Genomic DNA, 56,233 nt, shown 5'->3' on the forward strand with positions numbered 1-56,233 from the left:
GTCGTTTTGCTCAATTGACGGCTATAGACATCCCATGACCTCTGATCGACTTTTCGTCTACGGCACCCTCATGCGCGGCTTTGACCATCCGATGGCGAGGCTGCTTGCAGGACACGCGGACTTTTTGGGTGAAGCGACTTGTCGCGGCCGGCTCGTTCTCGTGAAGCATTATCCGGGCCTGTTGCTGTCGGATGCGGCCTCGGACATCGTGCATGGCGAGCTCTTTCACCTGCGCGCTCCCGACGAGCTCCTGCGCGAGCTCGACATGTACGAAGCCTGCGGTGAAGGCTTTTCGGAGCCGACCGAATATCTGCGCAAGCTGATCGACGTGAAGCTGCGTGATGGCACCACGGAGAAGGCCTGGACCTACGTCTACAATTGGCCCGTCGGCGATCTGCCTCTCATCGAGACCGGCCGCTTTCTCGAGCACTAGCACTTGATCCGGAAAAGTGGGTAGCGGCATTCCGAAAGATCATGCTCAGACAATATCTAAAGCGCGCTCTCATCGCGCTCAGGCCGAAAGCACTTCCTTCACCACGCGCACATCCACTTCGCGCTCGACGTAGGTCCACTCCTCGGTCTGCCTGAGCATGGTCACCAGCTCTTCGAACAGCGAGGCATCCGGGGGGGCGAATTCGAACCAGGTCAGGAAGTCGAAGGGGCCGCCGAGGTCGCGGCTGTGGTAGAGCTGCCGGGCGATCGCTGGCAGGAAGCGCAGGCTGCTCGCAATGTGGTGCGACTTGTCCTCGAAGATCTTGCGGCGCTCTTCCTGCGTCAGCTCCCACCAGGCTTGCGATTTGCGGATCGGGATCAGCGCCGCGGAGGTGGCCTCGAGCCGCCCGAGCCCCGCCTGCACCGCGGTGAGCTGCTGCTGCTCGGCGCGCTCGGTGTAGCGCAAGCTGCTCGCAACGCCCACCAGCCGCCATGCATTGCGCGAGGGCACCAGCGGCAATGCGACGGCATCGCTGTCGACGACCGACAGCGCCGGCATGAAGGGCAGGGGCTCGCCCGTCACGGGCGAAATCGAGGTGACGCGCCAACCCCCGCTATGGCCGCCTCGAAACGTCCTGAACATGGCCTATGGAAGCGTGGAACTGGGCCGGATTCAAGCTTTTCCAATCATTCCGGGCTCGCGCGACGCGCGCCCGGGAATGACAAGGGGTATGACGGAATCGCCTGTGTATAGGTCGAATAACCCGGATAACCCGCCTAAACCTGACTTTTGGCTGGGCCGCACCTATATCCCTGATCCTTCGCCCGACTCACCCGGTTTCGCGTTACACACACGCCATGCGCTTCACGCCCCAGTTCCTCGACGAGCTTCGTGCCCGGCTTTCGGTCTCCGAAGTCGTGGGCAAGCGCGTGAAGCTGAAGAAGGCGGGGCGGGAGTGGAAGGGGCTGTCGCCGTTCCAGCAGGAGAAGACGCCGTCCTTCTACGTCAACGACCAGAAGGGCTTTTACCACGACTTCTCCTCCGGCAAGCACGGCGACATCATCACCTTCGTGATGGAGACCGACGGCCTGACGTTCGCGGAGGCCGTCGAGCGGCTCGCCAACATGGCGGGACTGGCGCTGCCGGCGGTGACGCCGGATGCGGCGCGGCACGAGCAGCGGCGGCGCACGCTGCATGACGTCATGGATCTCGCCGCGAAGTTTTTCGCGGAGACGCTGGCCTCGCGGGTCGGCGCCAAGGCGCGCGGCTATCTCGCCGATCGCGCGATCTCGCCGGCGACGCAATTGCAGTTCCGCCTCGGCTATGCCTCGCCCGATCGCTTTGCGCTGAAGGAGCATCTCGGCAAGCTCGGCGTCTCCGTCGACGACATGGTCGAGACCGGGCTGCTCGTTGCCGGCAACGACATCCCGGTGCCCTATGACCGATTCCGCGATCGCGTGATGTTTCCGATCACGGACTTACGCGGCCGCGTCATCGCCTTCGGCGGTCGTGCGCTCGAGAAGGACGTTCCGGCGAAGTACCTGAACTCGCCGGAGACGCCGCTCTTCCACAAGGGCGACAATCTCTACAATCACCAGACCGCGCGCAAAGCCACCCATGACGGCGCATCGCTGATCGTGGTCGAAGGCTATGTCGACGTCATCGCGATGGTGACTGCTGGCTTTGCTGGCGCGGTCGCGCCGCTCGGCACCGCGCTCACCGAGAGCCAGCTCGCGCTGCTCTGGAAGATGGCGGATGAGCCGATCCTCTGCTTCGATGGCGATCGCGCCGGACAGAAGGCGGCGTATCGTGCCGCTGATCTCGCGCTGCCATTTCTTGCGCCCGGCAAGAGTCTGCGCTTTGCGCTGCTCCCCGAGGGGCAGGACCCGGACGATCTCGTGCGCTCCGGCGGCCGCAGCGCCATCGAGGAGGTGATCGCGGCGGCACGTCCGCTCGCCGAGATGATCTGGTCGCGCGAGCTCGAAGGCGGCAACTTTGCAACGCCGGAGCGCCGGGCCGCGCTGGAAGCGCGCGTCAAGGAGCTGTCCAACGGCATCCGCGACGAGGTGGTGCGGCGCTATTATCGCGACGACTTTGCCGAACGGCTTCAGCGCACCTTTGCGCCCGATGGCGGACGCGGCGGCTTTGCCGGCCGGGGCAATTTCCGGCAGGGTAGCGGCGGCCGCCCGTTCCAGCCTCGCGGCGGGGGCGGTGCGAATCGATTCGGTGGCCAGGGATTTGGTGGAGGCCGCCGCGGCCCGCCCGGTCCCATTCCGCTCCCCTCCGGCCCCTACCAGGCGGCGAGCCCCCAGCTCGCGTCCAGCCCGATCATGCGGGGCCAGCGCAGCGCCATCTCCCGCCGGGAGGCCCTAATTCTGCAGTGCCTGATCAACCACCCCTGGCTGCTCCATGAGCACCTCGAGGAAGTGGCTGCCTTGGAGCTCGCCCACCCCGAGGCCCACAAGCTCCGGGCCGGCATCATTGCCGCCTTCGCCCACGACCATCACCACTCACCTGATCCTGGCGAGCAGGCCGAAAAGATGCGCGGCGATCTCGAGAATGGTGGATTTTTGCAATCTCTTCAAAGGGTTGAGGGGGCCATCACCACCGCGGCGGTGTGGGGCGCCCGCGAAGGCGCGGCGCAGGACGACGTTCTCGCCACCTGGCATCAGCTGGTCGCCTTGCATCGGCAATGGCATTCACTACTTAGAGAGCTGAAGGACGCCGAGCTGGCCTTGGGGGAGGACCCCAGCGAGGCCAATTTGGCGTGGCTGCGTGACGTCAAGGCTCGGATAGGAGAAGTCGACGGTACCGAGGCCCTGATCGAGGGTTTTGGCGAGCTGTCGGGCCGGTTCCAGAAGAGCGTGTGATGAAAGAATCATGCGGACGGCCGGGACCGGAACCGCTAAAAGACTCGCCAAATCCAAGGTTTGGCGGCAAAAACAGGGTTAATCGAGGCTTAACGGTCTTGTAGCACTTTGGCCACCAGGCGGCCGCAGGCAGAACAGACGCGTCAGGAATGAATCCGCGCAATCGCTGTTGGCACTACACCTGCATCCGCTGCGACAAAGAGGCTCACGAAGCGTTAGGCAAATCCGGCGAGAGAAAGGTCGGGGTGGCGAGAGATAGGCGCGCCGCCCTTTCCGTGTCGTGATCTGACGAAGCGAGAGCGTCGAACAACAGGTTCAAGTGAATTCAGGCGGGCGGGCCGTTGGGCCTTCTGCATGAAGCGCGTTTAGGAGCAATGGATGGCCACCAAGGCAAAGACGCTGCAGGCGAAGGACAAGGAAAAAGACGACAAGGCAGCGGACGCGCCGGAGAAGGACTCCCAGGACGCGCCGTCGCCCTTGCTCGATCTGTCCGACGCGGCAGTGAAGAAGATGATCAAGCAGGCCAAGAAGCGCGGCTTCGTGACCTTCGATCAGCTCAACGAAGTTTTGCCGTCCGACCAGACCTCGCCCGAGCAGATCGAGGACATCATGTCCATGCTCTCGGACATGGGCATCAACGTCACCGAAGCCGACGATAGCGAAGGCGAAGAGGACAAGGACGAGGGCGGCGAGGACGAGACCGACAACGAGCTCGTCGAGGTCACACAGAAGGCCGTCACCGAGGTCAAGAAGAGCGAGCCGGGCGAGCGCACCGACGACCCCGTGCGCATGTATCTGCGCGAGATGGGCACGGTCGAGCTCCTGTCCCGCGAAGGCGAAATCGCCATTGCGAAGCGCATCGAGGCCGGCCGCGAGGCGATGATCGCAGGGCTGTGCGAAAGCCCGCTGACCTTCCAGGCCATCATCATCTGGCGCGACGAGCTCAACGAAGGCAAGATCTTCCTTCGCGACATCATCGATCTCGAAGCGACCTATGCCGGGCCCGACGCCAAGGGCGGCATGAACACCGCGATGATCGGCGGTCCCGCCGGTGAGAACGGCGAAGCGTCCGCCGAAGGCGGCGAGGCCGTAGCAGTGAACGGGGCCGCGCCGGCGCATGTCGCGCCGCCCGCCGCGCCGCCGTCGCCGACGCCGTTCCGCGCCGCGCCTGCGCCCGGCAATGCCGGCGAAAGCGAGAAGGATCCGGGCGAAGCCGCCGCCGAAGCCGACATGGACGAGGACGACGAGTTCGAGAACCAGATGTCGCTCGCGGCCATCGAGGCCGAGCTCAAGCCGAAGGTCGTCGAGATCTTCGACAAGATCGCCGACAGCTACAAGAAGCTGCGCAAGCTTCAGGAGCAGGACATCCAGAACCAGCTCGAGAGCACCTCGCACGGGCCCTCGCTCTCGCCGCACCAGGAACGCAAGTACCGCAAGCTGAAGGACGAGATCATCGTCGAGGTGAAGTCGCTGCGCCTCAACCAGGCGCGTATCGATTCGCTTGTCGAGCAGCTCTACGACATCAACAAGCGCCTCGTCTCGCACGAGGGCCGCCTGATGCGCCTTGCCGACAGCCATGGCGTCGCGCGTGAGGACTTCCTGCGCAACTACACCGGCTCGGAGCTCGATCCGCGCTGGCTCAACCGCGTCTCGAAGCTCTCGGCCAAGGGCTGGAAGAACTTCGTCCATATCGAGAAGGACCGCATCAAGGACCTCCGCCACGAGGTGCACCAGCTCGCCGCGCTCACCGGTTTGGAGATCGTCGAGTTCCGCAAGATCGTGCACTCCGTGCAGAAGGGCGAGCGCGAGGCACGCCAGGCCAAGAAGGAGATGGTGGAAGCCAACCTCCGCCTCGTGATCTCGATCGCCAAGAAGTACACCAACCGCGGCCTTCAGTTCCTCGACCTGATCCAGGAAGGCAACATCGGCCTGATGAAGGCGGTCGACAAGTTCGAGTACCGCCGCGGCTACAAGTTCTCGACCTACGCCACGTGGTGGATCCGGCAGGCGATCACCCGCTCGATCGCCGACCAGGCGCGCACCATCCGCATCCCCGTGCACATGATCGAGACGATCAACAAGATCGTGCGCACCTCGCGCCAGATGCTCAACGAGATCGGCCGCGAGCCGACCCCGGAAGAGCTTGCCGAGAAGCTCGGCATGCCGCTCGAGAAGGTCCGCAAGGTCCTCAAGATCGCCAAGGAGCCGCTCTCGCTCGAAACCCCCGTCGGTGACGAAGAGGACTCACATCTCGGCGATTTCATCGAGGACAAGAACGCGATCCTCCCGATCGATGCCGCGATCCAGTCGAACCTGCGCGAGACCACCACGCGCGTGCTCGCCTCGCTCACCCCGCGCGAAGAGCGCGTGCTGCGCATGCGCTTCGGCATCGGCATGAACACCGACCACACGCTGGAAGAAGTGGGCCAGCAGTTCTCGGTGACGCGCGAACGTATCCGCCAGATCGAAGCGAAGGCGCTGCGCAAGCTGAAGCATCCGTCGCGGTCGCGGAAGCTGCGGAGCTTCCTGGATAACTAACTCGGATCGTCATGCCCGGGCCTGACCCGGGCATTCATCCAAACGAAAACGGCGGGCCGAAAGCCCGCCGTTATTGTTTGTGCCGACGCTTCGCGCCTCTCGCGGGCAGCGTCTATTTCTTCTTCGCCCCGACCCGCTCGATCCGCTTGATCTCGAGCGCGGGCCGGCCGGACTTTTCGGCGATCTCGCGGTCCTGCTCCATGATGAAGCCGCGCGCGGGTTCGTCGCCGTCGAGGCCGCCGAGCAGTTCTGAGGGCACGCGGCGGTTGGAGCGTTGGGAATCGTCTTCATAGAAGACGTTGAAGAAGGCGAATTCGCCTTTGGGATTGGTTCCGGGTTTTTTGGCCATGGCGGCTTGTCGTCGATCAGGGGTCCGCAGTCAAATGACTTCCGCGGTTTGTCGACACCAGTGTCAAGCCGAGACGCCAACCAGCAGTGGTGCTGCCTTGATTGCTAGAGCACATCGAGGAGGGCGCCAGGCGCCTGCTGCGACCCTTCCCTCAATAAACGGCGGGCCGCAAAGCCCGCCGCTTATTTTTGGTCTTCAGTGTCGCCCGGGGCTGGTGGGGCGACAACCTAGAATAGAAGATTATAACCTGCGCCGTGCCGTGGCAAGGCAAATCGTTGACGCTGTGATGTCGCAGCGAGCGCGTCAGATATGCGCTGGTTGCGACTTCTGGTTTTGGTGCGCATCAAAGCATTTGTTTGGGCGGCCAAATCACTCTGCTCAAATTTCCCGCTCTCGCAACGCAGCGAAGCGGTGCGCGCTTTGTAAGAAAGCGCGCTCGCCTGCACGTATTCCGTCCGCGTGCAGGTTGTGTTCCATGTGCGAACGAGTTCCATGTCCGCGCGGGTGCGCATTTCATTGCGTGCGCGTGCCGAGTTCCGGTACGGCGAGCCACTTCTCCACCAACAACGCCATGCAACGGATACTCTGAGCGTAGGGGGAAAGATGAGAGAGGCCGTCACGGCGCCACCAGCTCCACGCGCCGGTTGAGCGCGCGGCCGGCGTCGGTGGCATTCGAGCCGACCGGTGCGAGCAATCCGACGCCGGCGGTGCGCAGCCGCGTCTGCGCGATCCGAAAGCTCTTCACGAGCTCGGCTGCGACCGCTTCCGCGCGGCGCTTCGACAGATCGAGATTGTATTCGTAAGCGCCCTGGCTGTCGGTGTGGCCGACGATGAAGACATTGAGCTGCGGCTGGCTCGTCAGCAACTTTGCGATCTGCTCAAGCGTCGGGCGGCTTTCCGGTTTGAGCACCGCCTTGTCGGTGTCGAAGTAGATGCCGTAGAGCGCGATGTGGCCGGTCTCACCAAGGCCCTTCGCCATCGCGGCGGCATCCACCATCTTGTTCGCGATGGCACCGAGCTCGGCGACAGTTACTTGCGCGTAGATGTCCTGGTTGTTCTGGCTGACGAGGACGCTGGCCCAGGTCTCGCGTCCGCCTTCGGTCTTGCGGCCGGCGTAGTAGCGGTAGTTGAAGCCGTCGACCCACATCTGCGGCACCGGCAGCGTGTCGATGCTTTCCGTGAAGGGAATGGCGCCGCAGGCGTCGGTGTCGCAGGCCAGCAAGGTCTCGAAGCCGGCTTTCGCAAGCTGCGTCTCGAAATTGCGCGACACTTCCAGGATCGAGGGGCCGGGATTGGTGCGGTAGGCGATCCGGACAATGCGGCCCTCGAGCCGCCGCGCATCGGCGGGCTGGCCGTCCTTGAAGGCGGCGGCCTGCATCCGCGCCGCGTCAAAATCCTTCATCACGTAGCCGGTGATGACGCTGCCGGTGAAGCGGCCGATGCCGGGATAGTCGCGGCTGCCTGCGATATCGCGCGTCTGCGCAGAGGCGGCGGTGACGGTGAAGGAGAGCAGGGCGAGGACAGCGAGCATCCGGTGCGGAATGGGCATGGTCATCTCGATCGGTTGGGGAGGGCGGGCGCAATTCATTTGTCGCGCCCAAGCTGCGATCGGTTCTGGCGAGGATTTGCCGCTTTGACGCGAATCCGGTTCCCGGGCATGATCGCGCGCCGTTTTCCGCGCTCATTCTTCAGAGGATTTTCCCGCATGTTGAGACACGCCTTGGCCACCGCCTTCATCGTCTGTCTGGCCGACGGATCGGCGCAGGCCGCGCGCTGCGGCGGCGACTTCAACAGCTTTGTCGCCAGCATGACCTCGGAAGCACAAGGAGCCGGCGTCTCGGCGAGCGTGACCAGCGCGGCCTTCAGTGGCATCGCCCAGGATGGCGCGGTGCTCGCCTTCGACCGGCGCCAGCGCTACACCTTCAACAAGAGCTTCGAGCAATATGTCTCGACCCGCGTCGGCCCCGGTCGCATCAATGGCGGCCGCGCGCTGCTCCAGCGTCACGCCGCGCTCTTGTCGCGCATCGAGCAGCAGTTCGGCGTTCCCCGCTATATCCTGGTCGCGATCTGGGGGCTGGAGAGCGATTTCGGCAAGGGCGATATCGGCAAGCTGCCGGTGATCCGCACGCTGGCCACGCTCGCGCATGATTGCCGCCGCACCGAGCTGTTCCAGGGCGAGCTGCTCGCAGCCCTCAAGATCGTGCAGCGCGGCGACCTGCCGCTACGCGACCTCATCGGCGCCTATGCCGGCGAGATTGGCCAGACCCAGTTCCTGCCGTCGTCCTACATCAAATACGGCGTCGATTTCGACGGCGACGGCCACGTCGATCTGCGCCACAGCGTGCCCGACGTGCTGGCCTCGACCGCGAACCTGCTCCACACGAGCGGCTTCAAGATGGGCCAGCCCTACGGCGAGGGCACCGCCAATTTCGAGGCGATGCGCGAATGGAATAGGGCGGTGATCTACCGCAAGACGATCGGCTATTTTGCGGACCGGCTGGCGGGGCAGTGACTTCACCCTCCCTCTCCAGAGGAGGGTGAAAGCAAACAACGCTCACGTCCCCTTCGCCATCTTCTCCAGCTTCCGCTGCAACGGCGCCCAATACGTCCCCGGACGGAAGCGCTGCAACAGGTCCATGAAGCGGGCGTCGTTGCCGATCAGGATGCGGGGCTCGTTCTTCTCGATGCCCTTGATGATGCGCAGCGCGGCGTCTTTCGGCGTGGTCTTTGCCGCGTTCTCGAACCGCTCGATCGATTGCGCGCGGCGCGCATTGTCGGTGACGCCGACCCCGGTGCGCGAATTGCGCGCGATGGAGGTGGCGACGCCGCCGGGATGCACCACCGACAGTTTTACGGGGCTGCCCGCGACCGCAAGCTCGTGCCGCACGGTCTCGGAAAAGCCGCGCACCGCGAACTTGGCGGCGGCATAGGCCGATTGTCCGGGCGGCGCGATGATGCCGAAGATCGAGGAGAGGTTGACGATGTGCGCCTCCGGCCGCGTCTTCAGGTGCGGCAGGAAGGCGCGCGTGCCGTGCACCACGCCCCAGAAATTGATGTCGAACAGCCACTCCATTTCCGCTTGGTCGATCTCCTCGAACGTCCCCATCAGCGCCACGCCGGCATTGTTGATGACGATGCCGAGCGCGGGATGCGCCGCGACCGCATCACGCGCGAACCCTGCGATGTCGCCGGGCTCGCTGACGTCGACGCGATGCACGCTGACCTTGCGTGCGGATCCGATCTCGGTGGCGAGCGTCTTCAATCCAGCCTCGTCGCGATCGGCGAGCGCGAGATCGCAGCCGCGGTTGCCGAGCTCGATCGCCAGCGCGCGGCCGATGCCGCTCGCAGCTCCCGTGATGGCGGCAGCGCCGCGAATCGAAGTCATGATGTCCCCCGTCAAGCCCGTCGTGTGGAACTACGATTTACATTTTTTCATAATGGAACTGAACCACAGGCGCGCTGGCTCCTTAACATACATTACGCAAGCAAGGATTGGAGCCGCCCATGGGACAGGCAGAACCATTTCGCGCAACGGCGCTGATCGTTGAAGACGACCCCATGCAGCGGGAGATGCTGAGTCTGCTGCTGGAAGAGAGCGGCTACCAGGTCATCCAGTGCGAAAGCGCCGAGGCCGCTCAGGGGGTGCTCGACAGGAACGCCGGCGCGCTCTGTCTGATGCTGACGGACGTCCAGCTTGCGGGGCGCATGAACGGGGTCGAGCTCGCGCACGTCGCCAAGGACCGCAATCCGAAGCTCGATGTCGTCGTCACCTCCGGCCGCCCCTTGGCGCAGCCCTTGCCCGCCGGCGCGAAATTCTGGGCCAAGCCATGGGCCCCGCTCGACGTGCTCCGCGAGGCCGAGATCGCGCAGCTGTCCTGACGGTCGATCCGGGAGCTGCTTTCTTGCCGTGAGGCACGATGATAAGGTCTGCCCATGACCTTGTCCTTCCTGCTCACTTCGCTCATCGTCGTCGCCTCGCCCGGCACCGGCGTGCTTTACACGCTGGCTGCGGCGCTGACACGCGGCTCGCGCGCCAGCATCGCCGCCGCCTTCGGCTGCACGCTCGGGATCGTGCCGCACATGATAGCTGCGATGCTCGGGCTTGCCGCGGTGCTGCACACCAGCGCGCTCGCCTTTGCCGCGCTGAAATGGGGCGGCGTCGCCTATCTGCTCTACATGTCCTGGCAGGCGCTGCGTGAGACCGGGGCGCTGGCGGTCGATGGCGAGATCAAGGAGCGTTCGAACCGCCGCGTCATCGTCACCGGCTTCCTGATCAACATCCTCAATCCGAAACTGTCGATATTCTTCCTGGCCTTCCTGCCGCAGTTCATCGCGGTGGATGAAGCCCATGTGCTGGCGCGGATGCTGGAATTGAGCGGCGCCTTCATGGCGATGACCTTTGCGGTGTTCGTCCTCTACGGTCTCTGCGCGGCGTCGGTGCGCGAGCGCGTCATCTCCCGCCCGCGTGTCATGGCCTGGCTGCGCCGCAGCTTTGCCGCCGGCTTTGCTGCGCTTGGTGCCAAGCTAGCGTTTGCGGAGCGGTAGGCTTCTCCGTCGCGGCAGCTGAAGTGGAGCAATAAAAAAGCGGGCCTTGCGCCCGCCATCCTCAAACTCTATCGGCCCTTACCCGACGCCCGGGCGGAGCGAGGCTCCACCCGGGCAAAGAACATGCTGGCTACTTCTTCTTCGCGGCCTTCTTGGCCTTTTTCTTCGTCGCCTTCTTCGCCTTCTTCGCTTTCTTAGCCATAGTATCCTCTCAAGGGTTCATGGTTAAACGCGACACGAGGGATGCTCGGCGGAGGGCCAGCCTCGCAACATCCTCGATCACAAACTCAGCAGATTCGCAGGTCTCTGCCCCGTGCTGTCACATCTGTGTCATCGCGTTATCCACAGCTCAGATGCATTTTCGGGTGATTTTTGCCCGCGAAACCGCATCGCGATGCGCATCGGCGCGACCGTGCGGGGAGGCCGCGACATGCCTAACGATCCGATAATCGCGGCGTGCTGTTCATGAATCCAAAACCAAGGGTGAGCTTTCGCAGAACGCAGTGAGGTTCCGTTAAGTGCAATCCGCGCATTGTTCTCCGCAAGAACGCGGGGGCGGGTCATGGACGAACGGCTGTCAGAGACGGGGGGCGCGACGCTGCGCGTGCCGCACGCGCCATGCTGAACGTACCGACACTCTGGACGGTCTTCGTCGTCAACTTCCTGGCGCTTGGCCTGATCTGGGCCTACGTGACGCGCTCCTATCCGAAATTTGCGGCCGCGCGGTTCTGGATGGCATCGTCCTTCGTCGGCGCCACCGGCGCGATGACGGCCCTGGTCCGCCTGTTCGTCGCCTCGCCCCTGCCGCTTCTGGTTGGCGCTGCCGGCATCATCGCGGCGAGCTGCCTCGCCGCCATGGGCATTCAGCGCTTCTATGACCGGCCGGTCTCATGGCGCATCATGACCGCAACGGGAGCGCTAAGCCTCGCCGGTGTCGTGTTCTTCATGGTCGGCTTCGAGCACATGCAGCTGCGCATGCTCAGCTACACGCTCGGTCAGGGCCTGCCGCTGGTGCTGGCGCTGCGTCTGCTCCTGGCGCCGCCGGAAGGCCGCGTCAGCCCGGGCGCGCGGCTGTCCGGCATCGTCATCCTCATCATCATCGCGATCTTTGCGGTTCGCACGCTGGGCAATCTGCTCGGCCACGATTTCTCGGCGCGCGCCGGCGGTCAGGGTCACGCCGTCATGGTGCTGGGCCTCCTGTTCCTGTCGATGACCCTCAATTTCGGCTTCCTGCTGATGGCAATGGATCGCCTGCGCAACGAGGTCGCCGACCTCGCACTGCTCGACGATCTCACCGGCGTCGCCAACCGGCGGCATTTGTTGCAGCGCCTGTCCGAGGAATGCGCCCGTTCGGAGCGCAGCGGCGAGCCGTTCTCGCTGCTGGTGATCGATCTCGACGGCTTCAAGGGCATCAACGACACCCATGGTCACGCCGCGGGCGATGCCTGCCTGCGGCACTTCACCCTGATGGCGCAAACGCGGCTACGGCCGGGCGACATGCTGGCCCGCACCGGCGGTGACGAGTTCTGCGTCGTGCTACCGTCCTCGTCCCTGCGCGAGGCTGCCGCGATCGCCCGCCGCGTGCTCGATGTCTGCCGCCGGGATGCCGCGGCCTGTACCACCAAGGACATCCCGATCGCCATCTCGATCGGCGTTGCCGAGTGGGACCGCGGCGTCGGCCAGTTTCCGGACCGCCTCATCGCCCATGCCGACCACGCCCTCTACGAGGCCAAGAAAAACGGCAAGAACGACTTTGCCGTCTACGATCCGGCCCCACCGCTCTCGCCTGAGCCGCCCGGGCTCGGCGAGGCCGCGCGCAAATTCGCCTAGGGTTGTGCTAAGCTCGGGTCCGCATTGGACCCACACGATGATGTCTCGCCTGCTCGCGGCCATTTTCGCCGCTCTCCTGATCGCTCCCGCCGCTGCAACGGATGCCGAACTCGCAAAGATCGCGCGCGTCTCCGGCACGCCTGACATTCCCGGCCTGAAAATGGTCTGGCTCGCGCCGTGGGGCGATGTTCGCGACGCCCATCCCTGGCGCAACATCATCGTGCACCAGATCGAAGGACCGGCGGGCTCGGCCCGTGTCGGCGCACTGGAGCAGTCGAAGAAGCCGACCCGGCGCGGCGTCACGGTGTGGGTCGAGACCGACGGCACAGTCTATTGGGCGGTCCCCGAGAACCTCGTACCGACCCATGGCGACGGCGCCAACCGCAACGACAACAAGTACATCGACAACAAGGTGACCTATCGCCAGGTCGTGCGCGACAACTCGATCGGCGTCGAGTTCGCCGGCAACTTTCCTGACGTCACGGCAGGCCCGACCGAGGCGCAGGTCGTGGCGTGGAAGATCCTCGTGAAGGTCCTGCGCGCGCGCTACGACATCCCGCCCGACCACGTCTATGCGCACAACTGGATCGACTACAAGGACGCCCGCTATTGCGAAGGCTGCTGGCTGGCGACGCTGGCGAGGACGTGGGGTGAGTAGTTGAGTAGGCGCGTCCGGCAACCGGAGGCCGAACCCTCCGGTGCCGGACGGCCATCACCAGCGACCGCTATCGACTCTCATCGCCATTCCGAGTCCACCGAGTCGTCCGAGGCTCAGGGGAATGCCTTGGGAAGATCGGCGGAAGGCTTCGTGACGATCTGGTGCGCGTCGCGCCAGATGACTTCACGCTGGCGCGAGGTTGTAATCGTACGCACCGGCAGGCCACCCTCCTCGAGCAGCCAAGCGCAGTAGCGCGCGCGGCTGACAGCCTCGCGAGCTTGAGGATCGAACCAGCAAATGCCCCAGATCGAATCGCGCCGCTTGAAGTGACGCGCGATGCGTCCGGGAAGCGGCAGATGCTGCGCGAACCAATTGAACTGGTTCGAGAGCTCCTGCCGAATCCAGTCCGGACAGTCGTTTCGCTGGACATACCAGGCCGCACGAAAGAAGCCGCTCTCCACGCGACTGTGCGGGTGGATGAGCGGTGTAACGAACCGCAAATACATGACGACACGGCGCGACGCCTTGTTGCGTCACGCCCCTCGCAGCGATATGTAATGAATGGAGAACAGCCGCGAAGCGGCGTTCAGCTTATGACCGATTGCCGATCAAATCGGGTGGCGGTCAGAACGTATCGATCTACTTTTCATGCCGCCTCCCTTGAAGTGCGCTGAACCAAAAGGGCGCGATATCGCGCCGGGGCGGCAGCACATACACCGGCAGGCGTCCTGCGGCAAGCGTGAAGGCCGATCGTCCGGCTTTCGTTTCTCGCGACGTCGTCACGCGCCTGAATGACGAGCTAGACCGGCTGCGACATCCACCCAAAAAGCCGCAGCATCAATCCCGGCCGTCGCGGCAATTCCGGCGGCCCGTCGGCGGCCAGCACGCGTTTGAAAAAGTAATCCAGGAACACCATGTCGTTCGGCTCGGTAACGGTGAATGTCTCCTCGCCGAAGAACACGCTGTAGTTAAAGAAGAACGGCCCTATGATCGGGATCGTCGCGGTCGACGCGTAGTCCTTGGAGATGACGAACTCGGCGGGGTCGAGCCCGTGCTCGCGCATCGCCTGCTCGACCAGTGGCAGCCTGCGCATGAACTGGGCGGAGAAGCCGCCGACGGTGGATTGCAGGATGATCGACACGGTGTGTGTCCGTCCAATTGATGCTGTCGGTCCGATATTCCTGGGTCGGTTGACCGGCAGCGCGGGTTCGAGACAAGGCCGGTTCTATTTCGGCCAAGGGCAGGCGACCGTGATGGCGGTCTCACTCACCGCTGTCTCCAGAACACGCGATCCAAAACAAAAAAGCCGGCGTTGCCGCCGGCTTTCTGTCGCTTGTCGATCCGCCAATATCTTACCGTGAGAAAAAGCCCCGCTTAGTGCGCGGCTTCCAGCGCGGCCTGTTCCGCCCGTGCGATCGTGCCCTTGACCGCGGCCTGCACCTTTTCAAAGGCGCGGACTTCGATCTGGCGGACGCGCTCGCGCGACACGCCGAACTCGGCGGCAAGGTCTTCCAGCGTCATCGGCTCATCGGCGAGGCGGCGGGCCTCGAAGATGCGACGTTCGCGCGGGTTGAGCACGCCCATGGCGCCGTTGAGGGCGTCGCGGCGTTCGTCATATTCCTCGTGCTCCGCCAGCATGGCTTCCTGGTTGGGCGTGTTGTCGACCAGCCAGTCCTGCCATTCGCCGGCTTCGCCGTCGTCGCGGATCGGCGCGTTGAGCGACGCGTCGCCACCGAGGCGGCGGTTCATGTCGATCACGTCCTGATCGGTGACGCCGAGGCGCTTGGCAATGATCTTCACCTGGTCCGGGCGGAGATCGCCCTCGTCAAGCGCGTTGATCTTGCTCTTCGCCTTGCGCAGGTTGAAGAACAGCTTCTTCTGGTTCGCGGTGGTGCCCATCTTCACGAGCGACCAGGAACGCAGAATGTACTCTTGAATCGACGCCTTGATCCACCACATCGCGTAGGTGGCGAGACGGAACCCCTTTTCGGGTTCAAAACGCTTCACCGCCTGCATGAGGCCGACATTGCCTTCCGAGACGACCTCGGAGATCGGCAGGCCGTAGCCGCGATAGCCCATGGCGATCTTGGCCACGAGGCGGAGATGGCTGGTGACGAGTTGGTGCGCCGCGTCGCGATCGTCATGCTCACGCCAACGCTTGGCGAGCATGTATTCCTGCTGGGGTTCCAGCATCGGGAACTTGCGGATCTCGGCGAGGTAACGGGATAAGCCGGATTCTCCATTGAGGACCGGCAGAGCAGCGGTACGGGCCATTGTGAAGCCCTCCAAGGTTCAGGCCCCCGATAGCGGCGGGCCAGGCAGACGACCGCTTTGTCAAAGCCGGCCGGGCTGCGATGTTCCGTTGGTCATTTCCAACGCAGGCGCAATATACCCCATGGGGGATCAAAAAGGGAAGGATTGCTGACGTCACGTCCCCGTGTGGCAGCTATAACTTTTTGTAATGTAACGATTTTCCAAGGTGGCCTGCGTCATAGCGCCGCTTTCAGGGTGTCCTGGAGGAGAAGCAAATCCTTCGGCAAAGGCGCTTCCCAGTGGAGTAATTCTCCGGTCCTCGGGTGCTCCAATACCAGCAAGTAAGCATGCAGGGCCTGCCGCCCAAGAGCGGTCAGGACTCCTTGCGACTCGGGCCCAAGCTGGTTCGCCTTGGTCTTGAAATGCGGGCCATAGACCGCGTCGCCCATCAGGGGGTGGCCGATATGGGCGAGGTGAACGCGGATCTGGTGCGTGCGTCCGGTCTCAAGTTCGCAGGCGAGCAGGGAGGCGATCGGCTTGCCGTCACGCCCCGCAAAACTCTCCAGAAGCTCCCAATGCGTCACCGCCTCCCGGCCGCCCTGGCGCACCGCCATCTTCTCGCGCGCATGCGGATGGCGGTCGATCGGCGCATCGACGGTGCCGCGATGGCGTCCCGGCAGCCCCCAGGCGAAGGCCATGTAGCCACGGCGCATCGCTCCCGTCCGGCCGTGGTCGGCGAATTGCGCGGTGAGCGAGGCATGGGCGAGGTCGTTCTTGGCGACCACCATCAGCCCGGTCGTGTCCTTGTCGAGCCGGTGCACGATGCCGGGCCGGCGCACCCCGCCGATGCCCGAGAGCGACGTGCCGCAATGGGCGATCAGCGCATTCACCAGCGTGCCGGTCTCGTGGCCGGCGGCGGGGTGCACGACCAGCCCCTTCGGCTTGTTGAGGACCACGATGTCGTCGTCCTCGAACACGATATCCAGCGCAATGTCCTCGCCCTTGGGCTCCGGCGGGGTCGCCTCCGGCACGTCGATTATGATCGTGTCGCCGGATGTGACGTGATAAGCGGGGTCGCGGACCGCGGCGGCCTTGAGGCTCACTGCGCCCGCCAAAATCAGGGCTTTCAGCCTCGATCGCGACAGGTCGGTGAGGTGTGCCGCCAGCACGCGGTCGAGCCTGGCCGAGCCCTCGTCGCCGGCGACGACCACCTCCAACCTTTGCGCAGAGCCAGAATTTTCCATGACGACGTCTGATACCGCTGTTCCCGAACCGAGCCCCGAGCAGGCCGCGCTGTTCGCGCGGGTGCGGCGGATGATGCTGATCGCGGGGTTGACCACGGCGCTGGCAATCTGCGCCGTCCTGATCGCGGTGGGCTACCGCCTTTTCAAGTCGGAGGGAAGGGCGGCGGAGGTCGTCGGTGACGTTACCGCGACCCTGCCGAAGGGAGCCAGGATCGTCGCGACCGGGGTGGCCGGGGACCGCCTCGTGGTGACGCTGGACGTCGGCGGCGTCATCGAGATCCGCACCTTCGACGCCCACACCTTGAGACCCGCCGGAAAGCTGAAATTTGCCAATGAGCCATAAAAGGGCCGTTCGGGTCCTTGCGGCGGACAAATTTCGCGGCTATTGGCTAGCCCTCACGCTCCCTTCGTCTAGCGGTTAGGACGCGGCCCTCTCAAGGCTGAAACAGGGGTTCGATTCCCCTAGGGAGCGCCAGCAGCTTGATGAAATGGTCTAGGGATGCTCGGCGGCGAGGTCTCTGACATATTGGCTTCCACCCTCAAGGCTGGATTTTGTCAGCTCGTTGGGACCGCTGACAAGGTTTCCGGAATAGTTGCTTTTCTTCGAAGGCGCGGATTCGGTACGTCCAAGACCGAGTTGGTTGGATAGCAGCGCCGCGGTATTCCTCAATAATCCCGATCCGAAGGAAGGCTCGGTTGGCCTGTATTCCGGTTGGTCAGTGAATGGCCAGCGCGATGGTGCACCCAATGATGGCTTCGTGCTTGTTCCCATGCAGATCCTGCAAGCTGCGTCGGAAGATCCCCAAGTCGCTATGTGGTTGTGGAAGCCGGTGGGCGTCAGGGTTGCCCTAAACTGAGCCGGTCAGCCGGAATATGCCGATGGAATTTAGGTGACAGTGCACTTAACTACCCCCCTTCCTCTCCGTTGACGGGCCACCAACTCACCCAACGATGTCAATCTCATGAAGCGCGCACCACTCGCGGAGCGCTTGCTCCGTGGCGTTCTCTTGGAACGCATACCAAATTACGGTGACAGTGCATTTAATTCGTCTGCTCTCATGGGGGTCATGTCGTGAGAGATAAGTGCACTGTCACCGCAATTTCATCATAAGAGCTAAGTGCACTGTCGCCGCAATTGTGCCCTGCGTCAGCCAGGGACGCGTTGCGCGTGATGAATGCGGTGCGCGCCGACCCTGGCTTCGAAGTTGCGTCTCGCATCACTCACCGACGTCCCACGCTAGATCGTCGCTTTCCGCAAGTCGCGATGGCTCGCTGCCGAAGGCGGCTGGCTCTGATCGCGCACTGTCTTCGACCATTGATGAACTTGGTTCAGCACCGAGTGCACGATAACCGGCCTAGTCGGATCGTCGGATCGGGTCCAGATGGCGATCATCCGCTGACGAGCGCGGTCAGGAAAACCCGACATGGCAATGTGGCAGGACACACCTGACACTCCAAAAGCTGCTCGATCGGCGGGTGCCGCACCTGTGCAACGTCGCGACCAGGACGCTGCATCATCCCGAGAAAGAGAACCTGCATGAGCATCAAAGCGATCGCAAAGCCCGCGAGAACACTTCTGAGCCCGAATGATCACGCGTTGATCCTGATCGATCATCAGTCGCAAATGGCATTCAATACCAAGTCGATCGATATCACCATATTGCGTACGAATGTCGCGATTCTCGCTCAGGCGGCGAAGGCTTTCAAAGTCCCGACGATCATCACGACGATTTCGAAGGATACCTTCGCTGGTCCATTGTTCAGTGAAATCACCGATGCCTTTCCGAATGCGGAAGTCGCCGACCGCACGACCTCGAACGGCTGGGAGGACGAGGATCTCATCCGCCGCGTCAACGCCGTCGGCAGGGACCGCCTTGTCATGTGCGGTCTTTGGACCTCCGTATGTTGCAATGGCCCCGTGTTGTCGGCGCTCGAGCAGGGCTATGAAGTCTATGTCGTTACGGATGCGTGCGGTGACTGCACGATCGAGGCGCACGAACGGGCGGTCGAGCGCATGATCCAGGCCGGTGCGCGTCCGATGACGTCGCTGGGTTATCTGCTGGAACTGCAGCGGGACTGGGCGCGTCTGGAGACCTACGACCTCACCGTCGGCATCGCCAAGCAGTACGGTGGCCCCTTCGGCGTCGGCCTCCAGTATGCCAAAGCGATGTTCCAAAGCCACGTCGACAAGGCTTGAACTCGCACAATCCCGATCGCGCAGACAAGGTTGATCCATCCCCTTTGGCGTCAAATGAACGGCGCTCGCATCCGCTGCGAGGATGCGAGCGCGTGCCGATCGGGCTGCGATGGACCGCGGTAGATATCATTCCAACTCACAGCGCTTCGAGCGCCTCGCGCGACGGAGCGATCGGCAGCCAGTCCGGGATGCGGCGCTTGGCGAGCCAGTAGGGCCGCCACAGCGACGTCCAGTGTCCGCGGTCGAGCGGTGCCGTGCCCCAGTCGTATTGCCTCATGTCGATGTGCGACAGATCGTGCTTGTGAAGCCATTGGCGAGCGGCCCACCACAATTCGCGCGAGGCCTCGACATTGCCGGGCCCTTTGAGCTCGACGAGGTTCGGCAGCGGATCGCGAAAGCGGCGGGCAATCCGCAACGTCGCGACCCTCTCGCCGTCCTTGCGGACGCTCCAGAGCCGCGACTGATTGTGTGCGAGGCTGTTGCCAAAGGTTCTGAGGCAATTCCGCATCGCCTTCGCCTCTGCGGCGATGGCGGAAGTCGAATCCAGCGGCATGAATTCGTAGCTCGCCATCCGGCCGGGCCGCAGCCACATGTCGGCGATCGGCAGGCGGCCGAGGTTGGCGTGCAGGGCAACGACCGTTCGCCAATCGTTTGCGGCCGAACGTGCGGCATCGATGCGCAGATCGGGGGTCCACGGACGCTCGATCAGATCGTGCCCCAATGTGGCGGGCTGAGACGAAAACCACGCCCAGAGACAGAGCTGCCGCAACCGCGCAGTTTTCACACGCTGCGGCTCGCGGACGAACTCGCGCGCGACCCACGCCGCCATCGGCTCATGCGCGAGCGCGGCGGCGTCAGCGAGCAGCTGAAGCCATGCCGGCGCCAGCTTCGGAGAGCGCGGCAGGTGGTTGGCGATTTGCCGGCGAAACAGTTCACCGTCGGGCAATCGCGGGATCGGGCGCTCGAACGCTTCGGGAGGAAGCTTGCGCAGCCACATGGGTAGATCCGCAAATGCGGCGACCTGCGCGAGGGCGGCGCCATCGATCACGCACGCAATGGCGCGCGCGGGATCGAGCCGGGCTCGCGGAACGGCCAGCGCGAAGAGCAGCGCGGGAAAGCTCGCGGCGAGATCGGCCAGGCGCGGGTGCCGCGCGGCCCGGGCACGTACAGCACCCTGGCAACGTGGATGGTATCGCCGAAGCCTGCGTTCAAGCAGGTCGGAATGACCGGCCACCTGACGAGGGGCCGGCAGGAGATTGGATGTCATGACAATAGGTTCGCGATCGCGCGCCGACAGGCCGCGGCAGATTCGATGTGATGCCGAACGTTGTGGTCTCACCCGGGAATCGATCCCGGGCGGGGCGCGTCAAATATCGCGCGTCGAACCCGGGAAGCGTGCAGTCGTAGACATGGTCGCCTCCAAAACTGAAATTACGGGCATCCAATAGCTTGGCATTTGCGACTATGCAACCCGAGACTGCACCCCGCCTGCGCGTTTCAGGCAATAGCCTTGCGACGATATGCATGCTGCATCGGCATCAGCGGCGGTAGTCGTTCCCTCCAAAATCTGCACTATGCGCTCCGCGCCTCCGGAGCTGCTGCCGGGTCTTCGGAGGTTCTGGCAATAGCATGCGGAGTGACGACATGAGCGGCTTGGTGATCTCTGGCGGACGGGTGGTGGATCCCGCAAGCGGGATGGATGCCATTGGCGATGTGGCGGTGGTGGACGGCAAGATCGCGGCGGTCGGCACGGGCCTCGGCGGCGCCGAGCGGGAGATCGACGCGACCGGGCTCGTGGTCGCGCCCGGCTTCATCGATCTGCACGCGCACGGCCAGTCGATCCCGGCCGACCGCATGCAGGCGTTCGACGGCGTGACGACGACACTCGATCTCGAGGCCGGCGTGCTGCCGGTCGGGTCCTGGTATGAGCGCCAGGCGCGGAAGGGGCGCGTGCTCAACTACGGCGCTGCCACTAACTGGGCCTTTGCGCGCATCGGCGCGATGACCGGCTCGAATGCGGAGAGCTCGCTGGAGGCGTTCGGCAACGCCATGCGCGACCGCCGCTGGATGGACAACGTGGCGAGCGATGCGGAGGTCGCCGGCATCCTCGAGCGTCTCGCGCGCGGCCTGAACGAGGGCGGCATCGGCATCGGCATCTTGAACGCCTACGCGCCGGGCGCCGGCGTGCAGGAGCTGACGGCGGTCTGCCAGCTTGCCGCCAGGCAGGACGTGCCGACCTTCACCCACGTCGCCTACATGTCGCGCGTCGACCCTGAAAGTGCGGCGGAAGCCTATATCCGCCTGATAGGTTATGCCGGCGCCACCGGCGCACACATGCACATCTGCCATTTCAACTCGTCGAGCAAGACCGACATCGAGCGCTGCCGCGTGCTGGTCGAAAAGGCGCAGGCGCAGGGCCTGCCGATCACGGTCGAAGCCTATCCCTACGGTACCGGCTCGACCGTGCTGGCGGCGGCCTTTTTCAGTGACCCGGAGTTCGTCGAGCGCAACGGCACGGGGTACGATTCCGTCCAGCGCGTGACCGACGGTCACCGCTTCCGCGATCGCGAGGAGCTGCTGAAGGCGCAGGCCGAAGAGCCGTCCTCGCTGGTGCTCTGGCACATCCTCGACACCGAGAACAATGCGCATCATCGCGATCTGCTCGACATGTCGGTGCTCTATCCCGGCGGCGCGATTGCGTCAGATGCGATGCCGTGGACGACGTCGGACGGCAAGACCTACACCGGCGATGCCTGGCCGCTGCCGGATGACGCCACCTCGCATCCGCGCTCGGCTGGCTGCTTCACGAAGTTCATCCGCGAATGGGTGCGCGAGCGCAAATCCGTGTCGCTGCTGGAAGGCGTGCGCAAATGCGCGCTGATCCCGGCGGAGATCCTGTCGCAAAGCACGCCCGCGATGCGCGCCAAGGGCCGCCTCGCCAAGGACGCCGATGCCGACATCGTCGTGCTCGACTACGAAAAGCTCAGCGACCGCGCGACCTTCACGGCGATGAACCGCCCATCGGAAGGCGTGCGGCATCTGATCGTCAGCGGCCAGCCTCTGATCAGCGATGGCGTGCTGGACGTGGCAGCGCGACCCGGCCGTCCTGTGCGCCGCCCCGTCGTCGAGGGCTGATCCCATGCCGGTCCCCATTCTCCTGGTGACGGGCTTTTTGGGGGCGGGCAAGACGACGGTCGTGAACCGTCTGCTGGCGAACGCGGAGGGACGGCGGATCGCGGCAATCGTCAACGATTTCGGCGCGATCAACATCGACGCGGAGCTGATCGCGGGTGCGAGCGACGGCGTGGTCAGCCTCGCCAATGGTTGCATCTGCTGCTCGCTCGAAGGCGATCTCCTGCGCACGCTCTCGACGCTGCTTCGGCGCGATCTGAAGCCCGAATATATCGTCATCGAGACCAGCGGCGTCGCCGATCCCGCCGACATCGTCCGCAACCTGATGGACCCCGTGATCCTGCGCGAGGCGCCGCTGGAGACGGTGCTCTGCGTGATGGATGCGGCGGCATCGACGGCTGCCCTGGATGATGCGCTCCACCGTTCGCAATTGCGCGTCGCCGATATCGTGGCGCTGAGCAAGCTGGATCTGGCGGATGAGGGGGCCGGCGCGCGGATGCGCGAGGCCATCCGCGCGCAGCGCGTCCCTGCCGTGGTGGTCGATGCGAAACACGGCGAGATTCCGTCCGCGCTGCTGTTTCCCGCGAATGTCGACCGCGCGCCCACGCCGCGCGAGCCAGGGCCGCGACGGCCGTCCGAGGAGCGCTTCGAGACGCTGAGCTGGGCCTCGGACCAGCCGCTGTCGCTGCCGCGCCTGCAACAGGCGATCGGCCATCTTGCGCCAAAGCTTGCGCGTGCAAAAGGCCTGTTCGAGACCGTCGAGCAACCCGGGCGCCAGATGGTGTTTCAGTTCGCGGCCGGCCGTGCGACGCTCGCGCCGGGCGATGCACCGGCGCAAGGCGTGCCGCGATCGCGGATCGTCTTCATCGCCGAGCTTGGCGTGCTCTCAAGGGCTGAGCTCGAGGGGATCATGGCGGCGTGTGTTGCACGTGAATAGCGTGTGTCATCGATGTGCGCCGAACGAAATGCAGCATTGCCGTAACGCTGCGAGCCGCGTCTTCCAAAAGACAAAAATGCGCCAGAGTTTTCGATCCGCTTGATCATGGAGTGAAATGAGAATGAATCGATCAATCGGAGCTGCACTGCTCGCCGTTGCGCTGGCCTGGCCGCTCGATGCTACGATCCTGATGTCATCGGCGAGTGCGGAGCCGGTTGCCTCAGTCACCGATTTCAGCGCACAGCGGCATGGCGGCGGCGGTCACCGCCCGGGTGGCGGTCATCGTCCACCCGGCGCTCACCGGCCTCGTCCGCCCGCGGTGCGTCCGCCGATAGCTCACCGCCCGCCGGTCCACCGGCCGCATCGTCCCTGGGCTCGCCCGTCGCGCTATTCCTGGCGTCCCGGCGGCGCAATCGCCGCGGGTGCCGCGCTCGGCTTCGTCGCGGCAGCGACCGCCGCGGCTTGGGCCGGACAGCCGCCGGCGTCGAACCTGTGCTGGTACTACACCGACTTCACGCGAACCCAGGGCTTCTGGGATACGTGTCCGTAAGCTCGAACCAGCCGAATCAGGTCACGGCCTCACGCAAACTGCGCGATGCCGTGGCCGACGGACCAGTTCTCCGCGGGCGCATCGAGCACATTCACGAACACGTCCTCGGGCCGGATGCCCGGGTTTTCGCCGAGCAGCTCCGCGATCCGCCGGTACAGCGCCTTCTTCTGCTCAGGGGTGCGCGAAGCGAACACGGTGATCTGGATCAGCACGGCGTCGTCGCTGCGCTTGACGCCATAGGCATTGCCGCAGCGGAAGTTCGAGGCGTCATGCTCGCTGATGGTCATGAACTCGTCGCCCTCGGGCACGTTCAGCGCCTCGCGCATGGCGCGGTACAAACCATCGAGGATCGCCTGCCGGTAGGCTTCCGGTTTGCCGGCGCGCATCGAGACGTGAAGGAGAGGCATGAGCTGGTCCCTTTTGGCATGCGAGCCTGATCGGCCAGAGCGCACGCAAGCGCCGGCGGTTGGGCCCATTGACGGAACGGGCTATCAATTCCAATTAGTTTTTGACACGATGTCGAGAAAACACGTTATTGACATCGTGTCAAATATTTTTGCGGGCAAAGGAGCAGGATTTGAGGCCGCGCGAATTCGACCACGACGATGTCCTGCGCATCGCGTTCGACCAGTTTTGGCGCAAGGGCGTGCGCGGCACGTCGCTGTCGGACATCGCGCGCGATGCCGGCGTTCAGCGCGGCAGCCTGTACAACGCGTTCGGCAGCAAGGAGGCGCTGTTCCTCCAGGCCTATGAGCGTTATGCGGGCGATTATCTCCTCGCCCTGCAAAAGGCGCTCGGCGCGGGCTCGTTGCGAAAACGCCTCACCACGTTCTTCGAGTTGACCATCACCAACTTCCGCTCGGGCTCGCCGCCACGGGGATGTCCGACCACGCGCGGATTGATGGAGCTCGGCGCGGCCGAAGGAGATGGCTTGGATGAAGACGCGCGTCAGGCTTTTGCGGGCCTCATCTCGCGCATCACCATGCTTGTTCAAGAGACGTTGGCGGCAGGCGCAGAGCGCGGTGAGTTCAATGGCAATCCTGCGGCCGCAGCGCTGCACATCATCACGGTGACGCGCGGCCTTGGAGTGCTCGAACGTGCCTTCGGCGACGAGCCGCAGCTGCGCAAGATCGCGGCTCACACCATCGATCTCGTGCTCGGCAAGAAGGGCGGTTAGGTCAGGCCGCAAAACGACGACCCCAGCGGTGGTGATCCCTGGGGCCGTCTGGAGGTTTTATGGAGGGCATCGAGCACTGCGTCTCCATGGCGATGTTGATAGCGCAAGGTCGCTTGAGATGCGACTAGAACCCATCAAAGCGTCAGCACAAGGCGAGCGCGTTGACCGCGCGCGTCGTCGCGATCTCGTTCTCGTTGCCGACGAACTGGCAAACGACAGACTCGAGTTCGCCCGGCTGCTTGCTTCGCGCGACCGCCAACAGTCGCATCAATTCCGCCTCGTCCTTCGACAGGCGCCGGCACGACGGCGGCATGAAGCACAGTTCGCACGGCCGGCCGCTGCGCAGGATCCTGACGAGCGCGGCGGCGCGCGCCACCAGCAGCGGACTGTCGGCGATGCCCGGCGCCTCGTCGGCGAAGCGATAGGCCGCTTCCCAGCAGTCGGAGGCGCCGGTCGCATAGGCCGCTCCGATGAACCGGAACAGCGACAGCGCGACGCGGGAAAATTCATCGTAGCTCTCGACGCATGGACGCGTCGCAAGCGCGGCCTGGAGCGGACAGAGCGGCGACTGGCCGGCTTCCTGGACTGGCGCAGAACCGCACGTATCGTGGAGCATGAATGGTCTCGTCAGTGCAGCGTGGGACTTCCGACCAGCCAGCTCTTCATCATCATCGTCCGGTCACGGTCGAAAGATTGAACGTGTCGATCGGGCAGGATGAGGCCAGCCATGCGGAAGATCGTTGCAAGCCCTCGCACCGGTGCGAGCGCCCAATCGGCACCGACCGGCGGCAACCAGCTCTCGAACTGTTCGCGCGCGACATCGATGCGCTCCTGCTGTGCCGCGGCGATGGCGTGCAGGATTCCGTGCTCGCTATCGGACATCTTCGGACAGGTAGGGCAATGAACCTCGATGGCCGTATGCGCCGTGCACGCAAAGATCTCGATGATGGATTCCAGCGAAGGTACGGCGTCGCCGACGCGGAAATGGTCGTACACTTGCTGGATATCGGCCGCGGTCGGAACCGCGGTCCCGCTGCGTGCCTTGGCCCGAAATCCCCAGATGAAGAGCCGCTCCGCGGCGCACAGCGCGGGAAGGTCGAGCGTCCTGGTGTGTGTCGATTGATGCATGGAGCCTCCAACTGTTGGCTGCGCGCACGCCCCGGCCGGCGCAAAAAGATTTGCGCCGATCGTTCGGTCAGGGGCTCGCGCAAGTCAACGCCGCGAAGGCCGATATCGAGGTCTTCTAGAAGCGCGCGGCACATTGGAAGCTCCCTGTTTGGAGCTATTCCAAAACAGACACGAAATGTCGACGAATTCTAAAGTGTGCTCACACGAATGCGACGTCGACGCGGGTGTCCCTCTTGGACACCATCCGGCAGGCCCGCGACAGGCCGTCGCTGGCAATCGCCAGCTTGAACTGATCGGGCACGTCGGCGGTTGAGATCACCTCGATCGTCGCTTCGTCCTCGGAGAGCGCACGCACGGTGCAGTCGAAGGTCGAGCGGCCCGAGTTGAAGGTGATCTGGCCGGCCTTGAACACGCGCCGGCGTGCCGGCGAGATCGAGGGCGCGGGATCGACCCAGGCGATAGTCTGGTTGCGGCCCGCGTTTTTGGCCGAGTACATTGCGAGATCGGCGTTGCGCAGGGCGTCGTCAAAATGCTGGCCGCTGAGCAGTGAGGCAGCGCCGAAGCTGCAGGTGACGGGGACCGGTCCGCACGGCGTATCAATTGCTTGGCCTGCAATGGCCACGCGCGTCTTTTCGATCGCGGCCATGCCGCTGGCGAGGTCCGTGTGCGGCAGCAGGATGGCGAATTCTTCGCCGCCGATGCGGCCGACGATGTCGGAGCCGCGCAACGAGCGGCGGCAGGTCGCGATGACCGACGACAGCACGGCATCGCCGACGGCATGACCGTAACGGTCGTTGACTCCCTTGAAGTGATCGACGTCGAGCACCGCGAGCGTCAGCTTGTGGCCGTGCCTGTTGGCCAGCGACGCAAGACGTTCAGCTTCGGCGCGGAAGGCGCGGCGCGACAACGCTCCGGTCAGGTTGTCCTGCATGCTGAGATTGCGCAGCAGCAATTCGTCGACGGCGACTGCGGCGAGATCGGCGAGGATGCCGAGCGCCTCGGCATCGAACTGGCGCGGTGTGGCGTCCATGATGCAGAGCGTGCCGATATTAACACCGGAGATCTTGAGCTGCACGCCGGCATAAAAGCGGATGAAGGGGCGTTCGCGCACGAAGATATTGTCGGCGACGCGCGGATCTTCATGGGTGTCGGGAATGACCAGCGGAGTGTCCTGCTCGATGGCGAGGCTGCATAGCGCCGGACGGCGATCGGTCTCGCGATCGGCCATGCCGACCTCGGCCTTGAACCACTGCCGGTGTCCGTCGATCAGCGTCAGCGTCGACATCTGCACGCCGAAGATCCGCTTGCACAGCGCCGTCAAACGATCGAACGCGGGCTCGCGCGGCGTGTCGAGGATGTCGAGCTGGGCGAGAGTGTCGAGGCGGCGGGCTTCTGTGGCGGCGTTGATTGGCATTTGTCTGGCTCCCTTGCCGCAGTTTTGCGCGAGCGGATTAACGCCAAATTGAGCCGCGCCCGATTCCGGATAGTTTTGCGGGCGATCGAGAACCGGGATGCTTAAAGCTTTGCTAAGGGAGGCGGGATAAAATGGCATATCAGCCCCGCCAAAATTTGCGAGCACCGATGTTTTTCTCCCGCATCAGTTTCAAGCTGGTCCTGATTGTCGGTATCAGCCTCCTCGGCATGATCGCTCTGGCGCCGATCGCGCTCTCGACCCTGCGCGCGCAGATGATCGCCGACCGCCAGGCCAAGACGCAGCACATGGTCGATGTCGGCTACGGCATTCTCGCCCACTATCAGAAGCTCGAGAGCGATGGAAAGCTGCCACGCGAACAGGCGCAGGCCGCGGCGATCGCAGCGATCAAGAGCCTGCGTTATGACAAGGTCGAGTATTTCTGGATCAACGACATGGCCCCCAAGATGGTCATGCACCCGATCAAGCCCGAGCTCGACGGCAAGGATCTCTCCGGCATGAAGGACCCCGCCGGCAACGCGCTGTTCATGGGCTTCGTTGACGTCGTCAACAAGCAGGGCGCTGGCTTCTACGGCTATCTCTGGCCGAAGCCCGGCTTCGAGCAGCCGGTCGGGAAAATCTCCTATGTGAAGGGCTTTGCGCCCTGGGGATGGATCATCGGTACCGGCATTTATCTCGATGACGTCGACGCCGTTTTTCGCCAGAACGCGATGACTTTCGCCTATATATGTCTGGCCGTTCTAGTCCTGGTGCTCGCCTGCTCCTTCGTGATCGGCCGCAGCGTGACCCGGCCGCTCGCGAAAATCACCACGCTGACCGAGCGGCTCGCCGCCGGCGACAGCGCGTTCGAGGTGCCCTACACCGGCCGCAGCGACGAGGTCGGCGGGCTCGCCAAGGCGCTCGCCGTGTTCAAGGACAATGCGTCGGCGGTGGGCCGCATGCATGCCGAGCAGCAGGAAACGAAGCAGAGGGTCGACGACGAGAAACGCAAGACGATGGCTGATCTCGCCGGCAAGTTCGAGGCGAGCGTCCAGGCCGTCGTCCGCGACGTCTTCAACGAGGCGCGCGCGATGCAGCAGGCCGCGCAAGGCATGTCGGAGACCGCGAACAAGGCGACCGACCGCGCAAGCTTCGTCGCGACCGCCTGCCAGCAGGCGTCGAGCAATGTGCAGACGGTGGCGTCCGCCGCCGGTCAGCTGTCGTCCTCGATCACAGAGATCAGCCAGCGAGTCGCACAGGCTGCAAGCGTGGCCGACAAGGCCGCCGCGGACGGTCAGCGCACCAACGACACCGTGCAGGGGCTGGCCGCCGCCGCGCACAAGATCGGCGAGGTCATCGACCTCATCAACCAGATCGCCTCGCAGACCAACCTGCTCGCGCTCAACGCCACCATCGAGGCGGCGCGCGCGGGCGAGGCGGGCAAGGGATTTGCCGTGGTCGCGAGCGAGGTGAAATCGCTGGCGAGCCAGACCGCGAAGGCGACCGACGAGATCGGCGCGCAGATCACCGCGATCCAGGCCGAGACCAGCCAGGTCGTCGGCAACATCGAGAGCATCCGCAAGACCATCATGGAGGTCAACGAGATCTCCTCGTCGATCGCCGCCGCGGTCGAGGAGCAGGGCGCCGCGACGCAGGCGATCGCGCATAGTGTGCAGGAGGCGGCCTCCGGCACCGACCAGGTCTCGCAAAACATCTCCGGCGTCACCGATGCGACGGCCGAGACCGGCCAGGCCGCAGGCCTCGTGCTGCAATCGAGTGGCCGGCTGTCGCAGAAGCTGCAATCGCTGGAGAACGAGGTCAGTGCCTTCGTTGCGGGCGTGCGGGCGGCCTGACATCGCGCTCATACGATCTGCCGTGGCGCGGATTATCCGCATCGTCACGACGCGCGCGGGCAATTGATATTCCGGCCCGCGGGACCGGTCACCACGACCGGCTTTCCCGCCCTTGACGGCTGCGGCTAAAGTGAAGAAGCAGGATCATCGAACCTGCCGACCCGCGCATTGCTGCGCGGCATGGAGACGCCGCATGTCGTTCAAGAAGCTCCTGATCGCCAACCGGGGCGAGATCGCCATCCGCATCGCGCGTGCGGCGGCCGACGCCGGCATCGCGACGGTCGCGATCCATCCCGCGGATGACGCACTCTCGCTGCACGTGCGTGTTGCCGACGCGGCGGTCGAGATTCCCGGTCGCGGCGCGCGGGCCTATCTCGACATCGAGGCCGTGGTGACGGCGGCGAAGAGCGCCGGCTGCGATGCCGTGCATCCCGGCTATGGCTTTCTCAGCGAGAACGCCGCATTCGCCAAGGCCTGCGCTGACGCAGGCATCACCTTCGTCGGGCCAAAGGTGACGGCGCTTGAACTGTTCGGCGACAAGGTCGCAGCACGGCAGCTGGCGAGGCGCTGCGGCGTGCCGATCATCGCCGGCACCAGCGGACCGTCGAGCCTCGAGGAGATTTCGGCATTCTTCGGATCGCTCGGTAGCAACGCCGCGATCGTGATCAAGGCGATGGCCGGTGGCGGCGGCCGCGGCATGCGCGTGGTCGAGAATGCGTCCGATCTCGCTGAGGCCTGTGCACGCTGTCAGTCCGAAGCCAAGGCTGCGTTCGGCTTCGACGGTGTCTATGCCGAGCGCCTGATCCGGCAGGCACGCCATATCGAGGTCCAGATCATCGGCGACCGCCATGGCGCGATCTCTCATCTCTGGGAGCGCGAATGCACCATCCAGCGCCGCCACCAGAAGCTGGTCGAGGTGGCGCCGAGCCCGTCGTTGAGCGAGCCCTTGCGCGGCCGCATCATCGAGGCGGCGAAGCAGCTCGCGACGGCGGCAGCCTACGACAATCTTGGCACCTTCGAGTTCCTGGTCGACGGCACCGCCGAGGACAGCTTTGCCTTCATCGAGGCGAATCCGCGGCTCCAGGTCGAGCATACCGTGACGGAAGAGGTGCTCGGCCTCGACCTCGTCCGCGCCCAGCTCGCGGTTGCTGCAGGCGCGACGCTGGCCTCGCTTGGCTTGGCGCAGGGCTCGATTCCGAAGCCGCGCGGCTACGCCATGCAGCTCCGCGTCAACATGGAAACGCTGGACGAGGCGGGCGCCACGCATCCGACCGGCGGCGTGCTCGCCGTGTTCGAGCCACCGTCGGGGCCCGGCGTGCGCGTCGATAGTTTTGGCTACGCCGGCTACAAGACCAGTGCCGCCTTCGACTCGCTACTTGCAAAAGTCATCGTGCATACGCCGGGCGAAGCCTGGCACGACGTTGTGGCAAAAGCCTCGCGCGCCTTGCGTGAGTTCAGGATCGACGGCGTCGTCACCAACATCGCCTTCCTCCAGGCTGTGCTTGCGCATCCCGATTTCAGGACCAACCGCATTGCGACCGATTTCATCGATCGCAACATCGCAAAGCTCGTCGACGCGGCCGATGGCGCTGCCAAGCCGCTCTATTTCGCCGCGACCGAACGAAGCGCCGGCCAAGGCGCAGAGGCGCACGCCGCGCAAGCAGTGCCCGAAGGCACGGTGATGGTCGCGGCGCCCTTGCAGGGAACCATCGTCACCATCCAGGTGAAGGAGGGCGAGATCGTGCGCCCCGGCCAGCAGCTCGCCGTGATCGAATCCATGAAGATGGAGCATCTGGTCATGGCCGAGCAGGGTGGCCGCGTGATGAAGCTGGTCGCCGCCGATGGCGTTACCCTGATGCATGGCGAACCGATCATGTATCTGGAGCCGCTCGACGTCGCTGCCGATGCATCGGCAGCGGAAGCCGATGTCGATCTCGACCACATCCGTCCTGATCTTGCCGAGCTGATCGCACGCCAGGCCAATACGCTCGATGCGAACCGGCCGGCCTCGGTCGAGCGCCGCCGCAACACCAACCAGCGCACCGCCCGCGAGAACGTCGCCCAGCTTGTCGACGACGGCTCGTTCATGGAGTACGGCAGCCTCGCCATTGCGGCGCAGCGGCGTCGGCGCAAGGTCGACGATCTCATCAAGAACACGCCGGCCGACGGCCTCGTCATGGGCGTCGCCACAGTGAATGCCGAGAAATTCGGCCTCGAGGGAGCGCGCTGCATCGTCGTGGCCTATGACTACACCGTGCTCGCGGGCACGCAGGGCCACATGAACCACAAGAAGATCGACCGCATGCTGACGCTGGCGGAAGACTGGCGTGTGCCCTTGGTGTTTTACGCCGAGGGCGGCGGCGGCCGGCCGGGCGATACCGACCGGCTCGGCATGACTGGCCTCGACGGCCCGTCATTCGTGCAATTCGCGAAGCTCTCCGGCCTCGTGCCTGTTATCGGCGTGGTCTCCGGCTATTGCTTTGCCGGCAACGCCGCGATGCTCGGCTGCTGCGATGTCATCATTGCCACCAAGAACGCCTCGATCGGCATGGGCGGCCCGGCGATGATTGAAGGCGGCGGGCTCGGCGTCTATCACCCGGCCGAGGTCGGCCCGGTCTCGTTCCAGTCGCCCAACGGCGTCATCGATATCGTCGTCGAGGACGAGGAAGAGGCGACATCCGTCGCGCAAAAATACCTGTCCTATTTCCAGGGCGCGGTGAAAGACTGGCAAGCCGCCGACCAGCGCCTGCTCCGCCGCGCCATCCCCGAGAACCGCCTGCGCGTCTACGACATCCGCAGCGTGATCGATCTCGTCGCGGACAAGGACAGCGTGCTGGAGCTTCGCCGCGACTACGGCGTCGGCATGATCACCGCGCTGATCCGCATCGAAGGAAAGCCGTTCGGCCTGATCGCCAATAATCCGCGCCATCTCGGCGGTGCCATCGATGCCGATGCCGGCGACAAGGCCGCGCGTTTCCTCCAGCTCTGCGATGCCTTCGACCTGCCGATCGTCTCGCTCTGCGACACGCCCGGCTTCATGGTTGGCCCGGAAGCCGAGAAGACCGCGATCGTGCGGCACGTCTCGCGCATGTTCGTGACAGGCGCGAGTCTCACCGTGCCGCTGTTCGGCATCGTGCTGCGCAAGGGCTATGGTCTCGGCGCGCAGTCGATGATCGGCGGCGGCTTCCATGCCTCCTTCTTTACGGCGGCCTGGCCGACCGGCGAGTTCGGCGGCATGGGCCTGGAAGGCTATGTCCGCCTCGGCTTCCGCAAGGAGATGGAGGCCATCGCCGACCCCGAAGAGCGCGAGACCTATTACCGGAACAAGGTCGCCGAGCTCTACGCCAACGGCAAGGCGGTCTCGATCGCCTCCGTGTTCGAGATCGACAACGTCATCGACCCCTCCGAGACGCGGCGGTGGATCATGGCGGGGGTGCGCTCGGTGCCGAAGCCCCCGGCAAGGACGGAGAAGAAGCGGCCCTGCATTGATACGTGGTGAGGGCAGTGCAGCAATTCAGAGCCGCTTGAGGCAATCCGCATCCACGTTCTCTCGCACACGCGGCAAAGGCGTGGATGGCCTGGACGAAGCCCGGCCATGGCGACACTGGGGCATCGCGCCATATACCTGCTCCCGGTTCCCGATTGACATCCCCGCCCGTGCTGCCAGACTTTGCACAATAATACAGGGTGGAGACGTCCGCGATGGCCAGCCTGTCGGCATCGAACCATGTCGCCCGTGTCTTGTCCGTCGCCAATCACGTGGCCGACGTCGATGCCTCTTCGCGGATTGCCAATTCGTGGCGGCGCTGCCTGATCAGCCACAAGCTCGATCCCGCCCGTCAGGGCCCGCCGCAGACGCTGACCGAGTCCGAGATCCGCCACGTCGCCGAGCCCTTGGAGGAGACGATCCGGCTGCTCACGCCGGAGCTCGACGATCTCGCCCGCGTGCTGCGCGACGCCGGCTACTGCGTCAATCTCGCTGATGCGAACGCGACCATGCTGTTCAGCCGTCTGCCCGGCGAAGCCGATGCGCGGATGTTCATGGACTGGAAGATCTACACCGGCTCGAACTTTGCCGAGGCCTTCGAGGGTACAAACGGGCTCGGCACCGCGCTCGCCGAGGAGAAGCCGATCCTGGTGCATCGCGACGAGCATTTTCGTGCGCAATGGCACATGTTCTCCTGCGCCGTGGCGCCGCTGTTCGACCAGGCAGGTCGGCTCGCCGGCGCCATCAACATCACCTCCTGCCGCGAGGACCTGGAGCGCGCCGCGCATCAGCTCGCGCTCGCGGTGACGATGGAGGCGACGCGGCGGATGGAGGGCGCGATCTTCCGCGGCCATTTCCGCAACGCCTGGATCGCGACCGTGCCGGGCGACGGTGGCAGCGGCCTGCTCGCTTATGACGACGACCGCCGCATCGTCGGCGCCTGCCGCTCGGCGCGCGCGTTGCTCGGCCTCACCGACGGCCTGATTGCATCGGGCATCGACCTGTCGCGCTACATCAAGTTCGATCATTCGCGCAACACGGAAGTGATCGTCGAGCTGCGTCGTGCCGACGGCAGTCCATTGGGCCAGGGCCATGTCGCGCCGCCGCTGCGCGCGAAGTCGCATGCGCCGCGCCGCGATGGGCCGGTCGATCGTTTCGACGCGCTGCACCGGCTCGCCGGCCGCGATCCCGGCCTGGTCAAGAGCGTGAAGCGGCTGAGGAGCATCGGCGATCACAATCTGCCGGTGCTGCTGCATGGCGAGACCGGCGTCGGCAAGGACGTGTTCGCGCGCGCGATTCACGCCGCCACCAACCGTGTGCGCAACAATTATGTCGCGCTGAACTGCGCGGCGATGCCGGAGAGCCTGATCGATGCCGAGCTGTTCGGCTATGAGGCCGGCGCCTTCACCGGCGCGCGCCGCGACGGCTCAAAGGGTCTGATCGTGCAGGCCGACGGCGGCACGCTGTTCCTCGACGAGATCGGCGACATGCCGATCGCGCTGCAGACCCGCCTCTTGCGCGTGCTCGAGAACCGCGAGGTCTGGCCGCTCGGCGCGCTCAAGCCGGTTCCCGTCGATATCCGCCTGATCAGCGCCACCCATCGCGATCTCGGCCGCATGGCGGAGGAGGGCGCCTTCCGCGCCGATCTCTACTTCCGCCTGCGCGGCATGGAGGTACGCCTGCCTGCGTTGCGTGAGCGCGCCGACCGGGATGACATCATCCGCCAGATCGCGCGCGAGGAGGCGCCGGACTGCCGCCTGTCGGACGAGGCCTGGGCGTTGCTGGAGGCCTATTCCTATCCCGGCAACATGCGCCAGCTCCGCCACGTGCTGCGGCTCGCGGGGTGCACTGCGGAGAACGGCGTCATCGCCGACACCGACCTCGATCTTCCGCCATTCGGCGGAAGGGCGGCGGAGCCTGATCTGGAAGCGGCTGAACGCGCCACGATCATCGAGACCCTGCGCAAGCATGGTGGCCGCGTCACTGAAGCTGCGCGCGTGCTGAAACTCAGCCGCGCCACGCTCTATCGCAAGATCAAGCAATTGAAGATCTCATTCTAGCGAGTTCGCGGACTTCCGCCGGAACCCGACTGTGCTCGACTCTCCTGGATCGGTTCCAGGCGGCAAACACGCCGCCGCGCACCTACATTTCCCTGAGTGCGAGAGAGGAGAGCATTCGATGGAGGAGATCGAAGTCTTCCTGGCTGTCATCGAGGCCGGCAGCCAGACCGCCGCCGCGCGACAACTCGGGCGATCGCTGCAATCAGTGAACCGCGCGCTGGCTGCGCTGGAGCAGAGCGTCGGTGTCGAGCTGGTGCGGCGAACTACACGGCAATCGGTGGCGACCGAGGCGGGGCTCGCGTTCTATCGCCGCGTCAAGCCGGCCTTTGCGGAGATCACCGAAGCGCGTCTCGAAGCGGCAAACCGGCGCGTCGAGCCGTCGGGACTGCTGAGGGTCGCGGCACCAGTCCTGTTCGGATCGACCCATGTGGTGCCGGTGATCGCCGAATTCATGGCGCGCTTTCCGCAGATCGAAGCCGACGTCAACATGTCGGACCGGCCCGTCGATGTCGTCGGCGATGGCTTTGATCTCGCCGTCCGGATCAGGGAATTGCCGGATTCTTCGCTGAAGACCCGGCGGCTGGGCGAGCTGCGTACCGTCGTGTACGGCGCCCCCGATTATTTCGGGCGCCACGGCCGTCCGCATCATCCGAATGATCTCGCGGGTCATCAATGCATCTTGCGCCGGACTGACCGCGGCGAAGCCGATACATGGCGGTTTCAGATCGACGGCCGCCTGGCGACCGTGCAGGTGAATGGCCGCTTTCGTACCGACGGCACGACGGCCGCGCATGCCGCCGCCCGTCACGGCATCGGTGTCGGATACGGCCCGTTCTGGCAGATCAGCGATCTCGTCGATCAAGGCGTGCTCGAAATCGTGCTGGAGGCGTTCGAAGCGCCGCGAACGCCGGTGCGCGCGGTGTTTCCGCCAAGTGCGATACCGCCGGCGAAGACGCATCTCTTCGTCGATCTGCTGGCCGAGAGGTTAAAGCACGAGCGGCTTTGAGATGCGTCCGGGAGCGCATTCTCTCGATTAGCGGGAATCTCTATCCCGCGATGCGCCGGTTGTCCCGGCGGGCAGTCGATCGCAGCTTGAAGCGCAAGGGCCCATCCGCCCGGCGAGGCGCAAAGGACTGCACCATGACTCCCAACCGACGGACACTCTTGCACGCGGGCGTCAGCGTCACGGCGACGCTGGCTTCCGCCACCCTGGCCGGACAGTGCGGCGCGCGCGATCCGCGGCCGCCGAAGATATTGCTTTCGGACGATCCGGAGTCTTGCGCGGCTGCCGCGCAGGATTTCGGCCATATCGTTCAGAAGCGGCCGCGGGCCGTCTGCAAACCCGCGACCCACGGCGAAGTCGCCGATATCCTGCGCTGGACGCGCGAGCAGGGGCTGAAGGTCGCCGCGCGCGGACAGGGCCACGCGACCTACGGCCGGGCCATGGCCGAGGACGGCATCGTGATGGATCTCGGTGCGCTCGCCGCGATCCACCGGATCGAGTCTGATCGCGTCGTCGTTGACGCGGGCGCGAGCTGGCACAGTGTGTTGGAGGCGACCTTGGCGAAAGGGCTCGCACCGCCGGTCCTGACCAACTACCTCGGCCTGTCCGTTGGTGGCACGCTCGCCGTCGGCGGAATCGGCGGGTCGTCCTCCCGCCACGGCCTCCAGACCGACCAGGTTCTGGAACTCGATGTCGTCACCGGCGAAGGCGTGGAGCTGACCTGCTCGCCGACCGCGCATGCCGAGCTCTTCGATGCCGTTCGGGCCGGGCTGGCGCAATGCGCGATCATCACCCGGGCAACGCTTGCCTTGATGCGCGCACCCAAACGAGTCAGGCGCTATCTGCTGTCTTACCCCGATCTTGCGTCGCTGACGGCCGATCAGCGGCGCGCTCTGGACGCGGCGCGCTTCGACCAGTTGCAGGGGGCCGTCGTGCCCGACGGTGCCGGCGGCTGGCGCTACCAACTGGAAGCAGGCGTCTTCTACGACAGCAGCACGCCTCCCGACGACAAGGCTCTGCTTGTGGGGCTGTCCAACAAGCACGAGACTGTCTCCGACCTTGCCTTCGGCGACGACGCCAACGCATTCGCCAAGCTCGAAAAGCTGCTGCGGTCAAACGGCCAATGGTTCAATCCGCACCCCTGGCTCCTGACCTATCTGCGCGGTAGCAACGCGCTGGAGGTCGCAAGCGAGGTCATTGCCGGGCTGAACGCCGATGATCTCGGCCCATTCGGACGGATCACTTATTACCCGATATTCACGAACGAATGCCGCACGCCCCTGCTTCGATTGCCCGACGAGCGCGTCGTGTTCCCGTTCAATCTCATCCGCATCCCGGCGTCGGCAGACAAGGCGCATGCCGATCAGCAGCTCACCCGCAATCGCATGCTGTACGATCGCATTCGCGCTGCTGGCGGCATGCTCTACCCGGTGAGCGCGCTTGCGATGTCGTCGCAGGACTGGGCCGATCATTTCGGCCCGAGATGGCCGCTGCTGCGCGAGGCCAGGCGCCGTCATGATCCGGGTGGCATCCTCACGCCCGGCTACGATCTGTTCTAGATCATGGGACCGGAGACGCGACGGTCATACCCGCTCCCACAAGGGGAGAAGGGAAGGGCAGCGAGTTCGTCGCGTCGCTCTCTTACGAAAAATCGGTCCAGCTCAGATGCCGCGAATCGAGGTCGCCGACTGAAACGGTCTCGCGGATTTCTTGAGGGACATGAAAGCTGCTGCGCAAATAGACCAGCGGCGCGGCTCCGTCGGAATGTGACACCCCCCGCACTTCGCCGACGAAGATCGAATGCGTCTTTGTCTCGAATTCCTGCGCCAGCACGCAATCGAAGGCGGCGACCGCATCCGTAAGCAGCGGCGCGCCTGTCACCCCGCGCGTCCACTGGCCAAACGCAAAGCGATCGTCGCCGTTGACGCCCTTCTGGCCGCTGAAGGTCAACGCGAGCGCGGCGTGGTCCTCATGCAAGAAATTGATCGCGAAGGCGCCTTCCTCGCGGATGCGCGCATGTGCACTGGCGTTGCGGTTGACGCAGACGATCAGCGAGGGCGGGTTGTCCGACAGTGAGCAGGCCGAGGTCACCGTCAACCCGGTGCGCTTGCCGTGCTCGGCGCCAACCGTGACCAGCGCAACCGCGCCGGCGCATTGGCGCATCGCCTGTTTGAAATCCTTTGCGTCGACGCTCACGTCGAAATCTCCGAAACGAGTGCGGGTGAGGCACGATCGCGCCGCACCCGCATCGGGTCAAGCCGCCTTCTGCGCGGAGCCGAGATGCTTCAGGCGCGGCATCACCTCGTTGCGCAGCAGCGAGAGCGAGTGGTGCCAGGCCTCGGCCTTGTGCTTGTAGTCGAAGCCGAACACCAGCAGCACGCCGAAGCCGCCGACCTCGTCATAGATCTTCTCGATCTTCTCGGCGACCGTCGCGGGCGAACCGACGATCCAGTTCCGCTTGGCGCAATATTCGACGGTGACGTCGCTGTCGGGCACATCAGGGGCGTGCTTCAGATAGTCCTTGAAGCCGAAATGGCCGAGCAGGGGCAGGAAGTACTCGCTCATCATCCGGCCCATCATGTCGCCGGTCGAAAGCTTCCACGCCTCCTCGTCGGTATCCGCGACGAACACCTCGCGGACCAGCCGCCAGTCCTGGCGATTCGGCTTGCGGCCGGTCTTGGCGGCGCCGATCTCGACCGAGTCCCAATGGCTGCCGACATAGGCCGGGTTGAGATTGAGGCTCATCGGGATGAAGCCGCGCTCGCCGGCAAGCTTCAGCGTGTCCGAGTTCTTCGACAGGCCGGCAACGCCGATCGGCGGATGCGGCGCCTGCAACGGCTTGATGTGGGGCTTGAGGAAGTCGAACATCGTGTCCGGCTTGGTCACCGTCCAGAACTTGCCCTTGTAGGTGAAGGGCGCGGGATCGGACCAAAGCTTCAGGATGATCTCCAGCGCCTCGCGGGTCATATCGCGGTTCTGACCGCTCATGCCGTCGACGTTGAACATCGCCCAGTCGCTTGGCAGCCCCGAAGCCGCGACGCCGAAATTGAGCCGGCCCTCGGAGAGATGGTCGAGCATCGCGACGCGGTTGGCGAGCTCGGCCGGATGGTGATAGGGCAGCAGGAAGCCGCCCGGTCCGATGCGGATATTCTTGGTCTGCATCAGCGCCTGCGCGATCAGAAGGTCCGGCGTGGGATTGGGTTCCCAGGGCGCGGTGTGGTGCTCGCCGACCCAGGCCTCCTGATAGCCGAGCTCGTCGAGCCAGCGCATGACCTGCAGGTCCCAGTCGTTTCCTTCCTTCAGGCCGCACTCCGGCGGATGCGAAGGCATCGTGAAATAGCCGATCTCCATGGGTTTCCTCTCTACAATTGACGCGTCTTGTTGCGCGGTTCGCGGTGTGAGTAGGACGACTTCAGCAAGCGGTGTGCCAGCGCCGGCAGTGCCTCGGACCTGCGAGAAAATGCTGGTTTGCGGCCGCAATAGTCGATATCCCGGGGCGGATTTGCAAGGGGCCCGTCTCACTGTCGCGAGACGGCGTCTTGCCGGTGAGACTAGGGATACCCGTTGAGATGACCGAACCCGCCTATGTCGCGGTGGACTGGGGCACCAGCAGTTTTCGCCTGTGGCTGGTCGACCGTGCCGGCCATGTGCTGGCCGAACGTCGCAGCGACGAGGGCATGCTGGCAGCGGCCAAGGCCGGCTTTTCCGGCGTGCTGCAATCGCATCTTGCCGCGGTCGAGGCGCCCGCTCATCTGCCGGTTCTCGTCTGCGGCATGGCCGGCGCCAAGACCGGCTGGGTCGAGGCCGGCTATGTCGACACGCCGGCGCCGCTCGCCGCCGTCCTGCAGCAGGCGGCACGCGTGCCGGGCGAGGCGCGCGACATCCGCATCCTGCCCGGCATCGCGCAGCGCGATGCAAGAGCGCCTGATGTGATGCGCGGCGAGGAGACCCAATTGCTCGGCGCGCTCGGCCTCGATGCCGCCGGCGAGGCGCTGGTCTGCATGCCCGGCACGCATTCGAAATGGGTGCGCGTGAACGACGGCATCGTTGCGCAGTTCTCCACCTTCATGACGGGCGAGCTTTTCAGCGTGGTCTCGCGCGAGACGATTTTGTCGCTCGCGGTCGCCAATGCCGATGACGCCGAGGATGTCGCGAGCTTCAAGGCGGCAGTGAAAGCCGCGTTTGAGGCGCCCGCCTTCGCGGCCAACCTGCTGTTCGGCGCGCGGTCGCGGCAGCTCCTGTTCGGTGGCTCACCGGCCGCCGCGCGCGAGACGCTGTCGGGCACGTTGATCGGCGCCGAGCTGGCAGCAGGGCTGTCCGGCACTGTGCCGAAAGCGGGCATCACGCTGATTGCTTCGGGGCGGCTCGCGATGCTGTACCGGCTCGCCTTCGATGCCCTGTCGGTGACCGTGCAGCCGATCGATGCGGATGAAGCCGTTCGCCGCGGCCTGTCGATGGCGGCGGCCGCGATCTGGACGAGTTAAGAAGGATTCTTGAGATGAGCGTTCCCTTTCCGCCGATGACGCGGCCGCTGGTTGCGATCCTCCGTGGTGTCAAGCCCGAAGAGGCCGAGGCGATCGTCAGCGTGTTGATCGAGGCCGGCATGACCGCGATCGAGATTCCCTTGAACTCGCCCGATCCGTTCCGCTCCATCGCCACCGCTGCGAAGCTCGCGCCGGTAGGCGTCCTGATCGGCGCCGGCACGGTGCTGACCGCCGCAGATGTCGATCGTCTCAACGATGTCGGCGGCAAGCTGATGGTCTCGCCCAATGTCGACACAGGGGTACTGGCGTGCGCGCATGAGCACGGCATGGTGACGTTGCCCGGCGTGTTCTCGCCGACCGAGGCGCTGCTTGCCGCGCGCTCCGGCGCATCGGGCCTGAAGTTCTTTCCGGCGAGCGTGCTCGGCGCGTCCGGCATCGCCGCGATCCGCGCCGTGCTGCCGGCCGGCGTGATGATCGCCGCGGTCGGCGGCGTCGCCGACCAGAATTTTGCGGAGTACATCAAGGGCGGCGTGACCGCGTTCGGGCTCGGCTCCAGTCTTTACAAGCCCGGCATGACGGCCGCGGATGTTGCCGCTCGCGCAAAGGTGACGATCGCGGCCTACGATCGGGCGATTGCGAAAGACTGAGCCGGCAATAAACAAGCCGTGATGCGGTCACAGCCGCGGCTTATCCTATCTTGCTGCATCAGCGAGATCAGGAGACCGACATGGCGATCAACAATATAGCCGATCTGTTCGTGGCAACGCTCGAACAGGCTGGCGTCAAGCGCATCTACGGCATCGTCGGCGACAGTCTGAACGCTTTCACCGAGGCGCTGCGCCGCCGCGGCACCATCGAATGGATCCATGTCCGGCACGAGGAGGTCGCGGCGTTCGCGGCCGCCGGCGAAGCCGAGATGACAGGAAGCCTCGCGGTCTGCGCGGGCTCCTGCGGTCCCGGCAATCTGCACCTGATCAACGGCCTGTTCGACGCACATCGCAGCCGCGTCCCCGTGCTCGCGATCGCTGCGCAGATCCCCTCGGCCGAGATCGGCGGCGGCTATTTCCAGGAAACCCATCCGCAAAACCTGTTTCGGGAATGCAGCCATTATTGCGAGCTGGTCTCGGATCCGACCCAGCTTCCTTTCGTGCTCGAGAACGCGATCCGCGCCGCGGTGGGATTGCGCGGCGTCGCCGTCATCGCGATGCCCGGCGATGTCGCCTTCCGCACGCCGCCGAAGCGTGAGCTCTCGACGGCGCGCGGGCTCGCATTGACGCCGCCGAATGTCGTGCCGCAAGCCGATGAGCTGAAGGCGCTCGCCGATCTCCTGAACGGTGCCGAGCGCATCACGCTGTTCTGCGGCCGCGGCTGCGCCGGCGCGCATGCACCGCTGATGCAATTGGCTGAAGCGCTGAAGAGCCCGATCGTGCACGCGCTCGGCGGCAAGGAGCATGTCGAATACGACAACCCCTACGATGTCGGCATGACCGGCTTCATCGGTTTCTCCTCGGGCTACGCCGCCATGCACGCCTGCGACGCGCTGGTGATGCTTGGCACTGACTTTCCCTACAAGCAGTTCTTCCCGACTGACTGCCAGGTCGCGCAGATCGACATCCGCCCGGAAAATCTCGGCCGGCGCTGCAAGATAGATCTCGGCCTCGTCGGCGACGTCAAGCTCACCATCGAGGCGCTGCTGCCGCTGCTCAAGAGCAAGACACAGCGCAGGCATCTCGATGACGCCATTGCGCATTACAAGAAAGCGCGCGAAGGCCTCGACTCGCTCGCCAGGGGCACGCCGGGCAGCAAACCGATCCATCCGCAATATCTCGCCAAGGTTATCAGCGACCACGCCTCCGACGATGCCGTCTTCACCGCCGATGTCGGCACGCCCACGGTGTGGGCCGCGCGCTATCTCGACATGAACGGCCGCCGCCGGCTGATCGGCTCGTTCGTGCATGGCTCGATGGCCAACGCGATGCCGCAGGCGATCGGCGCGCAGGCCTCGCAGCCCGGCCGCCAGGTGATCTCGCTATCGGGCGACGGCGGTTTCACCATGCTGATGGGTGATCTCATCACGCTGACCCAGATGAAGCTGCCGGTGAAGGTCGTCGTCTTCAACAACGGCGTACTCGGCTTCGTCGCGCTGGAGATGAAGGCCGCGGGCTTCGTCGATACCAATGTCGATCTTGAGAATCCCGATTTCGCGGCGATGGCGCGCGCAATGGGAATCTTCGCCAAACGCGTCGAGGATCCCGGCGAGCTCCCGGGCGCCGTGAAGGAGATGCTGGCCCATGACGGGCCCGCGCTGCTCGATGTCGTCACGGCGAAGCAGGAGCTGTCGATGCCGCCGACCATCACGCCCGAGCAGATCAAGGGTTTCAGCCTCTGGGTGCTGCGCGCGGTGATGAACGGCCGTGGCGACGAGGTGCTCGATCTCGCGAAGACCAATCTTTTACCGCGCTAGCTCCGCTTCACCGAGGGCGCGGGCAGCCGTTCGTGGCGGTTCTGGAAGCGTTGCCAGTGCAACACGATGCCGATGATGAGCGCCGGGACGAAGCCAAGCACGATCAGGAAATGCGGCAGCTGTGTTGGCGAGATGAATGCAATCGCGATGTCCGAGATCAGCCACAAGGCGGCGAACATCACCGCAAAGTCCGTACGCGGGCAGCGGAGGTAGTAGAACACGGCGGTGATGACCACGGCGGGTCCGATCGCAATTCCGATCATGACCGCCGTCAGCTCCGTCGGCGTCAGCGCGTCGAGCACCATCGATGCCAGCAGCCAGAGCGCGGCGAACATGGCGATGATGTCGAGCGGATGCCGCAACCCAATACCTCTCGCAGGGAACGTGCTATCGTTGTGGCCCGGCCCCCTGTCGTCAAGGGAAAATACGCCTATTCCTCGTCACTTCCGGGCGTTGGCCGCAGCATGAAATGGCCGAAAGCGGTGGCGATCGGCTTGTTCGCATCGTCCTGCCAGGCGCGCGCCTCGAAGGCGACGATGCGCCGGCCCTGTTTCACGATCGAGACATTGGCAACGGTATCGAGGGCGCGGCCGGAGCGCAAATAGTTAACAGTGAGTCCGATCGGCTTGGGCAGCGCGGCGATGCCGAGCTCACGCCGCACGCCGAGGATCGCGGTGGTCTCAAGGAAGGCGCCGGTCATGCCGCCATGGATCGCGGGCAGGATCGGATTGCCGATGATCTTTGGCGAGAACGGCATCGTCAGCGTGCCGTCATCGTTGACGCGAATGCCGAGGCAGCGCGCGAACGGGCTGTTGGCGAATGGGCCGTCCGGATCGTCCGGCGCCTCCAATGTCGGGATGCTGCGCGAATCCATCCTGCGGTCCGCGAGCATGTTGGTGCGGTTGGCACCGATCATGAAGCAGGCGGTTGCGGTCGCGACCGGATCGTCCTCGGACTCCTGGTAGGCGGTGGAGCGCACGAACGCGATCGAGCGGGTGGTGCGGTAGCAGACCGAATGCGCCTTGATGTCGAGGCCGGGCGTTGCCGGCTTCTGATAGTCGATGCGCAGATCGAGGGTTGCGATCGCGCGCGTGCCGTCGAGCGCAAGTTGCACCGCCATGCCGCAGCTCTCGTCCAGCATCGCAGTGACGACGCCGCCATGCAGCACGCCGGTCTCGGTGTCGCCGACGAAGACGGGACGGTAGGGCAAGCTGGACCAGGCCTCGGCGGGTGCGAAGCGGTCGAGCTGCAGCCCGCTGATATGGCCGTAATCGGAGCGGCGGCCCTTGATCGCCTCGGCGAGTTCCTCGAACGGGAGCGTGGTCGGTGACGTGGACATGGTGACGTTCTAGACCAGCGGCGGGCGCGGCGCAAAACCCCGAATGCGGCCGCACGGCAGGTCCATCTGGGCCGGTTTGGCCTCGACAGGGCGGGCCGAAGCAACGATGGTGGGCACTTCGTCTGTTAACTATTCGTGAGGAGTGCCCATGGCCGACCCCGAAACACCCGCCACCAATCAGGGGCCCGTGACCATTTCGAGCTCAAGCTCGGAACGGGCACCGATCATCTATTTCGACGGCGCATCCTGCTTCGGGCACCACAACGGCGCGATCCAGATCGAGCTCGCCGCCAACCTCCTGATGCCGGTCGGCGCCGCCGTCAGGGTCGACGTGGTCCAGACCGCGCACTTACGTTGCAGCGTGGCCGCAGCGCTGGCGCTGCGCGAAGCGCTCGACAAGGCGCTCGCAATGTACAAGCAGGGCCAGCAGCAGCCGGCTGAGGTGATCCCGACGGTGAAGAACTGACAGTCGCGTTTTGGAGGTCGTCTTCGGCCTTCATGGTTCTCGCGGCGACGAGAAGCGTCGTCCGTAGGACGACCGCTTCGCGGCCTCCTCACCATGAGGGTCTAACGCCTCTCGCCGCGAAACGAGGCCTCATCCCGAGGAGCCCGCCAATGGCGGCCGTCTCGAAGGATGGCCGCAAGCGCACGGCCCTCCGAAACGAGTAACTTCGCCTCAGCCCACATGCACCTTCGGCTTCTTGCCGCCGTTCCACTTGCCGTCGAGCGCGCGCTCGATCTGGGCGGCGAGTTGCAGCAAGAGGCCGTCATTGGCCTGTTTGGCAATGGCCTGGATCCCGAGCGGCAGGCCGTGCTGTTGCGACGCCATCGGCATCGAGATCGCCGGCATGCCGCAGAGATTGGCGAGCGGCGTGAAGGCGAAGAAGCGCCAGAGATTGCCGAACCAGTCCAGCACATCGGGATTGTCGGAGATGGTGAGGTATTCTTTCGTGCCGACCTTCGGCGTCGGCAGTGCGGTGATCGGCGTCAGGATCACATCCCACTGCTCGAAGAAGCTGCCGAAGCCGCGCGAGGTCGTGTTGAACACGCCTTGCATCTTGGCGCGCTCGGCGAAGGTTGTGTGGCGGCCGGCTTCCCAGATCCTGATGTTCATGGGCTCGATCAGATCTTCCGGCGGCTTCTCCAATCCGCGCGCGGCGAGCATGTTGGAGATCACCACGGCAAAATTCGAGATGTAGCAGGTGGTCTGCGCCGCGAAGGCGGCGCGGAAATCGAGCTCGGGCAGCGCGTAGTCGACGTGATGGCCGAGGCCCTCGAGGAAGCGGCCGGTCTTCTCCAACTCGGCGGCGATCTCTGGCGTCGCGGTGTAATCGCCCCAGGTGTGCGACAGCGCGATGCGAAGCTTTGACGGATCGCGCTTGATCATTTCGGAATACGGCTGCGCCGTGGTCCAGAACGGCATGAACTCGCCGGGCGCAGGTCCCCGGGCATGATCGACGAAGGCGGCGGTGTCGCGCACCGAGCGCGACTGGCAGCCCTGAATCGAGACGAGGCCGGTGAGATCCGACATGTGCGGCGCCAGCGAGAACACGCCGCGCGACACCTTCAGGCCGATATTGCCGTTGACGCCGGCGGGAATGCGGATCGAGCCGCCGCCGTCGGTCGCATGCGCGATCGGCACAACGCCGGCTGCGACCATCGCCGCGCTGCCTGCCGACGAGCCACAGGTGGTGTAGTCGGTATTCCATGGGTTGCGCGTGACATAGACGGCGGGATTGTCGGCCGAGCTGCACACGCCGAACTCCGGCGTCGTGGTGCGTCCGATCAGGTTGAGGCCGGCCTGGCGGAATTTACCAGTCAGGAACGTGTCGGCGCTCGCGCGATTGCCGCGCATCAGGAGCGAGCCCATCTCCTGGAGCCGGCCCTTCATGGTCGGTCCGAGGTCCTTCATCAGGAACGGCAGGCCGGCAAACGGGCCGGCGAGATTGGCGCCGTCCTTGGCCGGATCGGCTATCACGTCCTCGAACAGCTCGACCACGCCGGACAGTGCCGGATTGACCTTGGCCACGCCCGCGGCGGCCTGGCGCGCCAGTTCCTTCGCCGCCAGCTCGCCCTTGCGGACGCGCGCCGCGAGGCCAACGCCATCGTGCTGCGCCCATTCATTCCAGCTCATCGGCAAAGTCATGAAGTCAAGTCCCCTTAGGTGCGACGCCAGCTTTTTCGCAAGGGCCCGCGTGAATCAACTGAGCCGGCGCGAAGGGCAGGGTTGCGCCGGGTGGAGAGGTCGGCGTCATTAAGACAGCCGCGCGATGACCGCAACCGGCCCGCCGCCGGCAGGCCCCTGATGCTCGGCGCCGCCGGAGACATAGACCGCGCCGGTGCCGGCGAGGCCGGCGATCAGGCCGCCGACGGCTGCGCGGGCGTGGCGCGTCGAGCTGATGTCGGTATCCTCCAGCATGGTGTGGCGGAAGCCGCGCACGCTGCCGTTCGGCGAGGCCTCGGCCTTGACGAAGACGTTGACGAACTCGCGGCCTTCGGTGGTTTGCGGCGCGGCGCCAAGCCCGACGCCGTTCAACGCCGATATCACCGCCGGGGCATCGATGGCATCGTTCATCACGGCGTGTCCGATCTCGAATTGGCTCACTGAGGACGCCGAGTTGCCGAGCACGATCACGACGTTATGCATCAGCTCGATCCCTGACGAGGTGGACGCAACCGACGAGAACAGATCGTAGCGCCTCAGCACGTCGTCGTCGCGGATATCGGCAGCGATCTCGCCGAGCGCGACCGCGACCCCAAGCGCGGAGGCGCCGCGAGAATAGGCCATCGAGCTGTAGGCGCTGGTCGTGGCCGTCTTGTTGCCGCGCGCGTTTGCTGCTTCGACGCGGTCGCTGGTGAGCAGCGGGCATTTGATCTGCACGAAATGGACGTCGGCGGGATCGGTGATGCCGGCATCCTCCATCGCTGCAGTCACCGCCTTGGCCGTTTCCATGATCTGTGCGGAGCGGCCGATCTCTTCGGGCAAGAAGTCCCGCGTGTGCGCCATGCCGATGCTCAAGCGCTTGCCGGACATGCCTGCCGGGCGCTCAGCCTCGCGCCGCGTGAACACCGTGATATGCGGGCTGAGCACGCCTTCGGTGCCTCCCGACATCACGAAGGCGATGCGCTGCTCGACCGCCGCTGGCGAAAGGCCGAGTTCCGGCGCCAGCGCCGTGCACAACGCAGCAACGGCATATTCCCGCGTAAAATCGTTGACGCCGCCATTGCCTTCGGTCTTGCCGAGGATGGCCAAAATCGTTGTCGGGTCGATCGTGCCGGAGCCGATCATGGCCATGAGGCCGGAGACGTCGCCGGGGCCGGTGGTGGCGATCTTGAAGACGCCGACCGATGCTGTCCGCATTGCAGTCCTCGTGTGGAGTTCGATGGTCCGGCGGGTCAACCAGCCGTGGAACGGAGGCGCATGTCAAGGTGCACGCGATGTCCTCTCACCGTCACCCTGAGGTGCGGGCGAAGCGAGCCTCGAAGGGCGACGGATCGGCCATTTTTGGTTTCCCGCGACGCAAGAGAGAAGCCGACGGCATCCCACGAATGTGGCGAGATCGCATCGGGTCAACAAAAAAATCCTCTGTCGACGGTTGCGCGCCGCACCTTGATGAATCAACCTCGGTTGGTCCATAAGCGGCGTCCCGCGGCCGGATTTCGGTTTGCGTCGCGTGCTAGGATAGAGGGAATCTCGCGTGGCAAATATCAACCAGAAAATTGCGCAGGAGCTTGGGGTTCGGGCCGAGCAGGTCGAGGCGACGGTGGCGTTGCTCGACGGCGGTGCCACGGTTCCCTTCATCGCCCGCTACCGCAAGGAAGCGACCGGTGCGCTCGACGACGCGCAATTGCGCACCCTGGAGGAGCGCCTGGGCTATTTGCGCGAGCTCGAAGACCGCCGCAAGGCCATCCTCGAATCAGTTCGCGAGCAGGGCAAGCTCGATGCCGCGCTGGAAGCCTCCATTCTCGCCGCCGACAGCAAGGCGCGCCTCGAAGACATCTATCTGCCGTTCAAGCCGAAGCGCCGCACCAAGGCCGAGATCGCCAAGGAAGCCGGGCTCGAGCCGCTCGCCAATCAGCTGATGGCAGAGTCCGGCAACGATCCGAAGGTGGTCGCCGAAGCCTATGTCAACGCCGAGAAGGGCGTTGCGGATGCCGCTGCCGCGCTCGATGGCGCGCGCGCCATCCTGGTCGAGCGCTTCGACGAGGACGCCGACCTGATCGGTTCGCTTCGCGAGGAGATGTGGACCAACGCGCGCATGGCCTCCAAGGTGCGTGACGGCAAGAAAACCGAGGGCGAGAAATTCGCCGACTATTTCGAGTTCTCCGAGCCGCTGACGAAGCTCCCGTCGCACCGCATCCTCGCGATGTTCCGCGGCGAGAAGGAAGAGATCCTCGATCTCCAGATCCAGGCCGAGGCCGAAGCGCCGCCGCCGGGCGTGCCGAGCGCTTATGAATTGAAGATCATGAAGCGGTTCGGCATCGCCGACCTCAAGCGCGCCGGCGATCGCTGGCTGATCGACACCGTGCGCTGGGCCTGGCGTACCAAGATCCAGGTGCATCTCAACATCGACTTGCGCATGCGGCTGTGGAACGCGGCGGAGACCGAGGCCGTGCGCGTGTTCGCCTCCAATTTGCGCGACCTGCTGCTCGCGGCACCCGCCGGCACCCGCGTCACCATGGGCCTCGATCCCGGCTACCGCACCGGCGTCAAGGTCGCCGTCACCGATGCGACCGGCAAGGTTGTCGATACCGCCGTGATCTATCCGCACGAGCCGCAGCGGCAGTGGAACGAGTCGCTCGCGATCCTCGGCAAGCTCGCGCTGAAGCATCGCGTCGAGCTGATCGCGATCGGCAACGGCACCGCCTCGCGCGAGACCGACAAGCTCGCGGCCGATCTCCTCAAGGGTCTCGCCGAGCTGAAGATGTCCAAGATCGTGGTGTCGGAAGCCGGCGCGTCGGTCTATTCGGCCTCGGCTTTCGCCTCGGAGGAATTGCCGGGTCTCGACGTCACCCTGCGCGGTGCGGTCTCGATCGCGCGGCGGCTCCAGGACCCGCTCGCCGAACTCGTCAAGATCGAGCCCAAGGCGATCGGCGTCGGCCAGTATCAGCATGACCTCGGCCAGGCCAAGCTCGCAAAATCGCTCGATGCCGTGGTCGAAGACTGCGTGAACGCCGTTGGCGTCGACGTCAACACCGCATCGGCACCGCTCCTTGCGCGCGTGTCGGGCGTCGGCTCGGGACTCGCGCAGAGCATTGTGGCGCACCGTGACGCCAACGGCCCGTTCAAGTCGCGCAAGGCACTGAAGGAGGTGCCGCGCCTCGGCCCGAAGGCGTTCGAGCAGTGTGCCGGCTTCCTGCGCATCCTCGGCGGCGAGGACCCGCTCGACGCCTCCGGCGTGCATCCTGAAGCCTATCCCGTGGTGCGCCGTATTCTCGCGGCCACCAAGAGCGACATCAAGGCACTGATCGGCAGCAGCGACATCGTCCGCACGCTGAAGCCGAAGGATTTCGTCGACGAGACCTTTGGTCTGCCGACCGTCACCGACATCCTGCGCGAGCTCGAGAAGCCCGGCCGCGACCCGCGTCCGGCGTTCAAGGCTGCCGTGTTCAAGGAGGGCGTCGAGGAGATCAAGCATCTCCAGAAGGGCATGATCCTCGAGGGCACCGTGACCAACGTTGCCGCCTTCGGCGCCTTCGTCGATATCGGCGTGCACCAGGACGGCCTGGTTCACATCTCGGCGATGTCCAGGAACTACATCAAGGATCCGCGCGAGGTGGTGAAGCCCGGCGACATCGTCAAGGTGAAGGTGCTGGACTTCGAGGTCGCCCGCAAGCGCATCTCGCTGACATTGCGCCTCGACGACGAGGTCGGCGCCAAGAAGGACGCGCCCGGCATGCAGCGGGATAACGGCTCGCGAAACCCGGCGCGCATGACGTCGTCGGCCCCGCGCAACCAGGAATCTTCCGGTGGTGGTGCACTCGCCGAAGCCATGCGCCGCGCGGCGGAGAAGAACAACGGCAAGCGGGCGTGATACTTGAACCTCTCCCCGCTCTTTGCGGGGAGAGGCCGGATAGCGCTAGCGATCCGGGCGAGAGGCAAGGCATGCGGTTGACCGGATCAAAGGTTCCTCCGGCTCGTAAGCTGATGGTGCACGGGACAAGCGTTGCGATCACTTTTTAGATTGCACTCGCGGATGCAGCCCCTCTCCCCGTCAGAACGGGGCCAGGGAACGAAAGAGCGTTCGTCCCTAACACCTGCGTCAGAATCTGGCGCGTTTGTAAGTTGAAGGTGCCTGTCCCTTCCTCTCATCTGATCCTCCTCGCGCGGCAGAAAGATCGCCGCGCAGCACGGAGGATGCTTCGATGGACAACAAGCTTCTCAAGGGCGTCACCGCGGTGACGCTCGCCGCAATGATGGCGCTCGCTTCACCCGTACTTGCCCGTGGCGGCGGCGGTGGCGGAGGGCATGGCGGTGGCGGCTTCGGCGGTGGTGGCTTCGGCGGCGGCCATGGCGGCTTTGGCGGTGGCGGGCATTTCGGTGGCGGCGGAATGCATGCGGGCGGCTTCGGCGGCATGCGCGCGGGTGGCTTCGGCGGCATGGGTGGCGCGCGCTTTGCTGGCGGCCCGGGCTTCGGTGGAGCACGCTTCGCCGGTTCGCCAATGGCCGCCCGCGCTGCCATGGGGCCGCGCTTTGTCGGTGCACCATTGGCGACCCGCGCCGCTTTCGGCCCGCGGTTTGCTGGCCCGGGCTGGCACGGCAGGCCGTTCGTCGGCCGCCACGCCTTCTTCTTCCGGCATCACCGCTTCAACCGGTTCGCTTTCGTCGGCGCGCCGTTCTTCTATGCCAACTATGCCAACTATTACGACGATGGTTGCTGGCAAAGGAGCTGGACAGCCTATGGGTGGCAATGGGTCAATGTGTGCGGAGACTATTGGTAGTCGCATCGCGGTACCGCACCATTGTCGCGATCGCCACCGGGCGGTTCCGCTCAGCCCCGGAACGGGATAGTCTGGTGGCGATCGTCGCGCGGAGTTTTGCATGACCGGAGGTCACCGCCGCATTCTGGTCGTCGAGGACGATCCGGAAACCGCAGGCCAGCTCGTCGAGGAACTGACCACCTCGGGCTACGACGTCGATCTTGCCGCGACGGGTCGTGAAGCCCTGAGCCACGGCGCCGCGCGTGACTATGCCGTGATCACCATCGACCGCATGCTGCCCGACATCGACGGCATCACCGTGATGCGCCAGTTGCGCGACGACGGCATCGCCGCACCGTTCCTGATCATCTCCGCACTCGGCGAGGTCGACGACCGCGTGCGCGGCTTGCGCGCCGGCGGCGATGACTATCTCGTCAAGCCGTTCTCCTTCACCGAATTGCTGGCAAGGCTCGAGGCCCTTGGCCGCCGCAGCGAGACCATTGCCAAGGAAACGATCCTACGGGTCGGCGATCTCGCCGTCGACCTGATCGCGCGCAACGCCAGCCGGCGCGGCCGGAAAATTCCGCTGCTGCCGCGCGAGTTTCAACTGCTCGAGTATCTCGTCCGCAACGAGGGCCGCGTCGTCTCCCGGGCGATGCTGCTCCAGCATGTCTGGGACCTGCATTTCGATCCCTCCACCAATATCATCGACGTCTATGTCGGGCGCGTCCGCCGCAAGGTCGACGATGCCCAGGCCTATCCGCTGATCCATACCATCCGCGGCATCGGATATTGTCTCCGTGCTCCTGGCTAAGACGCTCCGCTCCTCGACCTTCCGTCTGGCGCTGATCGCGATCGCGGTATTCGGCCTGATCGTCGCGGCGATCATGGCCTATGTCTATTTCGGCACAATCGCCTATGTGAAGAGCCGGGTCGGTGACGCCGGCGATCACAGCGGCTTCACCGCGATGATCGAACTTGCGATGATCGCGGTCGCCGCGCTGCTGGCCGTGCTGGCCGGGCTCGCGGCCGTGCTGGTGACGCGGCGCACGGTCGGTCGGATCGAGGAGATCAATGCGGCCAGCCGCGCCATCATGCTGTCTGGCCTCGACCGGCGCATTCCCTTGCGCGGCAGTCACGACGAGTGGGACCGCGTCGCCGAAAACCTCAACCAGATGCTCGACCGCATCGAGACACTCATGGCCGAGGTCAAGCAGGTCAGCGACAACGTCGCCCACGATCTGCGCACGCCGCTGACGCGGATGCGCGGCCGGCTGGAAAAGGCCTATCACACCCCGCGAAATGGCGAGGCCGATGCGACGTTGATCGGCGACACCATCGCAGATCTCGACGCCGTGCTCGGCATGTTCGCTTCCATCACGCGGATCTCGGAGATTGAAACCCGCGCCCGCCGGAGCGCGTTTCGCGCGCTGAACCTCACTGAGATTGCCGGCGAGGTCGTCGAGCTCTACGACGCCGCGGCGGAGCAGGTGGCGACCCGCCTCAGCCTTGGCGGCGACCGCGAGGTGGCGATTACGGGGGACCGCGACCTGCTGTTCGACGCCATCGCCAATCTGGTCGACAACGCGATCAAGCACGGCCGCGCGGGCGGGCAGGTCACCGTGCTCTGTCGCAGCGCCGGCGGCGGGGCGGTGATCGCGATCGCCGACGATGGTCCGGGCATTCCCTCCGAGGAGCGCGATCACGTGTTCAAGCGCTTCTACCGGCTCGAACAGAGCCGTTACACGCCGGGCAACGGTCTGGGCTTGAGCCTGGTCGCGGCCGTTGCCGGCCTCCATGGCGCCGGGATTGCGCTGCACGACAACGCGCCGGGTCTCACGGTCCGGCTCAGCTTCCCGGCGACATCAACGCAATAGGGCCGACGGCGTCATAGCTCGATCACGCCGCGGCGTGCCGCATGCGCGACCGCGTCGGTGCGGCCGGTCGCATCCAGCTTGTCGAGCAGCGAGCCGACGTGGAATTTGACCGTGTGCACGGAAATGCCGAGCTGGCGCGCGATCAGCTTGTTGGACGCGCCTTCAGCCATCAGCGCCAGGACATCGAGCTCGCGCTGCGTCAGTGCGATGTCTTCCGGCATGCTGCGCGGATCGCGGGCGAGGATCGTCGCCGTGGCGGCCTCGCCGGGCGCGGCGAGCCGAAGCCCGGCGATGTTGCCGAGCAAGGCCGCCAGGCGATCGGCGAGGGCAGGATCGTCGATCTCCAGGGCGAGCACGATCTCGGGCGCCTTGTCCGCGCTCACGCCTCCGGCCTCTCGCCGACCGTGACCTTGAAGCTGACTGGCTCGCCGCCGCGGCGCACCGCGACATCGACCACCGCGCCGACGCTCGCAGGTCCCAGCGTCCGTGACAGCGCGCGCACGCCGGAGAGTTTCTGGTCGTTGACCGCCACGATGACGTCGCCCTGGCGGATGCCGGCCGCAGCCGCAGGACCGGCCTGGTCGACATTCATCACCATCGCGCCGATGCCGTCGTCGAGCCGCACCGGCTGGAGCCCGAGGCCGAGATATCCGCGGGCAATGTGGCCGCGCGCCTCCAATTGTGCCGCGACCCGCTCGATTGTCGCCGCCGGGATCACCAGCACCCGCCGCGGGCCGAGCACGGCCATGCCGAAGGCTTCGCCCGAAGCATCGAGCGCAAGGCCGCCTTGCTGGCCGAAGCGCAGGCGAACGTCGAGCTCGATCCGCGCATCGATGTCGCCGCCACGCAGGCTGCGCCAGCTCTTGCCTGACGCCGACACCATGCCGAGCGCAGCGCTCGGCGCATCGCGATCGGTGGCGACGACGATCGACAACGAGCCGAGGGGCGGAACGGTCGCGGCCAGCTTGACTGGCGCAATGCGGGCATCGGTGCGCAACAGCGCGACGTCGGTCGTATGGTCGCGGCCAGCGATCGTGGCGGCCGCGGTGCTGCCGTCGGGGAGGCTGATCTGGACCTCGCCCTCGTCGGCCAGCGCTTCGTCGGCGGTGACGATCAGGCCGGGTTTCCAGACGAAGCCGGTGGCGCGGGTGCGATGCGAATGCACGGCGACGATGGATGGCGCGGTGCGCGTCACGACATCCGCGAGCGCGGACGAAAGGGACGACAGAGGAGTGGGGTCGGTCATGGAAGGCTCCTGTAGATTGTCCTCAATCTGGGATGTCGCGGGCGATTGCGAAACTGGCCGGGTGGCCAGGACAGATGGGGCGGTCGGCCTCCGTAGGACCACGGCCGACGAACATGTGATTGGGACGCGCTCACGGGAACGTGTAGCAATCCGGCAATTGCACCGCACGTCCCTAAGCGTTTCCAGCGAGCCCCGACGATGACCATCGACCTCACCCGCCGCACCTTGCTTCATCTCGCCGGCGCGACCTCGCTCGCGATGGCGGCCGCGGCTGCTGCGCGTGCCGAGGGCACTCCGCAAGGCGGCGGGCCGACTTATGCCAGCCGCACGCCGATGCGGGTGGGCATGGTGACGCTCCGGGTCAAGAACCTCGACAAGGTCGCAGACTATTACCGCGACGTGATCGGGCTCGCCGTGATGGAGCGCTCGGCGAGCACCGCGAGGCTCGGCACGGCCGGCATCACGCTGCTGGTGCTCGAAGCCCGTCCCGAGGCCGCGATCGAGCCGCGCAACGCTGCGGGCCTCTACCATACCGCCTTCCTGATGCCGACGCGCAAGGACCTTGCGCGCTGGCTGGTGCATGCTGCCTCGCATCGCGTGCCGCTGTCGGGCTTCGCCGATCATCTCGTCAGTGAATCCGTCTATCTCGACGACCCCGAAGGCAACGGCATCGAGGTCTATGCCGACCGCGATCCCTCGCAGTGGCAGTGGAGCGAGGGCAGCGTGAAGATGGCGAGCGACGAGCTCAACATCCCCGACCTCTTGTCGCTGACCAATACGCGCGTCGCTGACTATGCGAAGGCCCCGGACGGCCTGCGCATCGGCCACATGCATCTGCGCGTCGGCGATCTCGCGCAGGCGCAGAGTTTTTACCACGGCACGATTGGCCTCGACCCGACCCGCAGCCGCAATGGCGCTGCGTTCCTGTCGTCGGGCCGCTATCACCATCACCTCGGCATGAATGTCTGGCAGAGCCAGGGGGCCGGCCAGCGCGACGATCAGACCACGGGGCTCGCCTGGTTCTCGCTGCTCATGGCCAAGCAGGACATTCTCGCTGCGCAGGAGGAACGCCTGCGCAAGGGCGGAGCGCAGGTCACGGCGCTCGCCAACGGTGTGGAGGCCGTCGATCCCTGGGGCACGCGGGTGCGCCTGATCAGGATTTGATCGCCGGCGCGGGCATTGCTAATACCGGTCAGGCGCTAGCCAGTTTTCCGGGGTTCAGCCTGACATGCCCGATTTTCACGGCGTCTTTCCCTATCTCGTTTCGCCCGTCGATACCGATGGCACGGTGCGCACCGAAGTCCTCGGCAAGCTCTGCGACGATTTGATTGGCGCAGGCGTGCACGGGTTGACGCCGCTCGGCTCGACCGGCGAGTTCGCCTATCTCAATGCCGCGCAACGCACCGCGATCGTGCAGACCACCATCCAGGCCGCGAAGGGACGGGTGCCGGTTGTGGCCGGCGTCGCCTCCACGTCGACGGCGGACGCGGTGGCTCAGGCGAAGGCCTATCAGAAGTGTGGTGCCAACGGCATCCTGGCGATCCTGGAAGCCTATTTTCCGCTCGCCGATGCCCAGGTCGAATCCTACTTCCGCAGCATCGCGGATGCCGTGGACATTCCCGTCGTCATCTACACCAATCCGCAATTTCAGCGTTCCGATCTCACGCTCGACATCATCGCTCGCCTCGCCGAACATCCGCGCATCGGCTACATCAAGGACGCCTCGACCAATACGGGCCGGTTGCTCTCGATCATGAACCGCTGCGGCGATGCCTTGCGCGTGTTCTCGGCCTCCGCCCATATCCCGGCCGCAGTGATGCTGATCGGCGGCCTCGGCTGGATGGCGGGCCCGGCCTGCATCATCCCGCGCCAGAGCGTCGCGCTCTACGACCTCTGCAAGGCCGGCCGCTGGGACGAGGCCATAGCGCTCCAGCGCAGGCTGTGGCGGATCAACGAGGCCTTCGCCCGCTTCAACCTCGCGGCCTGCATCAAGGCCGGGCTAGCGATCCAGGGCTACGACGTCGGCGATCCCGTCCCGCCGCAAGCGGCGCTGACGGCCGATGCGCGCAAGGTGGTGGAAGCGGCGCTGCGGGAGCTGGGCTAGGCTCCTCCGTCGTCATGGCCGGGCTTGACCCGGCCATCCACGCCTTAACCCGCAGCACAAAGAACGTGGAAGCCCGGGACGAGCCCGGGCATGACGAATCCGTACATATCCCGCCTAAAACCGCGGCTGGTATGCCTCCGATC

51 protein-coding genes and 1 tRNA gene are annotated in these 56,233 nt (G+C 65.1%); 31 read left to right on the plus strand and 21 right to left on the minus strand.

Annotated elements, in window-relative coordinates; translation table 11 throughout:
* Positions 1 to 34: 34 nt before the first annotated feature.
* Positions 35 to 433, plus strand: coding sequence for a gamma-glutamylcyclotransferase (locus JQ627_RS11680; protein WP_212484356.1), 399 nt, complete (start codon positions 35 to 37; stop codon positions 431 to 433).
* 78 nt (positions 434 to 511) lie between these two features.
* Here the strand turns inward: JQ627_RS11680 and JQ627_RS11685 are convergent, their stop codons facing one another.
* Complete coding sequence (locus JQ627_RS11685; RefSeq protein ID WP_212484357.1) at positions 512 to 1,075, minus strand: chlorite dismutase family protein; 564 nt, start codon at positions 1,073 to 1,075, stop codon at positions 512 to 514.
* A 215-nt stretch (positions 1,076 to 1,290) separates the two neighbouring features.
* Between JQ627_RS11685 and dnaG the strand changes: the two genes are divergently transcribed.
* Entirely contained in the window at positions 1,291 to 3,303 is a 2,013-nt protein-coding gene (dnaG, locus tag JQ627_RS11690) for a DNA primase (protein WP_212484358.1), read from the plus strand.
* A gap of 378 nt (positions 3,304 to 3,681) precedes the next feature.
* Positions 3,682 to 5,841 (plus strand): RNA polymerase sigma factor RpoD, encoded by a 2,160-nt coding sequence (rpoD, locus tag JQ627_RS11695; RefSeq protein ID WP_212484359.1) that lies wholly within the window; start codon positions 3,682 to 3,684, stop codon positions 5,839 to 5,841.
* Between the two features lie 112 nt (positions 5,842 to 5,953).
* On the opposite strand, the gene JQ627_RS11700 is transcribed toward rpoD, so the two are convergent.
* Together JQ627_RS11700 and JQ627_RS11705 are read right to left on the minus strand one after the other, a co-directional pair.
* Positions 5,954 to 6,190, minus strand: coding sequence for a hypothetical protein (locus tag JQ627_RS11700; RefSeq protein ID WP_028159444.1), 237 nt, complete (start codon positions 6,188 to 6,190; stop codon positions 5,954 to 5,956).
* A 616-nt stretch (positions 6,191 to 6,806) separates the two neighbouring features.
* On the minus strand, positions 6,807 to 7,739 hold the full coding sequence (locus JQ627_RS11705) for an OmpA family protein (protein WP_409363806.1): 933 nt from the start codon (positions 7,737 to 7,739) through the stop codon (positions 6,807 to 6,809).
* 156 nt (positions 7,740 to 7,895) lie between these two features.
* On the opposite strand from JQ627_RS11705, the gene JQ627_RS11710 reads away from it, so the two are divergent.
* The gene (locus JQ627_RS11710; RefSeq protein WP_212484361.1) at positions 7,896 to 8,702 is read left to right on the plus strand and encodes a lytic murein transglycosylase; all 807 of its coding nucleotides are present in this window, start codon (positions 7,896 to 7,898) and stop codon (positions 8,700 to 8,702) included.
* 42 nt (positions 8,703 to 8,744) lie between these two features.
* Here JQ627_RS11710 and JQ627_RS11715 read toward each other — a convergent pair whose 3' ends face one another.
* Positions 8,745 to 9,575: an SDR family oxidoreductase gene (locus tag JQ627_RS11715; RefSeq protein WP_212484362.1), complete on the minus strand. Its 831-nt coding sequence runs from the start codon at positions 9,573 to 9,575 to the stop codon at positions 8,745 to 8,747.
* Positions 9,576 to 9,694: 119 nt separating this feature from the next.
* Between JQ627_RS11715 and JQ627_RS11720 the strand changes: the two genes are divergently transcribed.
* From JQ627_RS11720 to JQ627_RS11735, 4 genes are all read left to right on the plus strand, one after another.
* Positions 9,695 to 10,069, plus strand: a complete 375-nt coding sequence (locus tag JQ627_RS11720; RefSeq protein ID WP_212484363.1) for a response regulator — start codon at positions 9,695 to 9,697, stop codon at positions 10,067 to 10,069.
* A gap of 54 nt (positions 10,070 to 10,123) precedes the next feature.
* Entirely contained in the window at positions 10,124 to 10,735 is a 612-nt protein-coding gene (locus tag JQ627_RS11725; protein WP_212484364.1) for a LysE family translocator, read from the plus strand.
* Between the two features lie 618 nt (positions 10,736 to 11,353).
* Complete coding sequence (locus JQ627_RS11730) at positions 11,354 to 12,565, plus strand: GGDEF domain-containing protein (RefSeq protein ID WP_212484365.1); 1,212 nt, start codon at positions 11,354 to 11,356, stop codon at positions 12,563 to 12,565.
* Positions 12,566 to 12,602: 37 nt separating this feature from the next.
* A complete protein-coding gene (locus JQ627_RS11735) occupies positions 12,603 to 13,223 on the plus strand; it encodes a peptidoglycan recognition family protein (RefSeq protein ID WP_212484366.1) in 621 nt (206 codons plus the stop codon).
* Between the two features lie 113 nt (positions 13,224 to 13,336).
* Here JQ627_RS11735 and JQ627_RS11740 read toward each other — a convergent pair whose 3' ends face one another.
* The 4 genes from JQ627_RS11740 to JQ627_RS11755 form a co-directional block, all read right to left on the minus strand.
* A complete protein-coding gene (locus tag JQ627_RS11740; RefSeq protein ID WP_212484367.1) occupies positions 13,337 to 13,729 on the minus strand; it encodes a hypothetical protein in 393 nt (130 codons plus the stop codon).
* A gap of 293 nt (positions 13,730 to 14,022) precedes the next feature.
* On the minus strand, positions 14,023 to 14,364 hold the full coding sequence (locus JQ627_RS11745; RefSeq protein WP_212484368.1) for a hypothetical protein: 342 nt from the start codon (positions 14,362 to 14,364) through the stop codon (positions 14,023 to 14,025).
* 233 nt (positions 14,365 to 14,597) lie between these two features.
* Positions 14,598 to 15,497: an RNA polymerase sigma factor RpoH gene (rpoH, locus tag JQ627_RS11750; RefSeq protein WP_014492123.1), complete on the minus strand. Its 900-nt coding sequence runs from the start codon at positions 15,495 to 15,497 to the stop codon at positions 14,598 to 14,600.
* 215 nt (positions 15,498 to 15,712) lie between these two features.
* Positions 15,713 to 16,720, minus strand: coding sequence for an RluA family pseudouridine synthase (locus tag JQ627_RS11755; RefSeq protein WP_212484369.1), 1,008 nt, complete (start codon positions 16,718 to 16,720; stop codon positions 15,713 to 15,715).
* On the opposite strand from JQ627_RS11755, the gene JQ627_RS11760 reads away from it, so the two are divergent.
* From JQ627_RS11760 to JQ627_RS11775, 4 genes are all read left to right on the plus strand, one after another.
* Entirely contained in the window at positions 16,719 to 17,063 is a 345-nt protein-coding gene (locus JQ627_RS11760) for a hypothetical protein (RefSeq protein WP_212484370.1), read from the plus strand. The two genes, JQ627_RS11755 and JQ627_RS11760, sit on opposite strands and share 2 nt — an antisense overlap.
* 57 nt (positions 17,064 to 17,120) lie before the next feature.
* Positions 17,121 to 17,195 (plus strand) — tRNA-Glu (locus JQ627_RS11765).
* Between the two features lie 118 nt (positions 17,196 to 17,313).
* Positions 17,314 to 17,577, plus strand: coding sequence for a hypothetical protein (locus JQ627_RS11770; protein ID WP_212484371.1), 264 nt, complete (start codon positions 17,314 to 17,316; stop codon positions 17,575 to 17,577).
* Between the two features lie 680 nt (positions 17,578 to 18,257).
* Positions 18,258 to 18,917 (plus strand): hydrolase, encoded by a 660-nt coding sequence (locus tag JQ627_RS11775; protein WP_212484372.1) that lies wholly within the window; start codon positions 18,258 to 18,260, stop codon positions 18,915 to 18,917.
* Positions 18,918 to 19,053: 136 nt separating this feature from the next.
* Here JQ627_RS11775 and JQ627_RS11780 read toward each other — a convergent pair whose 3' ends face one another.
* The gene (locus tag JQ627_RS11780) at positions 19,054 to 20,184 is read right to left on the minus strand and encodes a hypothetical protein (RefSeq protein ID WP_212484373.1); all 1,131 of its coding nucleotides are present in this window, start codon (positions 20,182 to 20,184) and stop codon (positions 19,054 to 19,056) included.
* Positions 20,185 to 20,561: 377 nt separating this feature from the next.
* Here JQ627_RS11780 and JQ627_RS11785 point away from each other — a divergent pair, with 377 nt between their 5' ends.
* The 3 genes from JQ627_RS11785 (at position 20,562) to JQ627_RS11795 (ending at position 23,536) form a co-directional block, all read left to right on the plus strand.
* Positions 20,562 to 22,052, plus strand: coding sequence for an amidohydrolase family protein (locus JQ627_RS11785; protein ID WP_249143036.1), 1,491 nt, complete (start codon positions 20,562 to 20,564; stop codon positions 22,050 to 22,052).
* 4 nt (positions 22,053 to 22,056) lie between these two features.
* Positions 22,057 to 22,986, plus strand: a complete 930-nt coding sequence (locus JQ627_RS11790; protein ID WP_212484375.1) for a GTP-binding protein — start codon at positions 22,057 to 22,059, stop codon at positions 22,984 to 22,986.
* A gap of 121 nt (positions 22,987 to 23,107) precedes the next feature.
* Positions 23,108 to 23,536, plus strand: a complete 429-nt coding sequence (locus JQ627_RS11795; protein ID WP_212484478.1) for a hypothetical protein — start codon at positions 23,108 to 23,110, stop codon at positions 23,534 to 23,536.
* A 29-nt stretch (positions 23,537 to 23,565) separates the two neighbouring features.
* Here JQ627_RS11795 and JQ627_RS11800 read toward each other — a convergent pair whose 3' ends face one another.
* Entirely contained in the window at positions 23,566 to 23,943 is a 378-nt protein-coding gene (locus tag JQ627_RS11800) for a tautomerase family protein (RefSeq protein ID WP_212484376.1), read from the minus strand.
* A 170-nt stretch (positions 23,944 to 24,113) separates the two neighbouring features.
* Here JQ627_RS11800 and JQ627_RS11805 point away from each other — a divergent pair, with 170 nt between their 5' ends.
* A complete protein-coding gene (locus tag JQ627_RS11805; protein WP_212484377.1) occupies positions 24,114 to 24,713 on the plus strand; it encodes a TetR/AcrR family transcriptional regulator in 600 nt (199 codons plus the stop codon).
* Positions 24,714 to 24,855: 142 nt separating this feature from the next.
* On the opposite strand, the gene JQ627_RS11810 is transcribed toward JQ627_RS11805, so the two are convergent.
* The 3 genes from JQ627_RS11810 to JQ627_RS11820 form a co-directional block, all read right to left on the minus strand.
* Positions 24,856 to 25,329, minus strand: a complete 474-nt coding sequence (locus JQ627_RS11810; RefSeq protein ID WP_212484378.1) for a hypothetical protein — start codon at positions 25,327 to 25,329, stop codon at positions 24,856 to 24,858.
* An 11-nt stretch (positions 25,330 to 25,340) separates the two neighbouring features.
* Positions 25,341 to 25,841 carry a hypothetical protein gene (locus JQ627_RS11815; RefSeq protein WP_212484379.1) on the minus strand — a complete coding sequence of 167 codons (501 nt, stop codon included), beginning with the start codon at positions 25,839 to 25,841 and terminating at the stop codon, positions 25,341 to 25,343.
* A 199-nt stretch (positions 25,842 to 26,040) separates the two neighbouring features.
* Positions 26,041 to 27,255: a sensor domain-containing diguanylate cyclase gene (locus JQ627_RS11820; RefSeq protein ID WP_212484380.1), complete on the minus strand. Its 1,215-nt coding sequence runs from the start codon at positions 27,253 to 27,255 to the stop codon at positions 26,041 to 26,043.
* A gap of 167 nt (positions 27,256 to 27,422) precedes the next feature.
* Between JQ627_RS11820 and JQ627_RS11825 the strand changes: the two genes are divergently transcribed.
* The 5 genes from JQ627_RS11825 to JQ627_RS11845 all read left to right on the plus strand — a co-directional run bounded on the left by JQ627_RS11825 (position 27,423) and on the right by JQ627_RS11845 (position 37,214).
* Positions 27,423 to 29,105 (plus strand): methyl-accepting chemotaxis protein, encoded by a 1,683-nt coding sequence (locus JQ627_RS11825; protein WP_212484381.1) that lies wholly within the window; start codon positions 27,423 to 27,425, stop codon positions 29,103 to 29,105.
* Positions 29,106 to 29,298: 193 nt separating this feature from the next.
* Positions 29,299 to 32,604, plus strand: coding sequence for a carboxyl transferase domain-containing protein (locus tag JQ627_RS11830; protein WP_212484382.1), 3,306 nt, complete (start codon positions 29,299 to 29,301; stop codon positions 32,602 to 32,604).
* Positions 32,605 to 32,807: 203 nt separating this feature from the next.
* Complete coding sequence (locus JQ627_RS11835; RefSeq protein ID WP_212484383.1) at positions 32,808 to 34,652, plus strand: sigma-54-dependent Fis family transcriptional regulator; 1,845 nt, start codon at positions 32,808 to 32,810, stop codon at positions 34,650 to 34,652.
* 118 nt (positions 34,653 to 34,770) lie between these two features.
* A complete protein-coding gene (locus JQ627_RS11840) occupies positions 34,771 to 35,658 on the plus strand; it encodes a LysR family transcriptional regulator (RefSeq protein WP_212484384.1) in 888 nt (295 codons plus the stop codon).
* A gap of 134 nt (positions 35,659 to 35,792) precedes the next feature.
* Positions 35,793 to 37,214, plus strand: a complete 1,422-nt coding sequence (locus tag JQ627_RS11845) for an FAD-binding protein (RefSeq protein ID WP_212484385.1) — start codon at positions 35,793 to 35,795, stop codon at positions 37,212 to 37,214.
* Positions 37,215 to 37,296: 82 nt separating this feature from the next.
* Here JQ627_RS11845 and JQ627_RS11850 read toward each other — a convergent pair whose 3' ends face one another.
* A complete protein-coding gene (locus JQ627_RS11850) occupies positions 37,297 to 37,851 on the minus strand; it encodes a flavin reductase family protein (protein WP_212484386.1) in 555 nt (184 codons plus the stop codon).
* 57 nt (positions 37,852 to 37,908) lie between these two features.
* Entirely contained in the window at positions 37,909 to 39,006 is a 1,098-nt protein-coding gene (locus JQ627_RS11855) for an LLM class flavin-dependent oxidoreductase (protein ID WP_212484387.1), read from the minus strand.
* A 218-nt stretch (positions 39,007 to 39,224) separates the two neighbouring features.
* On the opposite strand from JQ627_RS11855, the gene JQ627_RS11860 reads away from it, so the two are divergent.
* The 3 genes from JQ627_RS11860 to poxB all read left to right on the plus strand — a co-directional run bounded on the left by JQ627_RS11860 (position 39,225) and on the right by poxB (position 42,603).
* Positions 39,225 to 40,139 carry a 2-dehydro-3-deoxygalactonokinase gene (locus JQ627_RS11860; protein ID WP_212484388.1) on the plus strand — a complete coding sequence of 305 codons (915 nt, stop codon included), beginning with the start codon at positions 39,225 to 39,227 and terminating at the stop codon, positions 40,137 to 40,139.
* Between the two features lie 14 nt (positions 40,140 to 40,153).
* The gene (locus JQ627_RS11865) at positions 40,154 to 40,786 is read left to right on the plus strand and encodes a 2-dehydro-3-deoxy-6-phosphogalactonate aldolase (protein WP_212484389.1); all 633 of its coding nucleotides are present in this window, start codon (positions 40,154 to 40,156) and stop codon (positions 40,784 to 40,786) included.
* An 80-nt stretch (positions 40,787 to 40,866) separates the two neighbouring features.
* Positions 40,867 to 42,603, plus strand: a complete 1,737-nt coding sequence (gene poxB / locus JQ627_RS11870; RefSeq protein WP_212484390.1) for a ubiquinone-dependent pyruvate dehydrogenase — start codon at positions 40,867 to 40,869, stop codon at positions 42,601 to 42,603.
* Here poxB and JQ627_RS11875 read toward each other — a convergent pair.
* Both JQ627_RS11875 and JQ627_RS11880 read right to left on the minus strand, forming a co-directional pair.
* Positions 42,600 to 42,965: a hypothetical protein gene (locus JQ627_RS11875; protein WP_212484391.1), complete on the minus strand. Its 366-nt coding sequence runs from the start codon at positions 42,963 to 42,965 to the stop codon at positions 42,600 to 42,602. The genes poxB and JQ627_RS11875 overlap by 4 nt on opposite strands.
* Before the next feature lie 68 nt (positions 42,966 to 43,033).
* Positions 43,034 to 43,942 carry a PaaI family thioesterase gene (locus tag JQ627_RS11880; protein WP_212484392.1) on the minus strand — a complete coding sequence of 303 codons (909 nt, stop codon included), beginning with the start codon at positions 43,940 to 43,942 and terminating at the stop codon, positions 43,034 to 43,036.
* 148 nt (positions 43,943 to 44,090) lie between these two features.
* Here JQ627_RS11880 and JQ627_RS11885 point away from each other — a divergent pair, with 148 nt between their 5' ends.
* Positions 44,091 to 44,408, plus strand: a complete 318-nt coding sequence (locus JQ627_RS11885; protein ID WP_212484393.1) for a hypothetical protein — start codon at positions 44,091 to 44,093, stop codon at positions 44,406 to 44,408.
* Between the two features lie 210 nt (positions 44,409 to 44,618).
* Here the strand turns inward: JQ627_RS11885 and JQ627_RS11890 are convergent, their stop codons facing one another.
* Together JQ627_RS11890 and JQ627_RS11895 are read right to left on the minus strand one after the other, a co-directional pair.
* Complete coding sequence (locus JQ627_RS11890; protein ID WP_212484394.1) at positions 44,619 to 46,088, minus strand: amidase; 1,470 nt, start codon at positions 46,086 to 46,088, stop codon at positions 44,619 to 44,621.
* 108 nt (positions 46,089 to 46,196) lie between these two features.
* Positions 46,197 to 47,303 (minus strand): ring-opening amidohydrolase, encoded by a 1,107-nt coding sequence (locus JQ627_RS11895; protein WP_212484395.1) that lies wholly within the window; start codon positions 47,301 to 47,303, stop codon positions 46,197 to 46,199.
* Positions 47,304 to 47,640: 337 nt separating this feature from the next.
* Here JQ627_RS11895 and JQ627_RS11900 point away from each other — a divergent pair, with 337 nt between their 5' ends.
* The 4 genes from JQ627_RS11900 to JQ627_RS11915 all read left to right on the plus strand — a co-directional run bounded on the left by JQ627_RS11900 (position 47,641) and on the right by JQ627_RS11915 (position 52,740).
* Positions 47,641 to 49,977: a Tex family protein gene (locus JQ627_RS11900; RefSeq protein WP_212484396.1), complete on the plus strand. Its 2,337-nt coding sequence runs from the start codon at positions 47,641 to 47,643 to the stop codon at positions 49,975 to 49,977.
* 331 nt (positions 49,978 to 50,308) lie between these two features.
* The gene (locus JQ627_RS11905) at positions 50,309 to 50,884 is read left to right on the plus strand and encodes a hypothetical protein (RefSeq protein WP_212484397.1); all 576 of its coding nucleotides are present in this window, start codon (positions 50,309 to 50,311) and stop codon (positions 50,882 to 50,884) included.
* Positions 50,885 to 50,984: 100 nt separating this feature from the next.
* A complete protein-coding gene (locus JQ627_RS11910) occupies positions 50,985 to 51,677 on the plus strand; it encodes a response regulator transcription factor (protein WP_212484398.1) in 693 nt (230 codons plus the stop codon).
* A complete protein-coding gene (locus tag JQ627_RS11915; protein ID WP_212484399.1) occupies positions 51,664 to 52,740 on the plus strand; it encodes a HAMP domain-containing sensor histidine kinase in 1,077 nt (358 codons plus the stop codon). The genes JQ627_RS11910 and JQ627_RS11915 overlap by 14 nt, the downstream gene beginning before the upstream one ends.
* Before the next feature lie 11 nt (positions 52,741 to 52,751).
* Here the strand turns inward: JQ627_RS11915 and JQ627_RS11920 are convergent, their stop codons facing one another.
* Positions 52,752 to 53,123: a response regulator transcription factor gene (locus tag JQ627_RS11920; protein WP_212484400.1), complete on the minus strand. Its 372-nt coding sequence runs from the start codon at positions 53,121 to 53,123 to the stop codon at positions 52,752 to 52,754.
* Entirely contained in the window at positions 53,120 to 53,986 is an 867-nt protein-coding gene (locus tag JQ627_RS11925) for a S1C family serine protease (protein WP_212484401.1), read from the minus strand. The genes JQ627_RS11920 and JQ627_RS11925 overlap by 4 nt, the downstream gene beginning before the upstream one ends.
* 198 nt (positions 53,987 to 54,184) lie before the next feature.
* Here JQ627_RS11925 and JQ627_RS11930 point away from each other — a divergent pair, with 198 nt between their 5' ends.
* Positions 54,185 to 55,150 (plus strand): VOC family protein, encoded by a 966-nt coding sequence (locus tag JQ627_RS11930; protein ID WP_212484402.1) that lies wholly within the window; start codon positions 54,185 to 54,187, stop codon positions 55,148 to 55,150.
* Between the two features lie 64 nt (positions 55,151 to 55,214).
* A complete protein-coding gene (locus JQ627_RS11935; RefSeq protein ID WP_212484403.1) occupies positions 55,215 to 56,090 on the plus strand; it encodes a dihydrodipicolinate synthase family protein in 876 nt (291 codons plus the stop codon).
* Positions 56,091 to 56,233: the final 143 nt, after the last annotated feature.

This window comes from Bradyrhizobium liaoningense (assembly GCF_018130785.1).
GTDB classification, from domain to species: Bacteria; Pseudomonadota; Alphaproteobacteria; order Rhizobiales; family Xanthobacteraceae; genus Bradyrhizobium; species Bradyrhizobium liaoningense_A.

Excerpts from the sequence above, each read along its gene's own strand:
- JQ627_RS11680 (WP_212484356.1), top strand. The coding sequence starts at position 35 with ATGACCTCTGATCGACTTTTCGTCTACGGCACCCTCATGCGCGGCTTT.
- JQ627_RS11685 (WP_212484357.1), bottom strand. The coding sequence starts at position 1,075 with ATGTTCAGGACGTTTCGAGGCGGCCATAGCGGGGGTTGGCGCGTCACC.
- dnaG (WP_212484358.1), top strand. The coding sequence starts at position 1,291 with ATGCGCTTCACGCCCCAGTTCCTCGACGAGCTTCGTGCCCGGCTTTCG.
- rpoD (WP_212484359.1), top strand. The coding sequence starts at position 3,682 with ATGGCCACCAAGGCAAAGACGCTGCAGGCGAAGGACAAGGAAAAAGAC.
- JQ627_RS11700 (WP_028159444.1), bottom strand. The coding sequence starts at position 6,190 with ATGGCCAAAAAACCCGGAACCAATCCCAAAGGCGAATTCGCCTTCTTC.
- JQ627_RS11705 (WP_409363806.1), bottom strand. The coding sequence starts at position 7,739 with ATGCCCATTCCGCACCGGATGCTCGCTGTCCTCGCCCTGCTCTCCTTC.
- JQ627_RS11710 (WP_212484361.1), top strand. The coding sequence starts at position 7,896 with ATGTTGAGACACGCCTTGGCCACCGCCTTCATCGTCTGTCTGGCCGAC.
- JQ627_RS11715 (WP_212484362.1), bottom strand. The coding sequence starts at position 9,575 with ATGACTTCGATTCGCGGCGCTGCCGCCATCACGGGAGCTGCGAGCGGC.
- JQ627_RS11720 (WP_212484363.1), top strand. The coding sequence starts at position 9,695 with ATGGGACAGGCAGAACCATTTCGCGCAACGGCGCTGATCGTTGAAGAC.
- JQ627_RS11725 (WP_212484364.1), top strand. The coding sequence starts at position 10,124 with ATGACCTTGTCCTTCCTGCTCACTTCGCTCATCGTCGTCGCCTCGCCC.
- JQ627_RS11730 (WP_212484365.1), top strand. The coding sequence starts at position 11,354 with ATGCTGAACGTACCGACACTCTGGACGGTCTTCGTCGTCAACTTCCTG.
- JQ627_RS11735 (WP_212484366.1), top strand. The coding sequence starts at position 12,603 with ATGATGTCTCGCCTGCTCGCGGCCATTTTCGCCGCTCTCCTGATCGCT.
- JQ627_RS11740 (WP_212484367.1), bottom strand. The coding sequence starts at position 13,729 with ATGTATTTGCGGTTCGTTACACCGCTCATCCACCCGCACAGTCGCGTG.
- rpoH (WP_014492123.1), bottom strand. The coding sequence starts at position 15,497 with ATGGCCCGTACCGCTGCTCTGCCGGTCCTCAATGGAGAATCCGGCTTA.
- JQ627_RS11760 (WP_212484370.1), top strand. The coding sequence starts at position 16,719 with ATGACGACGTCTGATACCGCTGTTCCCGAACCGAGCCCCGAGCAGGCC.
- JQ627_RS11755 (WP_212484369.1), bottom strand. The coding sequence starts at position 16,720 with ATGGAAAATTCTGGCTCTGCGCAAAGGTTGGAGGTGGTCGTCGCCGGC.
- JQ627_RS11775 (WP_212484372.1), top strand. The coding sequence starts at position 18,258 with ATGAGCATCAAAGCGATCGCAAAGCCCGCGAGAACACTTCTGAGCCCG.
- JQ627_RS11780 (WP_212484373.1), bottom strand. The coding sequence starts at position 20,184 with ATGACATCCAATCTCCTGCCGGCCCCTCGTCAGGTGGCCGGTCATTCC.
- JQ627_RS11785 (WP_249143036.1), top strand. The coding sequence starts at position 20,562 with ATGAGCGGCTTGGTGATCTCTGGCGGACGGGTGGTGGATCCCGCAAGC.
- JQ627_RS11790 (WP_212484375.1), top strand. The coding sequence starts at position 22,057 with ATGCCGGTCCCCATTCTCCTGGTGACGGGCTTTTTGGGGGCGGGCAAG.
- JQ627_RS11795 (WP_212484478.1), top strand. The coding sequence starts at position 23,108 with ATGAATCGATCAATCGGAGCTGCACTGCTCGCCGTTGCGCTGGCCTGG.
- JQ627_RS11800 (WP_212484376.1), bottom strand. The coding sequence starts at position 23,943 with ATGCCTCTCCTTCACGTCTCGATGCGCGCCGGCAAACCGGAAGCCTAC.
- JQ627_RS11810 (WP_212484378.1), bottom strand. The coding sequence starts at position 25,329 with ATGCTCCACGATACGTGCGGTTCTGCGCCAGTCCAGGAAGCCGGCCAG.
- JQ627_RS11815 (WP_212484379.1), bottom strand. The coding sequence starts at position 25,841 with ATGCATCAATCGACACACACCAGGACGCTCGACCTTCCCGCGCTGTGC.
- JQ627_RS11820 (WP_212484380.1), bottom strand. The coding sequence starts at position 27,255 with ATGCCAATCAACGCCGCCACAGAAGCCCGCCGCCTCGACACTCTCGCC.
- JQ627_RS11825 (WP_212484381.1), top strand. The coding sequence starts at position 27,423 with ATGTTTTTCTCCCGCATCAGTTTCAAGCTGGTCCTGATTGTCGGTATC.
- JQ627_RS11830 (WP_212484382.1), top strand. The coding sequence starts at position 29,299 with ATGTCGTTCAAGAAGCTCCTGATCGCCAACCGGGGCGAGATCGCCATC.
- JQ627_RS11835 (WP_212484383.1), top strand. The coding sequence starts at position 32,808 with ATGGCCAGCCTGTCGGCATCGAACCATGTCGCCCGTGTCTTGTCCGTC.
- JQ627_RS11840 (WP_212484384.1), top strand. The coding sequence starts at position 34,771 with ATGGAGGAGATCGAAGTCTTCCTGGCTGTCATCGAGGCCGGCAGCCAG.
- JQ627_RS11845 (WP_212484385.1), top strand. The coding sequence starts at position 35,793 with ATGACTCCCAACCGACGGACACTCTTGCACGCGGGCGTCAGCGTCACG.
- JQ627_RS11855 (WP_212484387.1), bottom strand. The coding sequence starts at position 39,006 with ATGGAGATCGGCTATTTCACGATGCCTTCGCATCCGCCGGAGTGCGGC.
- JQ627_RS11860 (WP_212484388.1), top strand. The coding sequence starts at position 39,225 with ATGACCGAACCCGCCTATGTCGCGGTGGACTGGGGCACCAGCAGTTTT.
- JQ627_RS11865 (WP_212484389.1), top strand. The coding sequence starts at position 40,154 with ATGAGCGTTCCCTTTCCGCCGATGACGCGGCCGCTGGTTGCGATCCTC.
- poxB (WP_212484390.1), top strand. The coding sequence starts at position 40,867 with ATGGCGATCAACAATATAGCCGATCTGTTCGTGGCAACGCTCGAACAG.
- JQ627_RS11880 (WP_212484392.1), bottom strand. The coding sequence starts at position 43,942 with ATGTCCACGTCACCGACCACGCTCCCGTTCGAGGAACTCGCCGAGGCG.
- JQ627_RS11885 (WP_212484393.1), top strand. The coding sequence starts at position 44,091 with ATGGCCGACCCCGAAACACCCGCCACCAATCAGGGGCCCGTGACCATT.
- JQ627_RS11890 (WP_212484394.1), bottom strand. The coding sequence starts at position 46,088 with ATGACTTTGCCGATGAGCTGGAATGAATGGGCGCAGCACGATGGCGTT.
- JQ627_RS11895 (WP_212484395.1), bottom strand. The coding sequence starts at position 47,303 with ATGCGGACAGCATCGGTCGGCGTCTTCAAGATCGCCACCACCGGCCCC.
- JQ627_RS11905 (WP_212484397.1), top strand. The coding sequence starts at position 50,309 with ATGGACAACAAGCTTCTCAAGGGCGTCACCGCGGTGACGCTCGCCGCA.
- JQ627_RS11910 (WP_212484398.1), top strand. The coding sequence starts at position 50,985 with ATGACCGGAGGTCACCGCCGCATTCTGGTCGTCGAGGACGATCCGGAA.
- JQ627_RS11925 (WP_212484401.1), bottom strand. The coding sequence starts at position 53,986 with ATGACCGACCCCACTCCTCTGTCGTCCCTTTCGTCCGCGCTCGCGGAT.
- JQ627_RS11930 (WP_212484402.1), top strand. The coding sequence starts at position 54,185 with ATGACCATCGACCTCACCCGCCGCACCTTGCTTCATCTCGCCGGCGCG.
- JQ627_RS11935 (WP_212484403.1), top strand. The coding sequence starts at position 55,215 with ATGCCCGATTTTCACGGCGTCTTTCCCTATCTCGTTTCGCCCGTCGAT.